59 protein-coding genes and 1 riboswitch (1 of these 60 running past the window's edge) are annotated in these 53805 nt (G+C 71.7%); of the genes, 35 read left to right on the plus strand and 24 right to left on the minus strand.

Annotated features, from left to right (window positions below):
• The 6 genes from nadA to EDF28_RS12915 all read left to right on the plus strand — a co-directional run.
• On the plus strand, positions 1 to 879 hold the 3' portion of the coding sequence (gene nadA, locus EDF28_RS12890; RefSeq protein WP_123938576.1) for a quinolinate synthase NadA. 393 nt of this gene lie to the left of the window's left edge; 879 of the gene's 1272 nt are visible here — the last part of the coding sequence; its start codon lies beyond the left edge, outside the window; the stop codon is at positions 877 to 879.
• Between the two features lie 44 nt (positions 880 to 923).
• A complete protein-coding gene (gene nadB / locus EDF28_RS12895) occupies positions 924 to 2555 on the plus strand; it encodes an L-aspartate oxidase (RefSeq protein WP_123938577.1) in 1632 nt (543 codons plus the stop codon).
• Positions 2552 to 3430: a carboxylating nicotinate-nucleotide diphosphorylase gene (nadC, locus tag EDF28_RS12900; protein WP_123938578.1), complete on the plus strand. Its 879-nt coding sequence runs from the start codon at positions 2552 to 2554 to the stop codon at positions 3428 to 3430. The genes nadB and nadC overlap by 4 nt, the downstream gene beginning before the upstream one ends.
• A gap of 2 nt (positions 3431 to 3432) precedes the next feature.
• A complete protein-coding gene (locus EDF28_RS12905; protein ID WP_123938579.1) occupies positions 3433 to 4623 on the plus strand; it encodes a cysteine desulfurase family protein in 1191 nt (396 codons plus the stop codon).
• A 93-nt stretch (positions 4624 to 4716) separates the two neighbouring features.
• On the plus strand, positions 4717 to 4983 hold the full coding sequence (locus EDF28_RS12910; RefSeq protein WP_123938580.1) for a hypothetical protein: 267 nt from the start codon (positions 4717 to 4719) through the stop codon (positions 4981 to 4983).
• Positions 4984 to 5206: 223 nt separating this feature from the next.
• Positions 5207 to 5497, plus strand: a complete 291-nt coding sequence (locus EDF28_RS12915) for a hypothetical protein (protein ID WP_111084333.1) — start codon at positions 5207 to 5209, stop codon at positions 5495 to 5497.
• Here the strand turns inward: EDF28_RS12915 and EDF28_RS12920 are convergent.
• Complete coding sequence (locus EDF28_RS12920) at positions 5457 to 5969, minus strand: MSMEG_6728 family protein (RefSeq protein ID WP_123938581.1); 513 nt, start codon at positions 5967 to 5969, stop codon at positions 5457 to 5459. The two genes, EDF28_RS12915 and EDF28_RS12920, sit on opposite strands and share 41 nt — an antisense overlap.
• Before the next feature lie 89 nt (positions 5970 to 6058).
• Between EDF28_RS12920 and EDF28_RS12925 the strand changes: the two genes are divergently transcribed.
• The gene (locus EDF28_RS12925) at positions 6059 to 6655 is read left to right on the plus strand and encodes an NAD(P)H-dependent oxidoreductase (RefSeq protein WP_165901113.1); all 597 of its coding nucleotides are present in this window, start codon (positions 6059 to 6061) and stop codon (positions 6653 to 6655) included.
• 116 nt (positions 6656 to 6771) lie between these two features.
• On the opposite strand, the gene EDF28_RS12930 is transcribed toward EDF28_RS12925, so the two are convergent.
• Complete coding sequence (locus tag EDF28_RS12930; protein WP_123938582.1) at positions 6772 to 7824, minus strand: Gfo/Idh/MocA family protein; 1053 nt, start codon at positions 7822 to 7824, stop codon at positions 6772 to 6774.
• A 275-nt stretch (positions 7825 to 8099) separates the two neighbouring features.
• Positions 8100 to 8543, minus strand: a complete 444-nt coding sequence (gene aroQ / locus EDF28_RS12935) for a type II 3-dehydroquinate dehydratase (protein ID WP_111084329.1) — start codon at positions 8541 to 8543, stop codon at positions 8100 to 8102.
• Between the two features lie 143 nt (positions 8544 to 8686).
• On the opposite strand from aroQ, the gene EDF28_RS12940 reads away from it, so the two are divergent.
• Both EDF28_RS12940 and EDF28_RS12945 read left to right on the plus strand, forming a co-directional pair.
• Positions 8687 to 10357, plus strand: coding sequence for a sodium:solute symporter family protein (locus EDF28_RS12940; RefSeq protein ID WP_123292052.1), 1671 nt, complete (start codon positions 8687 to 8689; stop codon positions 10355 to 10357).
• Positions 10358 to 10379: 22 nt separating this feature from the next.
• Entirely contained in the window at positions 10380 to 10715 is a 336-nt protein-coding gene (locus EDF28_RS12945) for a hypothetical protein (RefSeq protein ID WP_111084327.1), read from the plus strand.
• A gap of 224 nt (positions 10716 to 10939) precedes the next feature.
• Here EDF28_RS12945 and EDF28_RS12950 read toward each other — a convergent pair whose 3' ends face one another.
• Positions 10940 to 11470, minus strand: coding sequence for a DUF3800 domain-containing protein (locus EDF28_RS12950; protein ID WP_123938583.1), 531 nt, complete (start codon positions 11468 to 11470; stop codon positions 10940 to 10942).
• Positions 11471 to 11566: 96 nt separating this feature from the next.
• On the opposite strand from EDF28_RS12950, the gene EDF28_RS12955 reads away from it, so the two are divergent.
• The 3 genes from EDF28_RS12955 to EDF28_RS12965 are packed head-to-tail and all read left to right on the plus strand — an operon-like array spanning position 11567 to position 13534.
• Entirely contained in the window at positions 11567 to 11983 is a 417-nt protein-coding gene (locus EDF28_RS12955) for a VOC family protein (RefSeq protein ID WP_123938584.1), read from the plus strand.
• 49 nt (positions 11984 to 12032) lie between these two features.
• Positions 12033 to 12659: a DNA-3-methyladenine glycosylase I gene (locus tag EDF28_RS12960; RefSeq protein ID WP_123938585.1), complete on the plus strand. Its 627-nt coding sequence runs from the start codon at positions 12033 to 12035 to the stop codon at positions 12657 to 12659.
• Between the two features lie 50 nt (positions 12660 to 12709).
• Positions 12710 to 13534 carry a DJ-1/PfpI family protein gene (locus EDF28_RS12965; RefSeq protein WP_185094238.1) on the plus strand — a complete coding sequence of 275 codons (825 nt, stop codon included), beginning with the start codon at positions 12710 to 12712 and terminating at the stop codon, positions 13532 to 13534.
• Positions 13535 to 13646: 112 nt separating this feature from the next.
• Here the strand turns inward: EDF28_RS12965 and EDF28_RS12970 are convergent, their stop codons facing one another.
• Both EDF28_RS12970 and EDF28_RS12975 read right to left on the minus strand, forming a co-directional pair.
• Complete coding sequence (locus tag EDF28_RS12970) at positions 13647 to 14117, minus strand: GNAT family N-acetyltransferase (protein WP_123938586.1); 471 nt, start codon at positions 14115 to 14117, stop codon at positions 13647 to 13649.
• Positions 14114 to 14914, minus strand: a complete 801-nt coding sequence (locus tag EDF28_RS12975; RefSeq protein WP_185094239.1) for a LysR family transcriptional regulator substrate-binding protein — start codon at positions 14912 to 14914, stop codon at positions 14114 to 14116. Before EDF28_RS12975 ends, EDF28_RS12970 begins: the two co-directional genes overlap by 4 nt.
• Positions 14915 to 14947: 33 nt before the next feature.
• Between EDF28_RS12975 and EDF28_RS12980 the strand changes: the two genes are divergently transcribed.
• Together EDF28_RS12980 and EDF28_RS12985 are read left to right on the plus strand one after the other, a co-directional pair.
• The gene (locus EDF28_RS12980) at positions 14948 to 15337 is read left to right on the plus strand and encodes a DUF5997 family protein (protein ID WP_123292059.1); all 390 of its coding nucleotides are present in this window, start codon (positions 14948 to 14950) and stop codon (positions 15335 to 15337) included.
• Positions 15338 to 15375: 38 nt separating this feature from the next.
• Positions 15376 to 15882: a hypothetical protein gene (locus EDF28_RS12985; protein ID WP_123292060.1), complete on the plus strand. Its 507-nt coding sequence runs from the start codon at positions 15376 to 15378 to the stop codon at positions 15880 to 15882.
• 20 nt (positions 15883 to 15902) lie between these two features.
• On the opposite strand, the gene EDF28_RS12990 is transcribed toward EDF28_RS12985, so the two are convergent.
• A complete protein-coding gene (locus tag EDF28_RS12990; RefSeq protein ID WP_123938588.1) occupies positions 15903 to 16343 on the minus strand; it encodes a phage holin family protein in 441 nt (146 codons plus the stop codon).
• A 197-nt stretch (positions 16344 to 16540) separates the two neighbouring features.
• Positions 16541 to 18016: an MFS transporter gene (locus tag EDF28_RS12995; protein ID WP_123938589.1), complete on the minus strand. Its 1476-nt coding sequence runs from the start codon at positions 18014 to 18016 to the stop codon at positions 16541 to 16543.
• A 112-nt stretch (positions 18017 to 18128) separates the two neighbouring features.
• On the opposite strand from EDF28_RS12995, the gene EDF28_RS13000 reads away from it, so the two are divergent.
• Together EDF28_RS13000 and EDF28_RS13005 are read left to right on the plus strand one after the other, a co-directional pair.
• Positions 18129 to 18695 (plus strand): TetR/AcrR family transcriptional regulator, encoded by a 567-nt coding sequence (locus EDF28_RS13000; protein WP_123338818.1) that lies wholly within the window; start codon positions 18129 to 18131, stop codon positions 18693 to 18695.
• Positions 18696 to 18704: 9 nt separating this feature from the next.
• Entirely contained in the window at positions 18705 to 19232 is a 528-nt protein-coding gene (locus EDF28_RS13005; RefSeq protein ID WP_123292064.1) for an Lrp/AsnC family transcriptional regulator, read from the plus strand.
• A gap of 40 nt (positions 19233 to 19272) precedes the next feature.
• Here the strand turns inward: EDF28_RS13005 and EDF28_RS13010 are convergent, their stop codons facing one another.
• Complete coding sequence (locus EDF28_RS13010; protein WP_123292065.1) at positions 19273 to 19704, minus strand: GNAT family N-acetyltransferase; 432 nt, start codon at positions 19702 to 19704, stop codon at positions 19273 to 19275.
• Between the two features lie 111 nt (positions 19705 to 19815).
• Here EDF28_RS13010 and EDF28_RS13015 point away from each other — a divergent pair, with 111 nt between their 5' ends.
• From EDF28_RS13015 to ribH, 6 genes are all read left to right on the plus strand, one after another.
• Positions 19816 to 21150 (plus strand): hypothetical protein, encoded by a 1335-nt coding sequence (locus EDF28_RS13015; protein ID WP_123938590.1) that lies wholly within the window; start codon positions 19816 to 19818, stop codon positions 21148 to 21150.
• 88 nt (positions 21151 to 21238) lie between these two features.
• Positions 21239 to 22951, plus strand: a complete 1713-nt coding sequence (locus tag EDF28_RS13020) for a hypothetical protein (protein WP_185094240.1) — start codon at positions 21239 to 21241, stop codon at positions 22949 to 22951.
• A 91-nt stretch (positions 22952 to 23042) separates the two neighbouring features.
• Positions 23043 to 25436 carry a bifunctional lysylphosphatidylglycerol flippase/synthetase MprF gene (locus EDF28_RS13025; protein ID WP_123938591.1) on the plus strand — a complete coding sequence of 798 codons (2394 nt, stop codon included), beginning with the start codon at positions 23043 to 23045 and terminating at the stop codon, positions 25434 to 25436.
• Between the two features lie 167 nt (positions 25437 to 25603).
• Positions 25604 to 25738, plus strand: a riboswitch (FMN riboswitch).
• A 90-nt stretch (positions 25739 to 25828) separates the two neighbouring features.
• Positions 25829 to 26539, plus strand: coding sequence for a riboflavin synthase (locus tag EDF28_RS13030; protein WP_123938592.1), 711 nt, complete (start codon positions 25829 to 25831; stop codon positions 26537 to 26539).
• Positions 26539 to 27219, plus strand: coding sequence for a 3,4-dihydroxy-2-butanone-4-phosphate synthase (gene ribB, locus EDF28_RS13035; RefSeq protein ID WP_123292069.1), 681 nt, complete (start codon positions 26539 to 26541; stop codon positions 27217 to 27219). Before EDF28_RS13030 ends, ribB begins: the two co-directional genes overlap by 1 nt.
• Positions 27216 to 27695, plus strand: coding sequence for a 6,7-dimethyl-8-ribityllumazine synthase (gene ribH, locus EDF28_RS13040; protein ID WP_123938593.1), 480 nt, complete (start codon positions 27216 to 27218; stop codon positions 27693 to 27695). The genes ribB and ribH overlap by 4 nt, the downstream gene beginning before the upstream one ends.
• A gap of 82 nt (positions 27696 to 27777) precedes the next feature.
• On the opposite strand, the gene EDF28_RS19270 is transcribed toward ribH, so the two are convergent.
• The 5 genes from EDF28_RS19270 to EDF28_RS13060 all read right to left on the minus strand — a co-directional run bounded on the left by EDF28_RS19270 (position 27778) and on the right by EDF28_RS13060 (position 31911).
• On the minus strand, positions 27778 to 27948 hold the full coding sequence (locus EDF28_RS19270) for a hypothetical protein (protein WP_159574085.1): 171 nt from the start codon (positions 27946 to 27948) through the stop codon (positions 27778 to 27780).
• A gap of 66 nt (positions 27949 to 28014) precedes the next feature.
• On the minus strand, positions 28015 to 28563 hold the full coding sequence (locus EDF28_RS13045) for a TetR/AcrR family transcriptional regulator (protein ID WP_123292071.1): 549 nt from the start codon (positions 28561 to 28563) through the stop codon (positions 28015 to 28017).
• Positions 28564 to 28658: 95 nt separating this feature from the next.
• On the minus strand, positions 28659 to 29573 hold the full coding sequence (locus tag EDF28_RS13050; RefSeq protein WP_123938594.1) for a carbohydrate ABC transporter permease: 915 nt from the start codon (positions 29571 to 29573) through the stop codon (positions 28659 to 28661).
• Complete coding sequence (locus EDF28_RS13055) at positions 29570 to 30604, minus strand: carbohydrate ABC transporter permease (RefSeq protein ID WP_123938595.1); 1035 nt, start codon at positions 30602 to 30604, stop codon at positions 29570 to 29572. The genes EDF28_RS13050 and EDF28_RS13055 overlap by 4 nt, the downstream gene beginning before the upstream one ends.
• On the minus strand, positions 30601 to 31911 hold the full coding sequence (locus tag EDF28_RS13060) for an ABC transporter substrate-binding protein (RefSeq protein ID WP_235036058.1): 1311 nt from the start codon (positions 31909 to 31911) through the stop codon (positions 30601 to 30603). The genes EDF28_RS13055 and EDF28_RS13060 overlap by 4 nt, the downstream gene beginning before the upstream one ends.
• A gap of 202 nt (positions 31912 to 32113) precedes the next feature.
• Here EDF28_RS13060 and EDF28_RS13065 point away from each other — a divergent pair, with 202 nt between their 5' ends.
• From EDF28_RS13065 to EDF28_RS13085, 5 genes are all read left to right on the plus strand, one after another.
• Positions 32114 to 34150, plus strand: coding sequence for an aldo/keto reductase (locus EDF28_RS13065; RefSeq protein ID WP_123292074.1), 2037 nt, complete (start codon positions 32114 to 32116; stop codon positions 34148 to 34150).
• A complete protein-coding gene (locus EDF28_RS13070) occupies positions 34129 to 35160 on the plus strand; it encodes a LacI family DNA-binding transcriptional regulator (protein ID WP_123938596.1) in 1032 nt (343 codons plus the stop codon). The genes EDF28_RS13065 and EDF28_RS13070 overlap by 22 nt, the downstream gene beginning before the upstream one ends.
• A 393-nt stretch (positions 35161 to 35553) precedes the next feature.
• Positions 35554 to 37077, plus strand: coding sequence for an MFS transporter (locus EDF28_RS13075; RefSeq protein WP_123938597.1), 1524 nt, complete (start codon positions 35554 to 35556; stop codon positions 37075 to 37077).
• Between the two features lie 224 nt (positions 37078 to 37301).
• On the plus strand, positions 37302 to 37811 hold the full coding sequence (locus tag EDF28_RS13080; protein ID WP_123938598.1) for a flavin reductase family protein: 510 nt from the start codon (positions 37302 to 37304) through the stop codon (positions 37809 to 37811).
• Between the two features lie 44 nt (positions 37812 to 37855).
• Complete coding sequence (locus EDF28_RS13085) at positions 37856 to 38470, plus strand: superoxide dismutase (protein ID WP_111084300.1); 615 nt, start codon at positions 37856 to 37858, stop codon at positions 38468 to 38470.
• Positions 38471 to 38554: 84 nt separating this feature from the next.
• Here EDF28_RS13085 and EDF28_RS13090 read toward each other — a convergent pair whose 3' ends face one another.
• Positions 38555 to 39130, minus strand: a complete 576-nt coding sequence (locus tag EDF28_RS13090; RefSeq protein WP_123938599.1) for a hypothetical protein — start codon at positions 39128 to 39130, stop codon at positions 38555 to 38557.
• A gap of 154 nt (positions 39131 to 39284) precedes the next feature.
• On the opposite strand from EDF28_RS13090, the gene EDF28_RS13095 reads away from it, so the two are divergent.
• On the plus strand, positions 39285 to 40256 hold the full coding sequence (locus EDF28_RS13095) for a carbohydrate kinase family protein (protein ID WP_185094241.1): 972 nt from the start codon (positions 39285 to 39287) through the stop codon (positions 40254 to 40256).
• A gap of 63 nt (positions 40257 to 40319) precedes the next feature.
• On the opposite strand, the gene EDF28_RS13100 is transcribed toward EDF28_RS13095, so the two are convergent.
• From EDF28_RS13100 to upp, 5 genes are all read right to left on the minus strand, one after another.
• A complete protein-coding gene (locus EDF28_RS13100) occupies positions 40320 to 41777 on the minus strand; it encodes a serine hydrolase (protein WP_123938601.1) in 1458 nt (485 codons plus the stop codon).
• Positions 41774 to 43123: a deoxyribodipyrimidine photo-lyase gene (locus EDF28_RS13105; protein ID WP_123938602.1), complete on the minus strand. Its 1350-nt coding sequence runs from the start codon at positions 43121 to 43123 to the stop codon at positions 41774 to 41776. The genes EDF28_RS13100 and EDF28_RS13105 overlap by 4 nt, the downstream gene beginning before the upstream one ends.
• Positions 43120 to 43632 (minus strand): MarR family winged helix-turn-helix transcriptional regulator, encoded by a 513-nt coding sequence (locus tag EDF28_RS13110; RefSeq protein ID WP_123672374.1) that lies wholly within the window; start codon positions 43630 to 43632, stop codon positions 43120 to 43122. The genes EDF28_RS13105 and EDF28_RS13110 overlap by 4 nt, the downstream gene beginning before the upstream one ends.
• 278 nt (positions 43633 to 43910) lie before the next feature.
• Complete coding sequence (locus EDF28_RS13115) at positions 43911 to 44681, minus strand: winged helix-turn-helix domain-containing protein (protein ID WP_123292081.1); 771 nt, start codon at positions 44679 to 44681, stop codon at positions 43911 to 43913.
• 497 nt (positions 44682 to 45178) lie between these two features.
• Positions 45179 to 45814: a uracil phosphoribosyltransferase gene (gene upp / locus EDF28_RS13120; protein ID WP_111084293.1), complete on the minus strand. Its 636-nt coding sequence runs from the start codon at positions 45812 to 45814 to the stop codon at positions 45179 to 45181.
• A 76-nt stretch (positions 45815 to 45890) separates the two neighbouring features.
• Between upp and EDF28_RS13125 the strand changes: the two genes are divergently transcribed.
• The gene (locus EDF28_RS13125; protein ID WP_123938773.1) at positions 45891 to 46325 is read left to right on the plus strand and encodes a nucleoside deaminase; all 435 of its coding nucleotides are present in this window, start codon (positions 45891 to 45893) and stop codon (positions 46323 to 46325) included.
• Here EDF28_RS13125 and EDF28_RS13130 read toward each other — a convergent pair.
• Positions 46306 to 47262: a cation diffusion facilitator family transporter gene (locus EDF28_RS13130; RefSeq protein ID WP_123292082.1), complete on the minus strand. Its 957-nt coding sequence runs from the start codon at positions 47260 to 47262 to the stop codon at positions 46306 to 46308. The genes EDF28_RS13125 and EDF28_RS13130 overlap by 20 nt on opposite strands.
• Before the next feature lie 64 nt (positions 47263 to 47326).
• Between EDF28_RS13130 and proC the strand changes: the two genes are divergently transcribed.
• Positions 47327 to 48157 (plus strand): pyrroline-5-carboxylate reductase, encoded by an 831-nt coding sequence (gene proC, locus EDF28_RS13135; protein WP_123292083.1) that lies wholly within the window; start codon positions 47327 to 47329, stop codon positions 48155 to 48157.
• A 12-nt stretch (positions 48158 to 48169) separates the two neighbouring features.
• On the opposite strand, the gene EDF28_RS13140 is transcribed toward proC, so the two are convergent.
• Both EDF28_RS13140 and EDF28_RS13145 read right to left on the minus strand, forming a co-directional pair.
• Positions 48170 to 48835, minus strand: coding sequence for a TrkA family potassium uptake protein (locus EDF28_RS13140; RefSeq protein WP_111084290.1), 666 nt, complete (start codon positions 48833 to 48835; stop codon positions 48170 to 48172).
• Positions 48836 to 48857: 22 nt separating this feature from the next.
• The gene (locus EDF28_RS13145; protein WP_123938603.1) at positions 48858 to 50291 is read right to left on the minus strand and encodes a TrkH family potassium uptake protein; all 1434 of its coding nucleotides are present in this window, start codon (positions 50289 to 50291) and stop codon (positions 48858 to 48860) included.
• A 74-nt stretch (positions 50292 to 50365) separates the two neighbouring features.
• Here EDF28_RS13145 and EDF28_RS13150 point away from each other — a divergent pair, with 74 nt between their 5' ends.
• From EDF28_RS13150 to EDF28_RS13170, 5 genes are all read left to right on the plus strand, one after another.
• The gene (locus EDF28_RS13150) at positions 50366 to 50881 is read left to right on the plus strand and encodes a helix-turn-helix transcriptional regulator (RefSeq protein ID WP_123292085.1); all 516 of its coding nucleotides are present in this window, start codon (positions 50366 to 50368) and stop codon (positions 50879 to 50881) included.
• 100 nt (positions 50882 to 50981) lie between these two features.
• Positions 50982 to 51176, plus strand: coding sequence for a helix-turn-helix domain-containing protein (locus EDF28_RS13155; RefSeq protein ID WP_022902482.1), 195 nt, complete (start codon positions 50982 to 50984; stop codon positions 51174 to 51176).
• Positions 51177 to 51304: 128 nt separating this feature from the next.
• Positions 51305 to 51403, plus strand: a complete 99-nt coding sequence (locus EDF28_RS13160; RefSeq protein WP_003792170.1) for a 30S ribosomal protein bS22 — start codon at positions 51305 to 51307, stop codon at positions 51401 to 51403.
• A gap of 84 nt (positions 51404 to 51487) precedes the next feature.
• Positions 51488 to 51742 carry a glutaredoxin family protein gene (locus tag EDF28_RS13165; RefSeq protein ID WP_123338836.1) on the plus strand — a complete coding sequence of 85 codons (255 nt, stop codon included), beginning with the start codon at positions 51488 to 51490 and terminating at the stop codon, positions 51740 to 51742.
• Positions 51739 to 52032 (plus strand): Dabb family protein, encoded by a 294-nt coding sequence (locus tag EDF28_RS13170; RefSeq protein WP_123938604.1) that lies wholly within the window; start codon positions 51739 to 51741, stop codon positions 52030 to 52032. Before EDF28_RS13165 ends, EDF28_RS13170 begins: the two co-directional genes overlap by 4 nt.
• Before the next feature lie 133 nt (positions 52033 to 52165).
• On the opposite strand, the gene aspS is transcribed toward EDF28_RS13170, so the two are convergent.
• Entirely contained in the window at positions 52166 to 53506 is a 1341-nt protein-coding gene (gene aspS / locus EDF28_RS13175; RefSeq protein ID WP_123938605.1) for an aspartate--tRNA(Asn) ligase, read from the minus strand.
• Positions 53507 to 53805: the final 299 nt, after the last annotated feature.

The following is a 53805-nucleotide window of genomic DNA, read 5'->3' on the forward strand; positions in this document are numbered from 1 at the left end:
GAGACCGCCGACATCCTGGCCCGCGACGACCAGCGCGTCATCCTGCCGAACCTCGCGGCCGGCTGCTCGATGGCGGACATGGCCGACATCGACAGCGTCGAGGCCGCCTGGGCCGAGCTGACCGCCGTCTACGGCACGGAGCCCGACGCCGACGGCCGGGTGCCCGTCATCCCCGTCACCTACATGAACTCCGCTGCCGACCTCAAGGCGTTCTGCGGGCGCAACGGCGGCATCGTCTGCACCAGCTCGAACGCCGCGACGGTGCTCGAGTGGGCGTTCGAGCGCGGGCAGCGCGTGCTGTTCTTCCCCGACCAGCACCTCGGTCGCAACACCGCCAAGGCCATGGGGATCAGCACCGACCTGATGCCGATGTGGAACCCCCGGAAGCCCCTCGGTGGCAACGAGCAGAGCGACCTCGAAGCGGCGAAGGTCATCCTCTGGCACGGCTTCTGCTCGGTGCACCGCCGCTTCACCGTGGACCAGATCGACCAGGCCCGACGCGAGCACCCCGGTGTCCAGGTCATCGTCCACCCGGAGTGCCCGATGGCCGTCGTCGACGCCGCCGACCACGCCGGCAGCACCGACCTGATCCGGAAGACCGTCGCCGCGGCCACCGAACCGACCACGTTCGCGATCGGCACCGAGATCAACATGGTGAACCGGCTCGCCGCCGAGTACCCGCAGCACACGATCTTCTGCCTCGACCCGGTCGTCTGCCCGTGCTCGACGATGTACCGGATCCACCCGGGCTACCTCGCCTGGGTGCTCGAGGCACTGGTGCGCGGCGAGGTCCTCAACGAGATCGTCGTCCCCGCCGAGGTCCAGGCCGACGCCAAGGTCGCGCTCGAGCGCATGCTCGCGGCCAAGCCCCGCGGCTGAGCCCCGAGCCCGAGCCCGAACCCGAACGACCGAGGGAGACCACCGTGCACGTCGTCATCGTCGGCTCCGGCATCGCCGGACTGACCGCAGCGATCCGTGCCAGCGCCGTCCACGACGTCACGCTGGTGACGAAGGGCGCGCTCGCCGACAGTGCCACCGCGTACGCCCAGGGCGGGGTTGCGGTGGCACTCGGGGCCGACGACTCGCCGGCACTGCACCAGGCCGACACCCACGTCGCGGCGGCCGGCAGCGCGGACGCGCGCGCCGTCGAGGTCCTCTGCACCGACGGGCCGGCCCGGGTCCGCGACCTGCTCGCCCTCGGTGTGCCGTTCGACCGCTCGACCGACCCGTCGGCGCTCGACCGGTACGGCGACGACCTGGCCCGCGGGCGCGAAGCCGCGCACGGACGCTGGCGCGTGGTGCACGCCGACGGCGATGCGACCGGCGCGGCGATCGAGCGCACGCTCATCGACGCGCTGCACCGCCAGCACGTCACGATCCTCGAGCGCACCTGCCTCACCGACCTCGTCGTCCGGGACGGCACCGTCGTCGGCATCGACGTCCTCGACCTGCTCGGCGAACCCCGACGGATCGACGCCGACGCCGTCGTGATCGCCTCCGGGGGAGCGGGACACCTGTACCGCGAGACCACCAACCCGCTCGTGGCGACGGGGGACGGCGTGGCCGCCGCGTGGCGTGCCGGAGCGGTGGTCGCCGACCTGGAGTTCGTCCAGTTCCACCCGACCCGCCTCGCGGTGCCGGACGGCGGGCTCGTCTCCGAGGCCGTCCGCGGCGAGGGAGCCGTCCTCCGCGACGCGCGCGGACGCCGCTTCATGACGGCGGTGCACCCGGACGCCGAGCTCGCTCCGCGCGACGTCGTCGCCCGCGGCATCGCCGCCGCCGTCCGCGACCAGGGCGGCGCACCCGTGCTCCTCGACGCCACCGGACTCGGCGTGGACTTCCTGACCGGACGCTTCCCCGGACTCACCCGGGCCACCCGTGCGGCCGGTTTCGACTGGACCCGACAGGGTGTGCCGGTGTCCCCGGCGGCCCACTACTCGATGGGCGGCATCGCCACCGACGCCGAGGGGCGCACCAGCCTCCCGGGGTTGCTCGCGATCGGCGAGGCCGCGTGCACCGGGGTCCACGGCGCGAACCGACTGGCCTCGAACTCCCTGCTCGAGGGACTCGTCTTCGCGGTCCGCGCAGCGGACGCGGTCGCCGGACCCCGGCCCGGCCTGCTCCGCCTGCGGGGGAACGCAGACCTGCGCGTGACCAGCGTTCCCCGAGCGGCGGACGTGATCCGCGCCTCCCGTCAGACCCTGCCTGGAGGCGCGACCCACCTCGACGACGTCGGTGCCGTCCGGCAGGCGGTCCAGGCCGTCATGACCGACCGCGTCGGGCTGCTGCGTGACGCGACCGGACTGGCGAGCGCCCGGCGCGAGCTCGACGCGCTCACCGCGCCCGCCGCCGGCGGCGTGCGCGAGCACGAAGACCGCGCACTGCTCGACCTGGCACGGCTGGTGGCGCTCGCCGCCGAGACCCGCACCGAGTCCCGCGGCGCCCACGCCCGCACCGACCACCCCGACACCGATCCAGCAGCCCCGGCCTCGTACGCCTGGGTCGCCGAGACGGTCACTCGACACATCGCCGTTCCGCAGGAGGTTCCCGCATGACCATCGACCCCGGCACCATCCCGCCGCACGCCCTCCGCCGCGTCATCGAGACCGCGCTGGAAGAGGACGCGCCCTGGGGCGACGTCACCAGCGAGACGCTCATCCCGGCCGACGCGACCGCGACGGCGACGCTCGCGGCCCGTGAGCCCGGAGTACTGAGCGGCGGGACCGTCTTCGTGGCGGTCATGCACGCGGTCGACCCGTCGATCCGGGCGACCCTGCACGCCGACGAGGGGTCCGCGTTCACCGCCGGCGACACGCTCGCCACCGTCACGGGGTCGGCGCGTTCGGTGCTCCGCGCCGAGCGGGTCGCGCTGAACCTGGTGCAGCGCATGTCGGGGATCGCAACCGCCACCGCGGCCCACGTCGCGGCCGCAGCGGGCACCTCGGCGCGCATCGTCGACACCCGGAAGACCACGCCAGGGCTCCGTGCGCTCGAGCGGTACGCCGTGCGCTGCGGCGGTGGGCACAACCACCGCACGTCGCTGTCCGACGCCGTGCTGGCCAAGGACAACCACCTGGCCGTGCTGCTCGCCGGCGGCATCGGCATCGGTGACGCGATCACCGAAGCACGGCAGCGACTCGGGCACACCGTGCACGTCGAGGTCGAGGTGGACCGCATCGACCAGATCGAGCCCGTCGTCGCGGCGGGCGTCGACACGATCATGCTCGACAACTTCACGCCGGCCGAGCTCGAGACGGGTGTCGGCATCGTCGCTGGTCGCGCACTCGTCGAGGCGTCGGGCGGAGTGTCCCTCGACACCGTCGCGGCCATCGCCGCGACCGGGGTCGACGTCATCTCGGTCGGGGCGCTCACACACTCGGCCCGGGCGCTCGACCTCGGGCTCGACATCGCGGTGGCGGCCGGGGACTGACCGTGTTCTACCTGGACCGGGCGGCCACGACCCCCGTCCGCCGCGAGGTCCTCGAGGCGATGTGGCCGTACCTGACCGGGGTGTTCGGCAACCCGTCGTCGACGCACGGTGTCGGTGACGAGGCCGCGCGCGGGCTCGCCGCTGCACGGGCCACGGTCGCCGGCGTGCTCGGCTGTCGACCGGCCGAGGTCGTCTTCACCACGGGTGGGACCGAGGGTGCGAACACCGCGGTCAAGGGGATCGCGCTCGCCGCCCCACGCGGACGCCACGTCGTCACCAGCGCGATCGAGCACGAGGCCGTGCTCGAGAGCTGCGCGTACCTGGCACGCTTCCACGGCTTCGACGTCACGGTGCTGCCGGTCGCGTCGGACGGCCTGGTCGACCCGTCGGTGCTGCGCGCGGCGCTCCGGCCGGACACGACCCTCGTGTCGATCGCGCACGCCGACAACGAGATCGGCACCGTGCAGGACGTCCCGGCGCTCGCCGCCGAGGCCCACGCGGTCGGCGCGCGCTTCCACACCGACGCCGTGCAGTCCGCGCCGTGGCTGCCGGTCGGGCTCGACGTCCTGGGCGTCGACGCACTGTCGCTGTCCGGGCACAAGCTCGGGGCGCCGAAGGGGACCGGCGTGCTCGCGGTCCGGTCGGGGGTGCCCGTCGAACCGTTGCTGCACGGCGGGGGACAGGAGCGGGGCCGACGCTCCGGCACCGAGGACGTCGCCGGCGCGGTGGCGGTCGCGACGGCGCTCGGGCTGGTGGCCTCCGGCGGTGCTGCTGCCGCCGGTGGTGCTGCTGCCGCCGGTGCTGCTGCCTCTGGTGGTTCTGCTGCCTCCGCCGCCGCGACGACCGTCCGTGACGCCGTGCTCGACGGGGTGCTCGCCGCCGTCCCCGGCGCGTTCGTGACCGGGTCGCGCGAGCACCGGCTGCCCGGGCACGCGTCGTTCTGCTTCCCCGGGGTCAACGGCGAGACCGTGCTGCTCGAGCTGGAACAGCGCGACGTCGTGTCCTCGTCCGGCAGCGCCTGCGCCGCCGGCAGCACCGAGGCGTCGCACGTGCTCACCGCGCTCGGGATCCCGGACGAGGTCGCCCGGACCGCGCTCCGACTCACCTTCGACGGTTCACTCGCCGCGGAGGACGTACCGGTCGTCGTCGGAGCGGTCGCGGACGCCGTGGCCACCGTCCGCGCACTCGGCTGACGTGTCGAACGCGGGGTGTACTAGACGTTCTACTCCATGAGTGGGGTCGTGTCCCCCCTTATGCGGACACGGAATCTGCGCCAGAGTGTCCACATGGCAAACGTGATGTTGACCCGGACACGACGGGACGACCGCTTCCGAGCGGTGCAGCTCCTGCCTGCACCGGCGACCCTCGTCGCGCTCGCCCTGGCTGCGCAGCACGACCTCGGCACCGCCCCCCTCGGGCTGATCGCCGCCGTCGGAGCCCTCGCGACCGTCGGGAGCGCCCTGCTCCCCATGATCCGACCCGCCGCCGCTCGACGATCGATGCCCGCACCGATCGAGACGGACCGGTACCGAGAGGACACCGAACACCCTTGAGGTCCGACACCGCCCGGCTCCTCCCGTGACCCGGCCGGTGCCCCAGACCGGATGCCGATACCCCTGATCGACATCCGGAGCGGGGCGCGACGTTCCCCCTGTCGTCGCGTCCCGCCACACACCGCGACCCGCCGTGGGCCGACGTCGACCCCCTGAACGACGTCAGTTCCCCTGCAGCCCACGGCGGGCTCCCGGTGTCTCCCGCTCCCGCTACCGTCGGGGCATGCCCTCGTACCGTGTGACCCTGGCGATCGGCGCGCTCGCCGCCGGGACCGCGCCCGACGCCGTCCTGCCCGCTGCGGCCCGGCTGGTCGCCGAGCACGCCGTGGTCGAGGCGCAGGACGTCCGCCTGCTGCGCGGTGTGCCGTGCGCAGTCGTCCGGTTCGAGTCCGACGACGACGCAACGGCAGCGGTCGTGCGCGACCGGGCCGTGCACGGCCTCCGCGACGTGGTCGAGATCCGCTCCGACGTCGTCACGCGCCGCGACGGTGCGCGGTGGATCCCGGTGGCGTGACGGCTGCGGCCGTGCTGCCCGGGGCGTGCGGCGTGCCCGGCCAGACGTAGTCCAGGTCGTCGGGTGCGTCCGGGAACAGTGCGCGGTAGTGCTCCGGCGCCTTCTGCACGAGCTTCGAGCGGTGTGACGCGTGCAGGGCCTCGTCGTCGTTCCACGGCGGGATCGGGACGTCGCCGCGCTCGTACGCCACCAGGTCCTCCGGGACCCGCCCGAGGTCCAGCAGCGTCTTCTCCAGGCAGGTGTCCACGTGCCCGCGGTCGAGCCAGACGCGGCACGTCGCCTCCTGGTACGCCATCAGCGCCGGACGGTAGCCGCGCCACATCGCGGTGACCGGGTGGTGCTGCCAGCCGTACCCCGGCAGCGTCAGCGCCCGCATCACCTGCAGGGTCTCCACGCGCTGCTTGCCGAGACGTCGGTCGTCGAGGACCTCGGCAGAGGCCCGGAAGTCGGCGTACGGCAAGAACGTCTGCATGCCGCGGGACGGTACCCGGGGGGCCTGGCACCCGACACATGTCGTCACACGCGGACCGCCTCGGTGGCAGGCGTGTGAGCATCGACCGCATGAGTGGAGAACTGGTCGTCGGCGTCAGCGGTAGCCCTTCGGACCCCTCGAGGACGTCCACCCTGGTCGCGGCCACGGTGGCGCGCCTCGGGCAGGAGATCGAGGGTGCCCGCACCGAGACCATCGAGATCGGCCCGCTCCTGGCCGACCTCGGTGCCGCGTCGTCGCGCGAGGCGATGTCCGAGCGCACCCGGGCGGCACTCGAGACCGTCGAGGCCGCCGACGTGCTCGTCGTCGGCAGCCCGGCGTTCCGCGCCGCCTACTCCGGCGCGTTCAAGCTGTTCTTCGACTGGATCGGGCAGTACGACCTCGTCGACACCCCGGTCCTGCTGACCGCGACGGGCGGCAGCGACCGTCACGCCCTGCTCGTCGAGCACCAGATGCGCCCGCTGTTCGGCTTCTTCCAGTCGACGACGCTGCCGATCGGGGTGTTCGGCAACGAGCGCGACTTCACCAAGCGCGAAGGTGGCTACGACATCGGCAACGTCGACCTGGAACTCCGCATCGACCAGGCCGTGCGCCGGGCGATCCCGATCATCCGCGGGGGGTTCGCCACCGCCGGCCTGGCCGACGTGCGGCGCCCCGCGGACTTCTGACACGGGGCCGCCGCTCTCCCGCGCGTTCCTGGTCGATTCGGGCGTACCTGGTCTGGAGTTCTCACCAGGTACGCCCGATTCGACCTCGCATCGCAGATGTCGTGGGAAAGAACGCGCTACGGAGCGGGGACGGTGACCGTCTCGCCCGACGCCGCCGACCGGCGCGCCGCGTCGAGCACCTCGACCACGTGCACCGCGTCGTCGACGGGCACCGGCACCGGACCGAGCCCCCGGACGGCCCGCGCGAACCGCTCGTAGTAGTCCGTGTAGGAGCTCTGTGCCGACGGGACGTCGACCGTGCCGGACTCCGTCGTGAGGGTCCCGGACGAGGGTTCGACTCCCCAGGTCGACCGGTCGTCGGCAGGTGACGCACCCGCCACGGCTGCCTGTGCCTGCACGTCGGTGCTCGTGGCCTCGTACGTCCCGTCGACGCCGTCGAGGCGGAGCTGCCGTGCGCCCAGCCACCCGGCCTTGTTCGAGGTCAGGACGGACTCGACACCGGACACGTGCGTCGCTGCGAGCGTGAAGCCGGCGTCGATCTGGCCGTCCTGGTCACGGCCGAGCGAACGGGCATCGCGGACGTCGAGCGTGCAGGACACCCGGGCGATCGGTCCGAACAACGACACGGCCTGGTCGACCAGGTGCGAGCCGATGTCGGAGAGCACGCCGCCGCCGATGCCGGTCGCGATGCCGTGCCGCTCGACCAGGTCGAAGCGGGACCAGAAGCGCAGCGGCGCCCCGACCCGTCCGGCGTCCAGCACGTTCCGGAGGGTGGTGAGGTCGGTGTCCCAGCGGCGGTTGTGGAAGGGCGTGATCACGACGCCGGCGTCGGCCGCGGCCTGCCGGATCTCGCGCGCGGTGGCCGGGTCCGGGGCGAACGGCTTGTCCGCGACGACGGCGACCCCGGCGGCGATCGCCTGCAGGACGAGTTCGCGGCGGGTGGACGGGGGAGTGGTGACGACGACGGCGTCGACGCCTGCGGCGATCAGGTCACCGAGGGAGTCGTGCACGGTGACGCCGGGCAGGTCGGTCGCGAGCTGCTCGCGCTTCGCGGCCGAGCGGGCGACGACGCCGACGAGGTCGATGCCTGCCGCGTCCAGCAGGAACGGGCGGTGGAACGCCCGCCCTCCGATGCCGTAGCCGACGAGTCCGATGCGCACTTTGTCCATACATATGAACCTAACGCGTCCAGCCAGAGTTGGGAACGTTCCAACGAGGCGGACGGGAGGCCCGTGGCGGCCCCGCCACGGGCCTCCCGTCCGCCTTTTGCGCGCGTGTCGGGCGCGACGTGCGCGCGTGTCGGGCGCGACGTGCGCGACCGCCAGGTTCCACGACTTGCCGTCCGCGTGGCGCCGAGGTTCCACTCCGGGGCGGCAGCGGCGCCGAGGTTCCGAGATCTCGGAACCTCGGCGGGGCGAGAACCGCCCGTGCGGCGTGACGGGTGTCAGGCGATGAGGGACGCGACGTGTGCGACCGCCAGGCGGTAGCCGTCTGCGCCCGCACCGGCGATGACCGCCGTCGCGGCGGTGGCGACGTGGTCGACGTGCCGGAAGGGCTCGCGCTTCCACGTGTTCGACAGGTGCACCTCGACGACCGGGACGGACAGCGCCTCGACCGCGTCGTGCAGCGCGACCGAGGTGTGTGCGTAGGCCGCGGGGTTGATCACGACCGCGGCGAAGTCGTCGAGGGCCTCGTGCAGCCACTCGACCAGTTCGCCCTCGCGGTTCGTCTGCCGGAAGTCCGCGTCCAGCCCGTGCACGGCTGACTCGGTGTGCACGATCGCCTCGAGCTCGGCGAGCGTCACGGTGCCGTACTGCTCCGGGTCGCGCCGCCCGAGGATGTCGAGGTTCGGTCCGTTGAGGACGAGGATGCGCGCCTGGTCGGTCATGGGGCGAGCCTAGCGATCGCGGGCCACGGGGTACCGCCGGGCAGACACATGCCTCGGCTATGTGAACGGTCACAATTCGGTGTAACGTCTCCGTCCGGGTCGGCGGAGTTGTCGACTGCAACACACTGACGTGGAGATGTTGAATGGTTCTCGCTGCAGCGAACGAAGGGATCCGGCTCGACTTGGGCTGGGTCGACTACCTGATGGTCATCGTGTACTTCGCGGTCGTCATCGGGATCGGGTTCACCGCCCGCAAACAGGTCCGGACGAGCATGGACTTCTTCCTGTCCGGGCGCTCGATGCCGGCGTGGATCACGGGCCTGGCCTTCGTGTCCGCGAACCTCGGTGCGACCGAGATCCTCGGCATGGCCGCCAACGGTGCCCAGATCGGCATGGCGACCCTGCACTACTACCTGGTCGGCGCGGTGCCGGCCATGGTGTTCCTCGGGCTCGTGATGATGCCCTTCTACTACGGCTCCAAGGTCCGGTCGGTGCCGGAGTTCATGCTCCGCCGGTTCGGCAAGGCCCCGCACCTGGTGAACTCGATCGCGTTCGCGGTGTCGAACGTGCTCATCGCGGGCATCAACCTCTACGCCATGGCCATCGTCATCGAGGCGATGCTCGGCTGGCCGGAGTGGCTGGCCATCGTCGTGTCCGCCGGCTTCGTGCTCGTCTACATCACCCTCGGCGGGCTCTCCAGCGCGATCTACAACGAGGTCATGCAGTTCTTCGTGATCATCGCCGGGCTCATCCCGCTGACGATCGTCGGTCTGCACCGCGTCGGCGGCTGGGACGGACTGTCGTCTGCCATCGTGAAGACCCAGGGCGTGCAGCACCTGCAGGCGTGGGCCGGCACCGGCTTCGGTGATGTGACCAACCCGATCGGCGCCAACTGGCTCGCGATCGTGCTCGGCCTGGGCTTCGTCCTCGGCTTCGGCTACTGGACCACCAACTTCACCGAGGTGCAACGCGCGTTCTCGGCGAAGAACATGTCCGCAGCGCGCCGCACGCCGCTCATCGCCGCGATCCCGAAGCTGTTCATCCCGGCCATCGTCGTGATCCCCGGTCTCATCGCCGCGGCGGTCGTCGGCAACCAGTTCGCCGACGGCTCGCTCACCTACAACGACGCGATCCCGAAGCTCATCCAGATGTACCTGCCGACCGGTGTCCTCGGCGTCGCGGTGACCGGCCTGCTCGCGTCGTTCATGGCCGGCATGGCGGCCAACGTCTCGTCGTTCAACACCGTCTTCACGTACGACATCTGGCAGCGCTACATCAAGCCGAACATGCCGGACATCCACTACCTGAAGACCGGTCGCTGGGTCACCGTCGTCGGCGTCCTGGTGGGCATCGCGACCGCGTTCATCGCGGCCCAGGCGTCGAACATCATGACGTACATGCAGACGCTGTTCTCGTTCTTCAACGCGCCGCTGTTCGCCGTCTTCATCCTCGGCCTGCTCTGGAAGCGGATGACCACGCAGGGTGCGCTCTGGGGCTACGTGCTCGGCATCGTCACGCCGACGATCACCTGGATCGCGTACCTCGTGAACCCGGATCTGTTCGCCACCGCGACCGCCGAGACCCTGTACGGCGCGATCATCTCGTTCGTGACCGTCCTGATCGTCGGGTTCATCGTCTCGATGTTCACCACACCCAAGGACGAGAAGGAGCTCGGCGGTCTGGTCTACGGCATCGGCAAGATCGACCTGCACGGCGACTCCGTCGCGACCGACACCGCCTGGTACCGCTCGCCCGCACTGCTCGGCACCGTCGCACTGATCCTGTGCGTCGTCCTGTACCTGCCGTTCCTCTGATCCGCGAAGGAGATCACCGACCATGAGTGACACCACCACCCCCGGCGCGCTGACCGAGGAGCAGAAGGCCGCCCTCGTCCGCTCGACCCGTCGTCTCGACCTGCGCCGCATCCTCGGCGGCCTGTTCGTGCTCTACGGCGTCATCGTGACGATCGTCGGCATCGTCCACTGGGACACCGACCCCGAGAAGACCGGCGGCATCCACATCAACCTGTGGGTCGGACTGTCGATGCTCGTCGGCGGCCTGCTGTTCTTCCTCTGGGACCGCCTGAACCCGGTGCCGGCCGAGGACATCATCGGCCAGGCCGAGGCCGAGGCCGACCAGAAGGCCGCCGGCGAGGGTCGAGCGTCCGCCTGACCTCGGTCGCGCGCCACTGAGCCGACCCGGAACGACGAAGTCGCTGTCGCACGACAGCGGCTTCGTCGTTCCGGGTCGATGAACGCGGGCGGTTGACGCCCTCGCGGAGCGGCAGTAGTATTGATATGTCGATCGGGTGCTGCTCGGTCGAAAGTGATCCCCGGATGTCCTGCAGCCAGCGCGGGCCCGGGGATTTGCGTTTTCCCGACGGTGCCACAAGCGCGTCACGACACGATGAGGGCGCTCGACAGGTCGTGGGGTGCAGGCATCGCCGCGACATGGCCGCCGCACGCTACGTCGGCCAGCGCGAGGAGCGGTTCATCAGACGGAGAAGCGTGCTCGAACCGGAGCTCCTTGCCGATGCCCCGGTCTCGCAGAGCGTCGAACATCGCTCTGTCGTCGGCATCGCGAGCCGGCCCCCGAGTCTCGAGGATCACCTGGTGGACCTGTCGGAGTTCGAGCTCGTGCGCGAGTCGTTCGATGCAGCGCCGTCGTCGGCGTTCGGTACGTGCCACCGCGCCGTCGTAGCGCACGACCAGGACCGAGACGGCGTGTCGGAGGAGGTCGAGCCACGAGAGCCGCTGACCGGGGAGGGCTTCGTACCAGTGCAGCTTCCGCATCCGCCTCGGTGTCGCCGCCCGCACGTCCACACGTGCCGCTTCGCAGGCGGATGCCGTGATGACCACGGCCGCCATGACGTACGTCGTGTGGTCGCGTCCGCCGCCCGGCTCCGATTCGTCGACGTACGCCCGCATCGGCCCAGCATATTGCGTATCAGTCCGTACCGCGACGGAACGGTTGCGCATCGCCGCGCCACGGGCCAGGTTGAGCGTGACGAAAGGAACCTCCCCATGGACACGATGGTCTTCATCAACCTGCCCGTCACCGACCTCGACCGTTCGAAGGCGTTCTACGAAGCCCTCGGCTACTCGATCAACCCGATGTTCAGCGACGACACCGCTGCGTGCATCGTCATCAGCGACACGATCTACGTCATGGCGCTCACCCACGCGAAGTTCGCCGACTTCACCGACAAGACGATCGCCGACGCCGGCACCGTCGAGGTCATCAACTCGCTCACCGCCGGGTCGAAGGACGAGGTGCACCGCATCGTCGACGCCGCCGTCGCGGCCGGCGGGAGCGAGGACCGCGCGCCGATGGACCTCGGCTTCATGTTCCAGCGGAGCTTCACCGACCCGGACGGCCACCGGTGGGAGTACGTGTGGATGGACCCGCAGGCCGCCCAGGACGGCCCGCCGTCCGAGTGACCACACGGCCGGCAACGACGGTGTCGGCGGCGCACGCCAGGATGGTGCGATGAGCACCGAGCCCGCAGCCACCGAGCCCGCGCCCCACTCCGACCTGGTGATCGGCGACGACGGACTCGCCCGGCCGGTGTGGGCATCGACGGACGAGCTGCTCCGCGACTACTACGACACCGAGTGGGGCATGCCGGTGCGGGACGAGCGCGGCGTGTTCGAGCGGCTGTCACTCGAGGCGTTCCAGTCCGGCCTGTCGTGGCGCACGATCCTGGCGAAGCGTCCGGCGTTCCGTGCGGCGTTCGCGGACTTCGACCCCGACACCGTCGCGGGCTTCGGCGAGGACGACGTCGCTCGGCTGATGGCCGACGCCGGCATCGTCCGGAACCGGGCGAAGATCCTCGCGACCATCACGAACGCGAACGCGACGGTCGCCCTGCGGCAGGACGGCGGGTTGTCCGACTTCGTCTGGTCGTTCCGTCCGGCGACGACGCCCGAACCGGAGTCGTACGCCCAGGTCCCGACGACCTCCGACGAGTCCGTCGCACTGTCGAAGGCACTGCGGAAGCGCGGCTTCGCGTTCGTCGGTCCGACCACGATGCACGCCCTGATGGAGGCGCTCGGCATCGTCGACACGCACCTGCTCGGCAGCCACCGGCGCGGGACCTCGGGCGTCTGGAACTGACCAGGACGCCGACCCCACCGGCAGCGAGGGCACCGGGCTAGGGTCGCGGCATGAGCACCGACCAGCCGAACCCGCGCGTGCGTCCTGTCCACCCGGTCGACGCCGACGTCGTCGACGTGCCCGTCGACGTGCCGGCCCCCACGCCGGACACGGAGACGGACACAGCCGGGGACTCGGCGACGGAGCCGGGCCACGACCCCGCCGAGGTCCGGATCGCCTTCCTGCTCTTCCCGGACCTGACGCAGCTCGACTTCACCGGCCCGGCGCAGGTGCTCTCGCGTGTGCCCGGCGCACGCGTCGAGTACGTGGCGGCGACGCTCGACCCGGTGCCGACCGACTGCGGGTTCGCGCTGGTCCCGACGATGACCATCGCCGACGCGGGTCCGGCGGACGTCCTCGTGGTCCCCGGCGGTGACGGTGCCTTCGACGCGATGCTCGACCCCGAGGTCATCGGGTTCGTCCGGCGCGAGGCCGAACGCGCCACCTGGGTGACCTCGGTCTGCACGGGCGCGTTCGTCCTCGGTGCCGCGGGACTCCTCGCCGGCAAGCGTGCGACGACCCACTGGGCGTCGAAGCCGATGCTCGAGGCGTTCGGGGCGCAACCGGTCGACGAGCGGATCGTCGACGACGGTGCCGTCGTCACGGCGGCCGGCGTCAGTGCGGGCATCGACATGGCGCTGTGGCTGGCGGCCGAGCTCGCGGGGCGGGCATCGGCCGAGACGATCCAGTTGCAGATCGAGTACTACCCGCAGCCGCCGTTCGACGCGGGCTCCGCGGAGCGCGCCGACGCCGTCGTGGTCGCCCGCGCACGGGCTGCGGCCGAGGCAGCTCGCGGGGACCGGGTCACCCGCGCAGCGGCCGCCGTCCTGCCGTGACGACACAGCTGCCCTGACGACACAGCGCCGCGACGACACAGCGCCGCGACGACGCACCTGCCCTGAAGACGCACCTGCCGCGACGAAGCGGCAGAACCCAGCGGCAGGGCCCTCAGACCAGCGGCTTCTGCATCTGCGTCGCCGTGACCTCGTACCCGAGCGAGGCGTACAAGTCCTGCGCGCCGGTGTTGTAGCCGAACACGTTGAGCCCGATGCTCGTCGCGCCGTGCTCCGCTGCGGCCTGGTGGCCGAGCTCGAGCGCACGTCGGGCGTGCCCGCGACGACGGTGCGGTTCGTCGATCTCGACGTCGAACACCCACCAGTCGGTCCCGCCCGGAGCGAACGGGCCGATCCAGAGGTACCCGACCGTGGTGTCGTTCTGGTCGAGGACGTCCCACACCAGGTGTCCGTCGGCCGGGGACCCGCCCGGGAACCACTGGTCGAGCGACTTCTGCTTGTTCGCCTCGGCCTGTTCGCGGGTCTCACCCGCCTGCATCCGCGACGCCACGTACTCGGCCATGGTCCGGTCGAGCCAGGCCGGGAGGCGCGTGGCCGGCATCTCCTGCAGGCGCGTGTCCGTCATCGGTTGCCCTTCGAACCCCGGCTCGGCTTGCCGCGCATCTTCCCGCGGCCGGGGGTGGGGCCCTTGCCGGTGTTGGACTTCTTGCCGCTGCCGGACTTGCCGCTGCCGGGCGACTTGGCCTTCGCCTTGCCGCCGGCGCCGGCGCCGGCGCCGGCGCCGCCCTTGCCCGATCCGCCCTTGCCCGATCCGCCGCCGGCCTTCGAGCCAGCTTGCGTCGCACGCAGGGCCTCTTCGACGTCGCGATCGGTGCCGGTCGGCTGGTTCCGCGAACTGTTGGCGGTGCGTCCGCGCACCACGCCGATGAACTCCTCGGTGGTCTCGGTGGCGTCCTCGTCACGCCAGACCAGCGCGATCTGCGTGCCGGGGGCGCCGAAGAGCGGGCGCGCGACGAGGTCCTTGCGGCTCGCCGCGCGGAAGAGCGACTGGGGGAGCACGACCACGCCGACGTTCGCCTCGACCAGGTCGAGCGCGGCGGCGATGTCGGCCGGCACCGGACCGGCGTCGACGACGTGCACCTCGGCGTCGGCGAGGTCCACCTCGGCCAGGTCGGCGAGGGGGGAGTCCTTCGGCATCGCGACCACGGCGGTCTCGGTCCAGAGCGGGATGGCGTTGTGCTGGTCGGAGACGGGCATGCGTGCGAAGACCATGTCGACCTCGCCGGCGAGCGTGTCGTCGACGTCGTCGGACCCGATCGGCCGCAGTCGCAGCTCGATCGAGGGGTGTCGATCCCGCCAGACACGGGCCCACTTGGCCGGGGAGACCCCGGGCACGAATGCGATGGTGAGTGCCGCGGTCATGCAGACGAGCATAGGGGCCGTACTCTAGGGGGCATGGCGCAGGAACAGACCATGAAGCCCGAAACGGCTGCGAAGAAGCTCGGCATCTTGCTGGCGGCCGCTCCGGAGTCCTTCCAGGGCGCTCCCGTCACACGGACCGCCTTCGACGAGCTCCGGACCGAACCCCCGACGTGGCTCGAGGACCTCCGACGCGACGGCCCGCACCCGCGACCCGTCGTGGCGCAGAAGCTCGGCATCTCGATCTCGGGGCTTACCCGTGCGGGGATCGACGACGCGCTCACCACGGCGGAGATCAAGACGCTGCTCGAGCAGAAGCCCGAGTGGCTCGTCCGTGAGCGCGAGACGCAGGCCGCCGTGCACGTCGAGAACGCCCGTGTGAAGCAGGAGCGCGCCGCCAAGGCCGCTGCCCGCGCCGAGGACTGACCCGCCCGGCACCGCGCCGCCGCAGCTGAGGACCCGCCGTGCACGAGACCGTCGCCGACGCCATGCTCGTCGTGCCGCAGTTCGCGTCGGTGTGCTGCATCGTCGGTGACCGCTACCGACCGCGCCCCGGCGTGATCGTGCCGGCTGCGGTGATGCTCGTCGCGATGCTCATGCCCGTGGTGCACGCGGGTGCGGTGTGGACGCTCTTCGCGGCGACGCTCCTGCTGTTGCTCGCACCGCTGCCGGTGATGCGCCGACGCCGTGCCGACGGCCGCCGCGCCGAGCCGATGGACGTGCACCGCGCGCTGTCGGCGGTCGTGATGGCCGGCATGCTCCTGATGGGCCACGCGACCGGCGTCGCCGACGGGCACGCGGGACACGGCATCGCGTTGTCCGCGGTGCTCGGTGCCGGCGTGATCGGCTACTGCGCGTTCAGCGGGTGGCTCCTGCGGTACGAGTGGGCGCAGGAGGACCGCCGGGCCGTGCGCAGCGGCGAGGTCTTCGCGATGACGGTCGCCGTCGTCGGCATGACCCTCGCGATGTAGCGCTCGAGCGCTGTCGGGGCTCAGTCGGTCGTGGGCGACGCGTCGCCCGTGTGCGTGACACGGTCCTTCGCTGCGCGGAGGGTGTCCTTCGGCACCGGCGGCACGCCCCGTCGGATGCCTCGGAGTCCGACGACGAACAGGACGGCGGTGACGACGGCGAACACCACGAACGTGATCCCCGTCGCGGCCCAGATCGGCAGTGCCAGGGCCAGGAGCGCCACCACGAGGCCGGCCAGCAGCACGAGTGTGGTCAGTGCGAAGGCCACTGCGGCGCCGGTGAGCACCAGCCCGGTCTTCGCGCCGTTCGCCCGTTCGCTGATCTCCCGCCGAGCCGAGGCCACCTCGTCACGGACGGCGCGCAGCACGGGTTCCAGCGCCTTCTGCACCAGGCCGGCGGTGACGGTGTCGCGGAAGGACGGCTTGCTGCTCGTCGTGGTGTCGTCGTGGTCCGTGGTGCTCATGGGTCTCCTGTCCGGGGCGCGGTGATCGCGTCCACCTGCTGTGACGCGTCCGGTCCGATGATCGTCACGTCGGCGGCGGCGTGCTCGGTCGCTTCCCAGCTTGCGGAGCCGCCGGTGGCGGTGGGCGCGACCGCCGGGAGGCCCGCCCCGCGTCGACGACGCAGGACGGGCCTCCCGGGGTGGTCGGGCCGAGAGCCCTACTCGGCGATCTCCTCGAGGTCGTCGATGCCACGGGCCGCCGCCGCTGCGCGGCGCGCGCGCATCGACGGGGCCGCGAGCGCGGCGAGCACGGCGAGGACCGCCACGCCGGTGCACGCCCAGAACCCGATGGTGAAGGCGTCGTCCGTCGGCAGACCCTGCGGGGTGCTGTGCGAGGTGATGAGCGCCGCGATGACCGCGGTGCCGACGCTCGAGCCGATCGTACGGACGACGGTGTTGGCGCTGATGGCCTCGCCGGTCTGGTTCGCGGGGACGCTCTCGATGATGGCGTTCGAGCACGCGGCGAGGGCCAGGCCGATGCCGATGCCGGTCAGGACGCCGGAGACGACGACCTGCCAGAGCTCACCGTGCGCGATCGCGGGCAGCAGGAACGCCGCGACGATGGCGATCCCGCCGAGCAGCATGGGCGGCTTCGGACCGACCTTGCGGACGAGGATGCCGGCGATCGGCCCGGCGACGATCATCATCAGGACGGTCGGCAGCAGGAAGAGACCGGCCTGGGTGACGTCCTTGCCGAAGCCGTAGCCGAGCGCGCTCGGCAGCTGCAGCAGGGTCGGCACGAGCACGAAGGTGCCGAACATCGCGAAGCCGAAGACGAGCGCGACGACGTGGGCCGTCCAGACGCCGCGGACGGCGAACAGGCGGACGTCGATGAGCGGTTCGGCGACGCGGAGCTCGACCAGGACGAACGCGACCAGTGCCACGGCGCCGAGGACCAGCAGGCCGATGGTCTTGCCGTCACCCCAGCCCCAGGTCTCGCCCTCGCTGACGGCCAGCAGGATCGACACGAGCGAGACGGCGAGGACGAACGTGCCGACCATGTCGAGGCGGCCGGGCTTGCGGACCGGCGACTCCGGCATGCCGAAGATCGCGCCGAGCAGGGCGATGACGACGAGCACGGCGGGCAGCCAGAACAGCCAGTGCCACGACAGGTGCTCGACGATCGGTCCGGCGGCGACGATGCCGACGCCGGCGCCGATGCCGAAGATCGCGGAGAGCAGACCGATCGTGACGCTGACCTTCTCCTTCGGCAGCTCGTCGCGGACGATGCCGATCGACAGTGGCATCACAGCACCGGCGGCGCCCTGCAGTGCACGGCCGACGATGAGGACGCCGAGGTTCGGTGCCAGCGCGGCGAGCACGGCACCGACGAGCAGGATCGACAGCACGACGATCAGGACCTTGCGCTTGCCGATCATGTCGCCGAGACGCCCGAGGATCGGCGTGAGCACCGACGCGGAGAGCAGGTAGGCGGTGAGCACCCAGCTCGTCGCGCTCGTCGAGGCGCCGAGGTCCCGTCCGATGGTCGACAGCGCCGGGGCGACGAGTGACTGCAGGACCGCGAACGACAGACCGCCGAGGGACAGGTAGACGATGATCGCCGTGCTGTTCGGCCGGTGTCCGGCGGTGGTGGGGTGCGAGCCCGTGCGGGGGCTCTGCATGGTGTCGGTCATCGTGCTCCGTGTCTCGGGTGATGTAAACAATTGCTGACTTGACGAGGGTACGCAGTTCTCACGCGATGTCAACACTTGCTTACATCCCGGGTCGGGCCGGTACGCTTCGACCATGAGCAAGGACGCCGCCGCCACCCGACTGCTGCTCGTGCGGGCGGCGCGGCACCGGTTCGCGTTCGACGGGTACAAGGCGACGACGGTGCGCGACATCGCCGCCGACGCCGGGGTCAACGTCGCGCTGATCAACCGCTACTTCGGTTCGAAGGAGGGGCTGTTCCGTGCCTGCCTCGACCGGGTGGTGCAGGACCTCGGGGTCGAGCAGCCCGTCGAGCGCGGCCTCGAGCGCGCGCTGGCCGGCCTGGTGTCACACGTGGTCCGCGCGCCGACGGACGACGACTCCCTCCAGCTCATGCTGCTGCTCCGGTCCTCCGGCGACGACGGTGCCGACGCCATCCGCCGCGAGACCCTCCGCCGGTACGCGGAACGGCTCGCCACGGCCGTCGGCGGCGAGGTCACCGAGGAACTGCTCGTCCGGGCCGAGATCGCGCTGTCGGTGGTGCTCGGGATGACGATGCTCCGGCGGTCCACCGCGGTGGAGCCGCTCGCGTCGGCCGACGACGACGTCGTGGCCGGGGCACTCGACGACGCGCTCCGCGCCCTGCTCGCACCGTCGCGGTAGCGTCGAGCCGTGTCCGACCGACCAGCCCGCCGTCCCGACCCCGCCCCGCGCCTCGACGAGGTCGACGAGCGCATCCTCTGGACGCTGGCCGGCGACGCCCGGATCCCGAACAACCGGCTCGCCGCCGCGGTGGGCATCGCGCCGTCGACGTGCCTGACCCGGGTCCGGGCCCTCGAGGACGCCGGGGTGATCCGCGGCTACCGGGCCGAGGTCGACATCGCGCGCCTCGGCTTCTCGATCGAGGCGATGGTCTCCGTCCGGGTCCACGCCGCGGCCCGCCACGAACTCCGGGACTTCGCGAAGCGACTGCTCCGGGTGCCCGTCGTGCAGGACGTCTCGTTCCTGGCCGGCGACAAGGACTTCCTCGTGCACATCGCGTGCGAGTCGACCGAGCAGCTGCGGGACTTCGTCGCCGACGAGCTCAGCGGCGACCCGTCGGTGGCGACGACCCAGACGAACATCGTGTTCGAGCGGCTCGTCGCCGACCGGTCCACGCAGGGTCGCTCGTTCGACGAGCTCCGCCGCTGGCGCGCCTGACGCGCGCCCTCAGTCAGACGCGCCTGACGAGCCGGTCCGGTCAGCGCTGCCGGGTCATCGGGACGTGCGGGATCCGGTCCTCGAGGTACTCGTCTCCGGAGCGCACGAACCCGAAGCGGGCGTACCACTGCTCGAGGTGCGACTGGGCACCGAGGGCGATGCTCGCGGAGCGGGACTCGGCGATCGCGGCCTCGATCAGCCGCCCGGACAGGCCCTGACCGCGGGCGTGCGCCGCCGTGACGACCCGGCCGATGCGCTCGGTGCCGTCGGGTTCGCGCAGGAGCCGGAGCGTGGCGTCCACCGAGCCCTGGCCCGCCCAGAACTGCACGGTGCCGGGCTCGAGGTCACGCCCGTCGATGTCGCCGTACGCGGCCCCCTGCTCGACGACGAAGACGTCCTGTCGCAGGCGGAGGATCTCGTGCAGCGTGACGATGTCCAGGTTGCGGGTCGGGGCGGAGAAGATCGAGACCACGGACGGCCTTTCCTGAGAATTTCTTCCAGAACGGGGCGCGTTCCGGAACGGACCGGCGTACATTGCCGGTCAACCACTCTACGTGCGCAGCCGAGTTCAGGAGGTGAGCGCATGGACACGACGTCGCGCGCACCCTGGCTCGCGGTGCTCCGGATCGCCCTGCTGGGCGTCGGGACCCTCGCTGCCCTCGTGCTGCTGTCCCTGGCGTTCGGGGCCCGTCCGGCCTCGGCTGCCGAGGCCGCGTCCACTCCGCCCGCCCAGACGCAGCAGCGCGGGCACGTCAGCGGTGTGGTCGACGGGCTCGGCGAGACCGTGCACGACGTGTCCGGCGGTGTCGGACAGGTCGTCGGCGGCGTCGTGGACCCCGTCCGCGCGGTGGTTGCGCCAGCTCCGAAGCAGGCACCAGCACCGGCTCCGGCTCCGGCACCGGCAGCGGCACCCCCGACGCCGGCCCCGGCGCCCGCGGCACCCCCGGCAGCGCCCGCGCCTGCGCCAGCTCCCGTCGCCCCCGCCCCAGCAGCTCCGGCTCCCGCAGCTCCGACCCCCGCCGCTCCGGCGACCGCGCCCGCGGTGCCGGCCACGACCGCCCCTGCGGCCGAGCCGGCCACGCACCCGGTGCAGGGCGTCGTCGAGCACGTGGGCACCGCCTCCCGGCCCGTCACCGACACCGTCGCGACGGCGCTGCGCCCCGTCACCGGGACCGTGCAGACGGTCACCGACGCGCGACCCGTGACCACGGTCGTCGACACGCTCGACCACGTGGTCGGCAGCGTCCCGGTGGTCGGCCCCGTCGTCGGTGACGACACCCTCGGCACGGTCACCGCTCCGGTCACCGGCCTGGTCGACGACACCCTCGGCGGTGTCGGCACGATCGTCGGACAGGTCCCCGACGTCGTCGCGGGCGTGGTCCCGTCGGTCGGTGGCGTCCTGCCAGGAGGCACGGATCCCGTCATCGACGTCCCCGCACCTCCGGTCGTCGTCGGCACCACCCCGTCCGGCGTGCCCGGCTCAGCTGTCCCGTCCGCGCGACCGCCGCTGGCGGCCGCCCCGGCGAGGACCCCGTCCGTGCCCACGGTCGCGTCGACCGACGATCATGCCGCTCTCGGAACGAGCGTCGAGCGCCGTCCCGGTGTGGCCGTCCCGTCCACCTTCGTGACCGGACCGCTCGTCGGCCCCGTCGCTGGTGCCGTGCAGGACGCGACGCTGGGCGGCACCGCCCTGCTCGTCCCCGAGCCGGGCGACGGCCACGGTGCGCCGTCCGACGGCCAGGGCGGCGCGGGCGTCCTCGGTGGCAGTGCCACCTCGACTCCCGGCGGCGTCGCAGCCGTCGGCATCGTCGGCTCGACCGACGACATCGTCTCCCTCGCCGCGGGGTCTCGCGGCACGCTCTCCGACGACGCGGTCCCCGCATCGGTCGTCGGCGAGCACGACGTCGCCCCTGACTGAGATCGGTGCGCCTGTCCGGCACGGCAGGCACGCACACACACCGACCGCGACCGCGGTCGGCCAACGATCTCGATCAGGGAGTACGACCATGAACAAGTACGTCTCGAGAGGGCTCTGGTTCGCCCTCTTCGTCGGCGGCCTCACGCTCGGAGGGGCGGCAGCGGCGAACGCTGCCACGACCTCCGGAGCGGACGGCGCCGTGTCCGGAACCCAGGTGGTTCCGTCGGTGGACGCTCCGGTGTCCCTCACCGGCAACGCCCTCGGGGTGCTCGGCGACGCAGTGTCGTCGGTGACCTCGCCCGCCGCGGCTCCTGCGGCTCCTGCAGCCCCAGCCGCCGCGCCTGCGCCGATGACCTCGGGCGCCGACGGCATGGCCTCCGGCACCCAGGTGGCGCCGGCGGTGACCGCCCCGGTCTCCGTCGGTGGCAACGCCGTCGCCGTCGGGGGCGACGCGGTGTCGACCCCTGCGCCTGCTCCGGCTGCTCCGGTTCCGGCTGCCGCCGCTGCTCCGACCACCTCCGGTTCGGACGGCACCGGCTCGGGGACCCAGGTCGCCGGCGACGTGACCGTCCCCGTCACGGTCGGTGGCAACGCGGTCGCCGTCGGCGGTGACGCAGTGTCGACCACGACGCCGCCCACACCGGCAGCATCCACCCCGGCAGCACCGGCCGAGCCCGCTGCTCCGGCACCGGTCACCTCGGGTGAGGACGGCACGGCCTCGGGGACGCAGGTCGCCCCGGTCGTGTCGATCCCGGTGACGGTGTCCGGCAACGGCATCGGGGTGCTCGGGGACGGCACCGCTGCGGGGTCCGGCCCGGCGGCGACGCCGGCACCGGCCGCTCCGGCCACGACCACGCCGAGCACGTCCGGCGACGACGGGCTGCTCTCCGGCACGCAGGTCGGCGGACTGGTCGACGTCCCGGTCACGATCGGCGGCAACGGCATCGGGCTACTCGGTGACGGCACCTCGGCGGGCACGACGCCCGCCGCGGGCACCGGCACGGCTGCCGGTCCGGCTCCGGCTGCCGGTGGCACGACGGACGGGGCGGACGGCACCGCCTCGGGCACCCAGGTGGCCCCGGTGGTCGCGGTCCCGATCACCATCGGCGGGAACGGCATCGGCGTGGTCGGCGACGGCACCAGCACCGGCGGGGCGACCCCGGCGGGCACCACCCCGAGCAGCACGACCGCGTCGGCCGGGGGTGCGACCTCCGGTGACGGCGGCCTGCTCTCCGGCACGCAGGTGGTCCCGGTGATCAGCCTGCCGATCACCATCGGTGGGAACGGCATCGGCGTCGTCGGTGACGGCACCGCCACCACCCCGGGCACAGGCACGACGCCCGGCGACGGTACGGACCAGGGCACCGACCCCGGTACCGACCCCGGTACAGACCCGGGCACGACCCCGGGCGACGGCACGGACCCCGGTACGGACCCGGGCACCGACCCCGGTACGGACCCGGGCACGACCCCCGGTGACGGGACGGACGCCGGCGACGGCACCGTGCCCGGAACCGTGACCACCCCGGCCGGTGCCACCGGCGCGGACGGGCCGACCCGGGCCTCCACGGAGGGTGTGGTGACCACCACGGCCGCCGCGACCAGCGGGATCTCGGCCGTCACTCGGACGGTGGCCGACACGGTGAGTGCCGCCGGTGACGGCGCGACCGCGCTCGCCTACACGGGAGCGACCTCGCCGGTCGTCCCCGTCGGGTTCGCGCTCCTGCTGCTGCTCGCCGGGGCGGGCACGCTCGTGCTCCGTCGCCGGCACTCGGCGGTCGACACCGACGGGACGCGCTGACAGCAGGTGACCGAGGGGCGTCGCACCGCCGGCGCCCCTCGTCACCGTGCCCGGAGTTGTCCGAACGGCCGGCCGGCACCACCATGAGGGGGTGCGCTCCGCCCTCGTCCGGCATCCGGTGACGGCCGCCATCACGTTCCTCGTGGTCGCGACCGCGGTCTTCGGCATCGTCGTCCGGGTGCTGCACGGTGCCGACCCGGCCTCGTACGGGCCCTTCCGGATCTTCGCGGCGTCCACCGGCGCGGTCGCGTTGCTCACCACGATCGCCGGCGTCGTCGTCCTCGTCGGTGCCGCCGAGCGGCTGATGGGGTCGTGGCGGACCGCCCTGGCGTTCGTCGTCACCACGGTCGTCGGCACCGCGGCCGGCGCGCTCACCGCGTTCGTCGACACGGACGGCCGCGACCTCACCGGCCTGCTGCTCGGGCGGGCGACGGCCTTCGACCCCTGGACCGCGATCGTCGGGACGATCGTCACCGCGAGCGCGTTCGCCGGACCGCTCTGGCGACGACGCATCCGGGTGAACGCGCTCGCCGTCGTGGCCGCGCTCCTGCTCTACGCCGGACACGCCTCCGACCTGTACGCGGTGCTCGCCGCCGCCGCGGGGTGGGTGCTCGGTGAGCTGCTCCGCCGCACCCCGGAGCGCGGCGGATGGGTGCGCAGCTCGCACCGCGAGACCCGGGTCCTGCTCGGGACGGTCGTGCTGGTGTCGGCGATCGGCCCCGTGGTGGCGCTCGTCTCCCGCGCACGGATCGGATTGCTCGCGCCGATCGCCGCGGTGCTCGGCACCGGGCCGGTCACCCCCGTGAGCGGCTGCGGCACCGACGGGGCCGCTGGGCAGTGCCTCCGCGCGCTGCTCGCGTACCGGGCGACGGACCCGTGGACGCTGCTGCTCGCCATCGCGCCGCTGCTCGTCCTCGTGGTGGGCGGCCTCGGGCTCTTCCGGGGCAGCCGGTTCGCCGTCTGGCTCGTGGTGGCGGTCGACGTGGTGACGGCGGTCGCGGCCGCGGTGACCTACGGGGTGCTGCCGGCGCGGGCCGGTGGGCTGCAGGGCACCGCCGACGAGTTCGTCACGGCGCTGTCGGTCGGTGCGTCGATCGTGGTGCCCCTCGCGACCGCGGCCGTCCTCGTGCTCCGGCGCCGGTCGTTCACCGTGCTGCCCTCACGGCGGCGTGTGGTCGCCTTCGCGGTGACCGTGGTCGCGGCGGTCGCCGTCGTGGTCGGCACCGTCGCGGTGTTCGCGGCGTCGGCCCCGGAGCACGTCGAGGACCCGCTCCGGCTCGCCGTCGCCGCCCTCGGCCCCCTCTCGCCGCTGACCTTCTGGGAGCAACTGCCCTCACTCGGGACGGCGCTGCGCATCGTGATCGGACTCGCCGGCCCCGTGCTCTGGTTCGTCGTCGCGCTCGCCGCGGTCCGGCCCACCGGCGCAGTGGAACCCGACACCGACGCGGACGGCTCCCGGTCCGACCGCGAACGGGCCCGGGCGCTGGTGCTCGCGGGCGGCGGCGACACCTTCGGGTGGATGACGACCTGGCGCGGCAACGCCTACTGGTTCGCGGCCGACGGGCGCGCCGGGGTGGCGTTCCGGCGCAACGGTGGGGTGGCCGTCACCGTGGGTGGCCCGTTCGGCTACCCGGACGCCCGCGCCGCCGCGATGACGGACTTCGCCCGGTACTGCGACGACAACGGGTGGACGACGGTCTTCTACGGCATCGACGCCGGGACGGCCGAGCTGCTCACGACGCAGGGGTGGTCGACGTTGCCGGTCGCCGAGGACGCCGACCTCGACCCCCGCACGTGGACGACGACGGGCAAGCGCAAGCAGGACGTCCGCACCGCCGTGAACCGGGCCCGCCGCGAGGGCATCACCGCCACCTGGTCGTCCTGGCAGGACCTGCCGCCGTCGACGGCACGGCAGATCGAGGCGATCTCGGAGGAGTGGGTCTCCGAGCGGGAGCTCCCCGAGATGGGCTTCACGCTCGGCGGGGTGGACGAGATGCGCGACCCCGCCGTCCGGACGCTCGTCGCGCAGGACGCCACCGGGCGGGTGCTCGCCGTGACGAGCTGGTTGCCGAGCCACCGCGAGGGGCGGGTCGTCGGCTGGACCCTCGACGTGATGCGCCGGACCGAGGCCGCGCCGAACGGCGTGATGGAGTTCCTCGTCGCGAGCGCCGCCGAACGGATGCGCGACGACGGCGTCGAACGACTCAGCCTGTCGGCGGCACCGCTCGCGCAGGCGGGCGAGAACGCTGCACCGAGCGACGGCGTGCAGAGCCTGCTCGAGCTCGTCGGGGGAGTCCTCGAACCGGTCTACGGCTTCCGGTCGCTGCTCCGGTTCAAGCAGAAGTTCGGCCCCGACCTGCACCCGCTCGTCCTCGCCTACCCCGACCCGGTCGCGCTGCCGTCGATCGGCCTCGCGGTCGTCCGGGCGTACCTGCCGGACCTGTCCCTGCGGCAGGCGGTCGCGCTCGCGCGCGGACGCGGCTGAGGCGGCACGGTCGACGGGGCCGGTGCGGTGGACGCGACCGGGCGGCGGACGGGAGGCGCGGTGCGGGCCCGCCCCGGGCCTCCCGGCCGTGCGCCGCGTCGCCCCGTTACGTGCCCCGCTCCGGCCCGACGCGTCCGTCACCGGTCTGGGGTATCGTTCCGACTACGCAAGCGCTCCGGGGTCGGTGCAATTCCGAACCGGTGGTGACAGTCCACGAACTGATGACGGGTGCGAACCCGGCAGAGGTTGACTCGGTGAAACTCCGGGACCGACGGTGAGAGTCCGGATGGGAGGCGCGCTGGCGGACGAGACGACCCACCCTGCGTGGGACGACCCGTCCGTCGATGCCGACGATCGTCGAACGCCCCCGGAGTCCCGTTGAGAGGACACCAGTGTTCACCGGCATCATCGAGGAACTCGGCACCGTCACCGCCGTCGAGCAGCACGGCGACTCCGTCGCGCTCACCGTCCGCGGGCCGATCGTGGTCGCGGACGCCAGCCACGGCGACTCCATCGCCACCAGCGGCGTCTGCCTGACCGTGGTCGAGCAGACCCCCGACTCCTTCACCGCGTTCGTCATGAAGCAGACGCTCGACATGAGCGCGCACGGAGCATTGCGGGTGGGCGACCGCCTGAACCTCGAGCGCGCGGCGTCGGTCGGCGACCGGCTCGGCGGCCACATCGTGCAGGGCCACATCGACGGCACCGCCACCGTGCTCGAGACCGCGGACGGCGACGGCTGGCGCCGGGTGCGGTTCTCGCTCGCGCCGGCGCTCAGCCCGCTCGTCGTCGACAAGGGGTCGATCGCGCTCGACGGCGTCTCGCTCACCGTCAGTGCCGTCTCGCCCGAGGACACCGCGCCGGACGCCGCCTGGTTCGAGGTCAGCCTGATCCCGGAGACGCTCGAGGCCACGACCCTCGGCCTGCGCGTGCCGGGGGACCGGGTGAACGTGGAGACCGACGTGCTCGCGCGGCACGTGCGCCGGATGCTGCGGCTCGACGCCGCGGTCGGTTCGCTCGACGCCGCGGTCGGTTCGCTCGAGCCCGCGGGCTCGTCCGAGCCCGTCGGCTCGTTCGAGCCCGTCGGATCGGAGGCCCGGTGATGGTCGCCTCGGTCCCGCAGACGCTCGGCTCGTCGAGCATCGAACTCGCGATCGCGTCGGTCGCGGCCGGCCGCCCGGTGATCGTCGTCGACGACGAGGACCGCGAGAACGAGGGCGACGTCATCCTGTCCGCCGAGCTCGCGACGCCGGAGTGGATCGCCTGGACCGTGGCGCACTCGTCGGGGTTCATCTGCGCGCCCGTCAGCGTCGAGATCGCCGACGCCCTCGACCTGCCGCCGATGGTCCAGCACAACGAGGACGTCCGCGGCACCGCGTACACCGTCACCGTCGACGCAGCCGTCGGGGTCACCACGGGCATCAGCGCCCACGACCGAGCGCGCACGCTGCGGGTCCTCGCCGACCCGACCTCCGTGCGCGACGACCTGCACCGCCCCGGCCACGTCGTCCCCCTGCGGGCACGACCGGGCGGGGTCCGCGAACGTGCGGGACACACCGAAGCCGCGATCGAGCTCGTCACCGCAGCCGGGCTCCGGCCTGCCGCGGCGATCTGCGAGATCGTCGACGAGGACGGCAGCATGATGCGGCTGCCGGCGCTCGTCGCACTCGGGGCGCGCGAGGGCGTGCCCGTCATCACCATCGCCGCGCTCGTCGAGTGGCTGGACGCGGCAGACCGGACAACGGCAGCAGCTGCCCTGTCCACGGAAGGAACAGCACGATGAGCGGAGCAGGCGCGGCGGACCGCGACCACGTCGACGGCACCGGGATCCGGGTGGCCATCGTCGCCGGGCAGTGGCACGACACGATCGCGGCGGGCCTCCTCGCCGGGGCGCAGCGCGAGGTCGAACGGCTCGGCGCCACCGCGTCGGTGTTCCCGGTCCCGGGGAGCTTCGAGCTGCCCGTCGTCGCGAAGACCGCCCTCGAGGCCGGGTTCGACGCCGCGGTCGCGCTCGGCGTGATCATCCGGGGCGGCACCCCGCACTTCGAGTACGTGTCCGACGCCGCCACGAGTGGGCTCACCCGCGTGGCGATCGACAGCGGCAAGCCCGTCGGGTTCGGCGTGCTGACCCTGGACGACGAGCAGCAGGGCATCGACCGGGCCGGGCTGCCCGGCTCGAAGGAGGACAAGGGCGCCGAGGCCGTGCACGCCGCGGTCGCGACCGCGGTGACGCTGCGCTCGTTGCGCGTGCTCGCGTAGCGCGGCTGGTTCACACGGCGCCCGCACGCAGAACGGCCCCGCACCTCGAGAGGTGCGGGGCCGTTCTGCGTCGGCGGAGTGGTTACCGCTTGCCGAACACGTGGATCGGCAGGAAGAAGGAGAGGGTCATCAGGATGAGGCCACCCATGAAGATGAACGCCTGGCCCGAGTCGACCTGGAACGCGAACCCGAACAGGTACATCGACACCAGCAGCAGCAGGATCGAGAAAACAGCGGCGATGACGCGGCCCACGGGATACCTCCGGGTGTCGACGAGTGGAACGTCGCCAAGTCTATCCCCAGGAACGGGGATGGTCGTTCACGCGCCGGGCTTCGTCGCGATCAGACGGTCCACGACGGCGAGGAGCGCCTCCATGTCGACGGTGCTGCGCTTCGGTCGACCGTCGCTCGCGGCACCGAGGGAGGCCTGGTGGTACAGGCCGTCGCCGAGGAGTTTGACCGCCTGGGCGGTGGGCTCGTCGTGGAGGGCGTCGACGAGGGTCACGAGCCACGCGTTCTCGGTGTCGTCGAGGGTCCGGCCCGCTTCTTCGTAGCCGGCCTGCTGCAGGCGGCTCGCGGCGAGGAGCGCGAGGTCGAGCTCACTGCCGACGAACAGGCAGTTTCGGACGAAGTAGCGGGCGGCACCGTCCTCGGCCTCGGCCATGCGCTCGACGTCGATCGCGGACAGGTCGGAGAGTCGCTCGCACAGCCCCTCGACCAGGGCCGCCTTGGAGCCGAAGTGGTACAGCAGCCCGCCCTTGGAGACACCGGCGCGGGCGGCGACGGCGTCGAGCGTCGCGGGACGTTCGCCGTCTTCGCACACGATGGCGACGAAGCTGTCGAGGACGCGGTCGCGGGCACTGGCCATGGGCACGAGTCTAGGAGGAGTTGTGCACGAGCAGGTGCAGGCGTCGCGGGCCATCCCGCGACGCCTGCACCCTGCCGGTCGGGGCGCTCGGCGCGTCAGCCCTTCAGCGCTCCGGCGGCGATGTTGGCGATGAAGTGGCGCGAGCCGATGATGAACACGCCGATGAGCGGGAACACACTGATCACGGCGCCGGCCATCACCGCCCCGAGGTCGGTCGCGTTCACCGAGCTCAGTCCGGCCAAGGCGACCTGCAGGGTCTGTCCCTTCGGGTCGATGAGGACGATGAGCGGCCAGACGTAGTCGTTCCAGGCGGTGATGAACGTGAAGATGCCGAGGAACGCGAGCCCGCCGCGGAGCATCGGGACCGCCACCGACCACCAGGTGCGGAAGAACCCCGCTCCGTCCACCCGGGCCGAGTCGATGACCTCGTTCGGGATCGACGAGGTGGCGAACTGCCGGAGCAGGAAGATGCCGAACGCGTTCGCCGCCCCCGGGATGATGAGCGCCTGCAGGCCACCGATCCACCCGAGGTTCGCCATGAGCACGAAGCTCGGCACCAGCGACAGGCTGCCGGGTACCAAGAACGTGGCGAGCATGACGGTGAAGAGCGTGCGCTTGAACGGGAACTCGTACTTCGCGAACGCGAACGCAGCGAGCGAGTCGAACAGCATGACCAGGACGGCGGTGCTGCCGGCCACGAGCACGGTGTTCAGGAGTGCCCGCAGCATGTCGACGTTGCTGAACACGGACGCCACGTTCGCGAGGGCGTTGTCCCCGAACCAGAGCGACGGCGGGTAGCCGAAGATCTCGGCGTTCGTCGACGTCGACATCACGAGGAGCCACCAGAACGGGAAGATCGACAGCAGCACCCCGATGATCAGGCAGAGGTGCGTGACGGCGGTCCCGAGCCAGCCGCGGCGGAACCCGCGGCCGCGTTCGTTCCCCGCGGCCCCCGGTCGCCCGAGTGCCGCGGCGGTGTTGGTCGTCGTCGTGGTCGGTGTCGCGGTCATGCGTCGACCCCCTTCGTGCTGGTGCGGACCGTGCGGGCCACGCGGAGTCGTCGTGGGGTCTTCAGGCCGTCGCGTTCACTGAGCAGACGCCAGTTGATGATCGCGAACACCACGGAGAACAGGAACAGCACCCAGGCGATCGCCGAGCCGTACCCGAAGTCGAACTGGTTGAACGCCTGCTCGTACTGGTAGAGCACGATCGTCATGCCGGCCTCGTCGGGGCCGCCCACCGCTTGTCCGTTGAACAGGATCTGCGGCTCCGTGAAGAGCCCGAGCCCACCGATCGTCGATGTGATGAGGGTGAACAGGATCACCGGGCGCAGCAGCGGCACGGTGATGCGCGAGAAGATCTGCCACGCGTTCGCGCCGTCCACCTTGGCGGCGTCGTACAACTCGGTCGAGATGGACTGCAGTCCGGCCAGGTAGATGATCGCGTTGTAGCCCGTCCAGCGCCAGATCACCATCACCGAGATGGTGATCTTGATGCCCCAGTACGACGACAGCCACCCGACCGGGTCCGCGCCGAGTGCGCGCAGTGCCGCGTTCACCAGGCCGAAGCCGTCGGAGAACACCGAGCCGAACACGATCGCCATCGCGACCATGCTCGTGACGTTCGGCACGAAGAACGCGACGCGGTAGAAGCCCTTCGCCCGGATGTTGCCGTGCAGCAGGAACGCGAGCACGAGCGCGAGGAAGAGCATCGGGATCGTCGACATGACCCAGATGAGGAACGTGTTGCCGACGGCGTTCCAGAACCGCGGGTCGCCGAGCAGGTACTGGTACTGGGCCAGACCGACGAACGCGGGGGAGCCGACCCCGTCCCAGTCGGTGAACGACAGCACGATCGAGAACACGATCGGGAACAGCCCGAACACCAGGAAGAGCACGTAGAACGGCGCGATCGCGACGTACTGCGGCCAGAACCGGCGGAACCCGTACCGTTTGCCGGTCGCTGCGGTGGTGATGGAGGACGTCGGGGTCCCGACGACCGCGGGGATGCTCGTGGTCGGTGGTGCCTGCTTGGTGCTCATGCGCGGACCCCCCGCTTGTCGAGGACCCGGTTGGTCTGGTCGACGGCGTCCTGCCAGGCGCGGTCCGGGTCCTTGCCCCCGGCTTCGACGTTCGTGATCTCGGTCGCGAACGCACCGATGAACCGTTCGGAGTTGGAGATGTACGTCACCGGGACGTCCATCGCCGAGGCGTTGAAGAACGCCAGCGGGTCCTGGTCGCCGAAGTAGTCGCCGGGCTTCCGCATGATCCCGTTGTCGAACGACGCCGGGGTGGAGGGGAACAGCTGGATGTCGTTGTACGTGTGCGACTGCACCTCGGGCGAGGTGATCCACTGCGCGAACGCGGCGGCCGCGGCCGGGTCCTTCGAGGTCTTCGGGACGGCGAGGAACGACCCGCCGCTGTTGCCCGGGCGATCCGGTTGCCGGGCGACCCGCCACGTACCGGCGGCGTCGGGAGCAGTGTCGTGGATGACCTGCGTCCACCACGCTCCCTCGATCTGTCCTGCGACCCGGCCGGACACCCACCCGGCGTTCTGGTCAGTGCCGGACTGCAGGTTGCCGGTGAGGCCGGAACGGACGCAGGCGACGGCGTTCTCCCACGCCTGCCGCACCGAGCTGTCGTCCTGCTCGAAGACCGGCTGGTCGTCGCGGTCGAAGTACCGCGTGGGGCTGGCGTAGATGTACTGGTTGAAGAGCTGGTTTGCGGTGATGACCGTCGCGGCGTCCGCACCCTTCCGGATCTTCGCGCCGAAGGAGCGGAACCCGTCCCACGTCGCGATCGCGTCGGAGACCTCGTCCGGGTCGGTCGGCAGCCCGGCCTTCGCCAGGACGTCCTGCCGGTAGAAGAAGCCGGTCGGTCCGGTGTCGACGGGCCAGAAGCACTGCCGGCCGCTCGGCGTCCGGCCGAGCGCGCTCTTCCAGTCGTAGTACTCGTCCCGCTTCGCCGCGCCGCCGTGGTCGTCGAAGTCGGTGAACAGGTCTTCGTCGGGGAAGTACAGCCAGCAGTTCGAGTTGACCATGAGGACGTCGGGGATGAACGCGTTCCCGGCGAGTGCCGTCCGGAACTTGGTGTCGTACGAGGCGCCGCCGATCAGGTCGGGGCGGAGCCGCTTGGACCCCTGCCCGGCGATCCCCCCGGCGGCCTGCCGCAGGAACTTCGGGTCGAGCGACCGGTTCCAGTACCAGAGGACGAGTTCGTCAGGGTCCTTGGAGATGGCGGTGCTCGTGGAGCACCCGGCCAACAAGGCGGTGGTGGCGAGGGCTCCGAGAGCACCTGCGCCGGCGAGGAACCCCCGCCTGCTGAGACTGATCGATGGAGATGACGTCACGAAACTACCTGCTCTCGTCGTTGAGATCGGGTTGGAAACAGCGATACCGGGTCCCCGGAGCGTTCGACCGTGAACGCTCACGAAGTGGTCCAGAGCATCCTCTGTGAGACACGCCGTGTCAAGCACTTCCGCATTGATCCGCCGGGCGTGTGGCACTAGCGTCGTCGTGACCGTGAAGGTTCACGAGACGACAAGGATCCGCATGTCAGCGCAGACCGCGAACACCGCCAGCACCCCGACTCCGACGGTCGCCGACCGCCCCGGCTGGGCCGTCCTCGGCCCCGGGGGCATCGCCCGCCGCTTCCTCTCCCAGCTGCCCGCGAGCGGTGGTGCCCTGGTGGCTGCCGGCAGCTCGTCCACCGAGCGGGCGCAGACCTTCGCCGACGAAGCCGCGCAGCTCGGGTTCGCCGACGTCTCCGCTGCGACCTACGACGAGGTCCTCGCCGACCCGCGCGTCGACGCCGTCTACGTCTCGACCGTGCACACCGGGCACGCGCGGCTCGTCCTCGCCGCGCTCGAGGCCGGCAAGGCCGTCCTGTGCGAGAAGCCCCTCGCCCCGAACCACGGCACCGCCATGGCGCTCGCCGACGCCGCACGGCAGGCCGGTCTGCCGCTGGTCGAGGCGTTCATGTACCGCTTCCACCCGCAGACCGCCGCACTGCTCGACCTCGTGCGGGACGGCGTGATCGGCGAGGTCACGCACATCGACGCCTCGTTCGCGTTCCGGACCGGTGAGCGGACCGGCCGACTGTTCGACGTCGACACGGCCGGCGGCGGGATCCTCGACGTCGGCGGGTACCCGGTGACGATGGCTGCCGCGATCGTGCAGGCCGCGACCGGGGTCGCCGTCGCCGAGCCGACGGAGCTCACCGCCACCGGCACCCTCGGGCCGACCGGTGTCGACGAGTGGACCGTCGCGCAGCTGACCTACCGCGGCGGCATCACGGCGTCCGTCCGCACCGGGGTCTTCGTGCAGGACGACAACGCGGTCGCGGTGTACGGCACGCGCGGTCGCCTCCTGCTCGCCGACCCGTGGACCCTCGGCGCCGACCCGACGATCGAGGTGCACACCGTCGACGAGGACCCGCGCACGCTGTCCTTCGCCGGCGAGCACCCCTACGCCCGTGAGGCCGACGCCACCACCGACGCCCTGCGTGCCGGTGCGGTCGAGGCAGCACAGATGACGATCGACGAGTCGCTCGCGACCGCTCGCACCCTCGACAAGTGGCGCGCCGCGATCGGCCTGCGCTACCCGTTCGAGGCCGAGTCCGCCGACATCCCCACCGTGAGCGGTCGGCCGCTCCGGGTGCAGGACGGCAACCCCATGCAGTACGGCGAGATCCCGGGTGTCGGCAAGCGGCTGTCGCGCCTGGTGATGGGCGTCGACAACCAGCCCGACCTCGCCCACGCCAGCGCGATCTTCGACCTGTTCGTCGAGCAGGGCGGCAACGTCTTCGACACCGGCTACATCTACGGCGGCGGTGTGCTCGAGGGCCGGCTCGGCAAGTGGATCCAGAACCGCGGCATCCGCGAGGACGTTGTCGTCATCACGAAGGGTGCGCACACGCCGTTCTGCGACCCGGAGTCCCTGACGAAGCAGCTGCTCGAGAGCCTCGAGCGCCAGGGCACCGACTACGCGGACATCTACATGATGCACCGCGACAACCCGGACATCCCGGTGGGGGAGTTCGTCGACGTCCTCGACGAGCACCGCCGCGCCGGCCGCATCCGCGTGTACGGCGGGTCGAACTGGACGCCGGCACGCTTCGACGAGGCCAACGCCTACGCACGGGCGAACGGGAAGCACGAGTTCGAGGTCCTCAGCAACCACTTCGGCCTGGCCGAGGCCTACGACGTGCCGTGGGACGGCTGCGAGCACGCGACCGACGCCGCGTCGAAGGCGTGGCTCGAGGAGCGTCAGGTCCCGCTGCTGCCGTGGTCGTCGCAGGCCCGTGGATTCTTCACCGGCCGTGCGACGCCGGAGGACACCAGCGATGCCGAACTCGTCCGCTGCTACTACAGCGACGAGAACTTCGAGCGGCTCCGTCGCGCGCGGGAGCTCGGCGACCGGTTCGGCGTCCCCGCCACGGCGATCGCCCTGGCGTACGTGCTGAACCAGCCGTTCCCGACGTTCCCGCTCTTCGGACCGCGTACGATCGCGGAAGCCCGATCGTCCATGACGGGCCTCTCCGTCGACCTCACCCCGGAACAGGTGGCATGGCTGGACCTCCGCGACTGACCCAGTCGCCACCGGACGGCCCGCACTCCGGCGGCCGCGCGACGATCATCGACGTCGCTGCGGCCGCCGGGGTGTCCCGGCAGACCGTCACCCGCGCGATGAACGGCATGTCCGGCATCAGCGCGACCACGAAGGAGCGGGTGCTCGCCGTCGCGGCGTCGCTCGACTACCGGCCGTCGCGGTTCGGCCGCGGGCTGGTGACCGGCGGCGACCACCAGCTCGGGCTCGTCGTGAACGACCTGCGGAACCCGTACACGCCCCAGCTCGCGTCCGCCGTGTTCCGGCTCGCCGCCGAGCAGGGGTGGAACGTCATGCTCGCCGACGTCGACCTGGCGAGTGACGCCGACCGGATGGTCCAGGCGCTCGGTGCGCAGACCGACGTGGTCATCGGTTACCTCGGCTCGCGCCGGCACCGGTGGAGCGAGCTCCTCGGCAACGTGCCGATGGTCGAGCTCGACCCGTCCTCCGACCCGCCCACGGCAGCGGTGTGGATCGACCCCGCCGACGCGATCGAGGCCCTTGCCGACCACCTGGTGGCGACCGGGGTGCGGCACCCGGTCGTGCTCGACAACTCGTCGCCGGACCACACGAGTGCGCGCGGCCTGCTCATGCTGGACGCGCTGCGCCGCCGCGGCTACCTGCCGGAGCTCGTGCACGCGCCGCACGGCACCGCCGAGTGCGGTGCCGACGAGACGGCGCGGATCCTGGCTCGGAAGCGCCGACTCGACGCGATCCTGGCCTTCAACGACGTGATGGCGCTCGGCGTGCTGCAGGCCTGCCGCCGCGCGGGCGTCGACGTCCCCGGTGAGGTCCGGGTCGTCGGCGTCGACGGCCTGCCGCTCGGCGCTCTCGTGTCGCCGATGCTGACGACCCTGGCGGTCGACCTCGATGCCGTCGCGCGCGAGGCCCTCGCGCTCGCGCTCGGCATGCTCGCCGGTGAGCTGCCGCGGCACGGCGCCGCAGTGCAGCGCACCGTGCGCCACAGTCTGCTGGTCCGCGACTCCGCCTGACGACGCGCCCCGCGCCGGTCCCGCCCCCGAGGTTCCGAAATCTCGGCATGTCGGCGCTCAGGCCGCCCGACATCGGAACCCGGGCGGAGACCACGCGGCGTGTTGTGGAACCCCGGCACCGAAACCCCGGCACCGGAACCCCGGCACCGGACGCAGGTCGTGCCGCCGCCCCAGCCTCCCGCCCTGGGCGGGACCAGCCGTCGGACGGGAGGCCCGTGGCGAGCCCGCCACGGGCCTCCCGTCCGCTTGTTGGTTGCATTTGCAACCATAACCGTCCAGACGGTACACTGACGGAGTCCTGACGGGGCGCGTGTCCATCCCGCGTCCCGTCTCGTCTGCCCCACGCACCGCCCGCCGTCGACCAGGTCCGGCTCGAAGTCCCAGGAGTCCGCCGTGTCCGCACTGCTCACCAGTCCCATCGCCACCCGCGTCACCGGCAGCCGCGCCCGACGGTTCCTCGCGCTCGCCGTGCTGATGCTGCCGGTGCTGCTCATCTCGGTGGACAACACCGTGCTGAGCTTCGCGCTGCCGTCGATCAGTCGTGCGCTCAACCCGGACGCCACCACGCAGCTCTGGATCGTCGACGCGTACCCGCTCGTCCTGGCCGGGCTGCTCGTCGTGATGGGCAGCATCGGTGACCGCATCGGCCGCCGTCGGATCCTGGTGATCGGGGCCACCGGCTTCGCGCTGTTCTCCGTCGCCGCGGCCTTCGCGACCGACGCCTGGATGCTCGTCGCCGCACGGATCGCGATGGGGGTGTTCGGGGCGATGCTCATGCCCGCGACGCTCTCGATCATCCGCAACGTCTTCGTCGACGCGGGGGAGCGGCGGATGGCGCTGGCCGTCTGGTCGACCATGTTCGCGGCCGGCAACGCCCTCGGTCCGCTCGTCGGTGGCACGCTGCTCGCGCACTTCCACTGGGGCAGCGTCTTCCTGGTCGCGGTGCCGATCCTCGTGCTCATGCTCGTCGGCGTCCCGTTCTGCGTGCCGGAGTCGCGCGACCCGATGCCGGGACCGGTCGACGTGCCGAGCATGTTCCTGTCCCTCGGTGCGCTGGCGCCGATCGCCTGGGCGATCAAGTCGTTCGTGCACCCGGAGGAGCGCGGGTTCGCGGTCGCGATGCTCGCCGTCGGGGTCGTCTGCGGCATCGCGTTCGTCCGCCGGCAGCTGCGGTCCCGCACGCCGATGCTCGACCTGCGCCTGTTCCGCAGCACGGCGTTCACCGGCAGCGTGCTCATGAACCTGATGGCGATGTTCTCGCTGACCGGCTTCCTGTTCTTCATCGCGCAGCACCTGCAGCTCGTGGCGGGGCTCGATCCGTTCGCCTCGGGCGTCGTGCTCATCCCCGGATCGGTGCTCACGATCGTCGCCGGCCTCGCGGTGGTGCCGGTCGTCGCACGGGTCGCACCGCGCTGGGTCGTGTCGGTGTCCCTGCTGTTCTCCGCCGCGGCGTACGCCGTCGTGGCGGTCCTCGGACACCACGCGTCGATCGCGGCGCTGGCGTTCGCGTTCGTGCTGCTCGGCATCGGGATCGGCGCGTCCGAGACCGTCACGAACGACCTCATCATCTCGACCGCTCCGGCGGACAAGGCCGGTGCGGCGTCCGCGATGTCCGAGACGGCGTACGAGATCGGTGCGGTCCTCGGCACGGCCGTCCTCGGCACGATCCTGGCGACCACCTACCGGGCACACGTCGTGGTGCCGGGCGGGCTGAGCTCGACGGCGCACACCGCTGCCCAGGAGACGCTCGGTGGTGCGGTGTCCGCCGCGTCGTCCCTCGGCGGCGGCGCCGGCCAGGCGCTCCTCGAGTCGGCACGGGCAGCGTTCGACTCCGGCGTGACGATCACGGCCGGCGTCGCCGCGGTGCTCATGGTGACCGCTGCCGCAGGCGCCGTCGTCATGCTCAAGCGCCGCTGACGCGCGCCGCTTCGTGAGCCGCTGACGCGCGCCGCTTCGTGAGCGGAAATGGTCGGGTTGCGCCACGCGACCCGACCATTTCTGCTCACGAAGTCATCGCCACGGCGCGCCCGGGAGCCGTCGAACCTGTGAATCGTTGACCTCAACCATGGTTCAGGTCATACGTTGGGACATGCCCGCCCAGTGACGGCACACCCCCGCGCGAAGGAACGACGACGAACACCATGCCCGACGAAGCCCCGGCGAACATCGCCGAAGCGTACAAGTCCGCGTTCCGCGGGCACCCGGCCGGCGTCGCCGTCATCACCGCCGAGGGACCGGACGGTCCGACCGGACTCACCGCCTCGAGCGTCGCGAGCGTGGCTGTGGACCCGCCGGTCCTCGTCTTCTCGCTGTCGACGAACTCCGGGTCCGCCGGGGTCGTGCTCGGCGCTCCGGTCTTCGTCGTGCACCTGGTCGACTCGCTCAGCGTGTCGCTCGCCCGGCGGTTCGCCTCGACCGGCAGCCCGACCGCTGACGACCCGATCTGGGGCACCCTGCCCTCGGGTGACCGCTACCTGCCCAGTGCCGCGAGCGCGCTGCGGTGCCGCCCGCTCTCCACGACCCCGATCGGCAGCTCGACCGTCGTCGTCGCCGAGGTCCTCGACATCGTCGTCGGCCTCGAGCACGGCGAGCCGCTGGTCTACCACAACCGGGAATTCCACTCCCTCACCGATCGTTCCCGGCTCTCGTGAGCCGCGGAATCCCATCCGCAACCCACTGATCGAAAGGACCTCACATGGCTGAGTACACCCTGCCGGAGCTGCCGTACGACTACGCCGCACTCGAGCCGCACATCAGCGGCAAGATCATGCAGCTGCACCACGACAAGCACCACCAGGCCTACGTGACCGGAGCGAACACTGCGCTGCAGCAGCTCGGTGAAGCACGCGAGTCGGGCAACTTCGGTGCGATCAACAAGCTCGAGAAGGACCTGGCGTTCCACCTCGGTGGCCACGTCAACCACTCGATCTTCTGGACCAACCTCGGCCCGGACACGAAGGTCCCCGAGGGCGAGCTCGCCGCGGCGATCGACGAGTTCTTCGGCTCGTTCGACACCTTCAAGGCGCAGTTCGCCGCCGTCGCGAACGGCATCCAGGGCTCCGGCTGGGCCGTCCTGGCCTGGGACACCGTGGGCCAGAAGCTGACCACGTTCCAGCTGTTCGACCAGCAGGCCAACGTGCCGTTCGGCCTCGTGCCGATCTTCCTGCTCGACATGTGGGAGCACGCCTTCTACCTCGACTACCTCAACGTCAAGGCGGACTACGTGAAGGCCGTCTGGAACATCGTCGACTGGGAGAACGTCGCGGCGCGCTTCGCCAACGCGAAGTCGCAGTCGTTCGTGACGCTCTGATCCACCGACCGCGGGTCGCGTGACGCGACCGACGGACGAACGGGAGGCACGGTGCCAGCTGGCACCGTGCCTCCCGTTCGTGCATCACCCCGCGGTGACTGCCGCGCCGGCGGCGAGCCGGTCGGCGATCGCCCGGAGCGCGGCGTCGGTGTCGGCGCGCTCGCGGTCGATGATCGCGGTCCACTGGGCACCGCGGGCAGTCGTCACGGCGTCGCGTGCGACGCGGTCGGCGGCCTCGGCGTCGTAGCCGTGTGCGAGGCACCACGCGGCGACCGCTGCCACGTGGTCCCGGTGCAGACCGCGTTGCCGGACCCGGCCGTCCATCGCCTCGACGGACCCGAGCTCGAAGGTGAGCCGGGCGGCGAGGGCTCGGTGCGGGTCGTCGAGGCGACCGAAGCTGGTCACCAAGTAGTCGGCGAGGGCGGAGTGGTCAGCTGCGGGATCGAGCGCAGCGTGGCAGACCGTGTCGGCCAGGTGCACGACGACGGAGTCGATGAGGGCGTCGCGGGAGCCGAAGTGGTAGACGATCGGGTACGCGCTGGTGCCCAGGATGCGCCCGAGGCTGCGGACCGAGACGTCCTCGAGCTTGGTGTCCAGCAGGTGCAGGGTGACCTTCTCGAGGATCGCCGGCTTGAGCGTCGGGTCGGGCTTCCGGGGCATGGCATCTCCGTCGGATCGTCGGTGGCGGGCACACGACCCGCCACATGGTGGCATTGCGTATGTTACCGGTCGGACAGTGCGATTGGCCACCAGAATGAGGGTCCGTGCGGGCCCGAAAACGGAGCTTTACTCGGTTCCCCGTACACTAGAGCAGATGTCCATGCCGCAAGAGGCCTCCGTGCCCGTGTCGCAGCCCGAGGGGACCCGTGCCGGACGGGTGGTCGCGGGCCGCCGTCGTGGCGCCGGAAAACGGTTCCTGGTCATCGGCGACGTCCTGGACGGCGTGCTCGTGCAGACGACCGCGCACACCATCGGGGTGCACGACCCCGCCGCCGTGATCCGCCACCGACCGACGGGTGCCGCCGGCAACACCGCCGCCTGGCTCGGCTGGCTCGGTGCCGAGGTGGACCTCGTCGCGCGGGTCGGCGTCGACGACGTCTACCGGCACGAGCGCTCGTTGGAGGACGCCGGTGTCCGTCCGCACCTGCGGTACGACGCGATGACCTCCACCGGGGTCGTGGTGTCGGTGCGCAACGACAGCGGCCGCACGGCGATGTCCGACCCGGCCGCGAGCGGGAAGCTCAGGGCTGCCGACGTCCCCGAGGCCGTGGCCCGACGCGCGGACATCGTGCACCTGACCGGGCACGCGATGCTCGGTGGTGGCGCCGACCGCATCGCGTCACTGGTCGCCCGCGCACGGACCGGGTCGGCTCGGGTTTCGCTCGACCCGTCCTCGGCAGCGATCGTCCGGTCGGTCGGAGCTCCTGCCTTCCTCGAGGCCCTCGTCGGCGTCGACGTCCTCTTCCCCGGCCGGCAGGAGGCCCTCGAACTGACGGGGACGACCGACCTCGACGACGCGGTGCGGCGACTCACCGAGCACGTGCCGCTCGTGGTGGTCACGGTGGGCGCCGACGGCGTGCTGGTGGGGCGACGCGGACGGAGCGTGCACCGGGTCCCCGCGACGCCGGCCACGGTCGTCGACACCGTCGGCGCCGGTGACGCGTTCGCCGCGGGCTTCGTGCGTGCCTGGGCGACCGATCCCGTGCGCGTCGGAGCGGCTGCACGTGAGGGCACGCGCGTCGCGGCCCGAGCACTCGGGTTCGTGGGGGGTCGCCCACCGGTGTGACGGGCAGTCGTCAGACCGGTACCGACACGGACCTGGCCGGCCCGTCGCGTGCGGTCCGGTGTGTCAGTGCTCGGCGGGCTCCGCCACGACGGTGAGGGTCTGGACGCGTCCTGCCGCGCCAGGGGCGAGCCGGATCTCGACGCGCAGGCGCCCGCAGGTGCCGGGCAGCCACCACCGCAGGTGCGACGGCGCCGACGACTGCTCGGCGACGGGAGCGGCGGTCAGGTCGGCACCCACCTCGGCCACCGCCGCCGCGATCGCCCGCCGGCGTCGGTCGTAGGGGTCGTCCATCGCCACGTTCGGCGTGCAGACCGCGTCCGCCACGGCGTCCTGCCAGTCGGCCAGGAGGCCCGTCACGGCAGCCTGCGCCGCTCGCGTCGCCCGGACGGTCGGCTGGGCGCCGGGGCGGCGCACCGGTCCGGTCGTCGTGTCGGCGCGCCCGTCGGACGCCGCCGGACGCGTTGCGTCCAGGAGCAGGTCGTGTGCCTGCTGGGCAGCGGCGGAGACCTTCGCCTGCGTGGCGTTCTCGAACGCGACGACACCGAGGCCGGTCTGCGCGGACCAGCGCATGTGTGCCGAGAACCCCGGGTAGCCGCCGGAGTGCGAGACGAGTTCGCCGAACCGGGCGTCCTGTTCGACGAACAGCCCGAAGCCGTACGCCGTGGCGCGTGACGAGCCGGGGACGACGGACGACGGAACGACCCGCATCGCCTGCTGCATGAGCCGGCGATCGGCGGGGGAGACCGGGCCGGGTTCCGGGGCGTCGGAGGACGCCGACCCGAGGTGCGTGGCCCACCGTGCGAGGTCGCGGACGGTGGAGAACAGGCCGCCGATCGACGAGAACGCACCCGGGCCGGTCATCGGCAGGGGCTCCCAGTCGCCGTCGTGCGGGCGGAACCCGGTGACGACCGGTCCCTGCGCCTCGGCCGCGCTGAACACCGTGTGGTCGAGACCGAGCGGCCCGAGCACGGTGTCGCGTGCCGCCTGGGTGAACGGACGGCCGGTGACGACGGCGACGACCCGACCGAGCAGGGCGTAGCCGAGGTTCGAGTACGCGAACCGGGTGCCGGGCACCGAGTCGAACAACAGCCCGCCGCGCAGGACGTCGTCGAGCTCGGCGTCGCTGATCGACTCCTGCCGGTCCGCCCAGGGGTCGTCGGTGGGGAAGCCGGCCGACATGGTCAGCAGCATCCGCACGGTCGGCACGGGGGAGTCCGGTGTGGGCAGGGGCACCGCGCCGAACGCCGGCACGAACGCGGTGATCGGGGCGTCGAGGTCCAGTCGACCGTCGGACACCAGCGTCAGCAGGCTCGCCGCGGTGACGCTCTTCGTGCACGATGCGATCCGGTAGACGGTGTCGGCGTCCGGCCGCTGCCCGTCGCCGCGGTCGCCGTGGCCCCCGGAGGCGACGAGACCCGTCCGGTCGAACACACCCCACGCACTGCTCGGCGCGATGCCACGGTCGACACGGTCACGGAAGAGCGCGTCGACCTGCCCGACGGCGGTGTCCCACGGGCTCATGACCGACGCATCTCGGCGTACGCGTCGAGCGCGCGCTGCCGGGTCGCCTTGAGGTCGACCATCGGCTCGGGCCGGAGTTCCTCGGACGGCACCCACCGGTGCACGTACTCGCGGTGCGGGTCGAAGCGCTCGAGCTGCCGGTCGGGGTTGAACACCCGGAAGTACGGCGCCGCGTCGAAGCCCGACCCGGCGACCCACTGCCAGTTCGCGGCGTTGTTGGCGGAGTCGGCGTCGACGAGGGTGTCCCAGAACCACTGCTCGCCCACCCGCCAGTCGACGAGCAGGTTCTTGACGAGGAAGCTCGCGGTCGCCAACCGGACGCGGTTGTGCATGGCGCCGGAGTGCCACAGCTCGCGCATGCCGGCGTCGACGAGGTCGAACCCGGTCGTCCCGGTGCGCCACCGGTCGACCTCGGCATCGGGGGCGTCCCGCCACGGGAACGCGTCGAACTCGCGACGCACGTTCACCGTCGTGATGTCCTCGCAGTGGAAGTACTCGTTCCAGTTGAACTCGCGCCAGGCCAGCTGTCGCAGGAAGGCCGAGGCGTTCTGTCGCTGCTCGGGCTCGAGCGCTCCGTGCAGCCGGTGCCACACCTGGTACGGGCTGACCTCGCCCCAGCGCAGGTGCGGGGACAGGTCGCTCGTGGCGGCCATGGCGGGTTCGTCGCGCTGGTCGTAGTCCTCGAGCGCATGGGTGACGAAGTGCTCGAGCCGCTGGTGTGCGCCGTGCTCGCCGGGCTCCCAGGCATCGCGGAGTCCGCCGGCCCAGTCGGGACGGGTCGGCAGCAGGTCCCACTCGCTCAGGTCGTCGCTCGCGACCCGGGCCGGGGCGGGCAGGTCGCGGGGCTTCGGGAGCGGGTGCCGTGGTTCCGGCATCGCCTGGGCAGCGCGCCAGAACGGGGTGAACACCTTGTACGGCTCGCCCTGTCCGGTGCGGACGGTCCACGGTTCCCAGAGCAGGCTCGCCGCGAAGCTGTGCGCCTCGATGCCGCGGTCGTGCAGGGCGCTCTTGATGCCGGCGTCGACCTCGCGCTCGGCCGGACCGTACCGACGGTTCCAGAACACGGCGTCGGCACCGGTGTCGGCGACGAGGGCGTCGATCACCGCGGCGGCCGCACCCCGTCGCAGCACCAGCCGCGAGTCACGGTCACGGAGTTCGCCGTCCAGTGCGGTGAGCGAGTGGTGGAGCCACCAGCGGCTCGCCGCGCCCGCGGGACGGATGCCGGGGGACTCGTCGTCGAGGACGTAGACCACCGTGACGTCGCCGCCGTGGTCGATCGCAGCACGCAGTGCGGGGTTGTCGGCCAGCCGCAGGTCGTCGCGGAGCCAGACCAGCGCGCCGGTCACACCGCTGCCGGGTCCGACTCGGAGACCGAGCGCGCGACGGCCCGTCGGCCCGGGGCGGTGCCGACCGCGAGGCGCAGCTTCGTGCAGAGCTCGGTGAGGGTGCGGAGTTCGGCGTCGGACAGTCCGGCGCCGACCTGCTGCGCGATGCTCGCCGCGTGCTGCACGGCCACGTGGCGGTAGACGTCGAACCCGTGCGGGGTGAGCGCCACGATGACGCCGCGGGCATCGGACGGATCCGGCTGCTTCTCGACGATCCCGCGGGCGAGCAGACGATCGACCAGACGACTCACGCTCGGCTGGGTGAGGAGCAGGTGGCCGGTGAGGTCACGCATGCGGCAGCGTCGACCGGGCTGCGTCGACAGGTTGAAGCAGACGTCGTACTCGTTGAAGGAGATCTCGCCGCCGGGGAAGTCCGCGTTGAGGCTCCGCATCACGGTGACCTGGGCGCGGAACAGTGATTCCCAGGCGGCAACGGCGGTCGCCTTCTCGCTGCGGCGTGACTCGCTCACGATGGCGCTCCCCTCTGGTCGGACGGTCCGTCCACACTACCGACGGCCCCCGACAGGCGCGGGTTCGACATGCATGCGCTCCGACATGCACGAGGGCCGGCCGCTCTTCCGAGCGACCGGCCCTCTCCCTTGCACCAAGAGTTTCCTGCAATCACATTCCGCAGGCGGTGCCACAGCAAACACCGTCTGCACGACCGACTGTATAACGAAGCGGTAACGGCGCGCTAGCCTCCCGCTGCGTCGTTCGCTGCGAGTTCACCAAGAGCGACCGATCAGGATCAGAAGAGGTCGGGCGAGGGCGTCGAGGCGTAGCGCACGGCCACGTCGGCGTGCCGGTCGAACCGGTAGCCCACACCGCGGACGGTGCGGACGATCTCCTCGAACGCGCCGAGCTTGGAGCGGAGCCGGCGCACGTGCACGTCGATGGTGCGCTCGTTCGGGGTCTCGTCCTCGCCGTCCGACCACAGGCCGTCGATGATGGCCGAGCGGTCCACGGTCTGGCCCTCGCGCAGCACCAGGAACTGCAGGAGTTCGAACTCCTTGTAGGTCAGGGGCGCTGCGTCGCCGTCGAGCGTGACGCGCTTGCGGGAGATGTCGATGACGACCCCGGTCTCCTCCGGCTCGGGCTTCTCGGCCTGCTTGCGGGCGGCGACCGCGGACCGGTCCTGCAGGGCCAGGCGGACGACGTCGACGTCACGGCCACCGGACTGCTCCGCGGCGACGGCGACGGCCGCGTAGGTCTCCGAGTTCGGCACCAGCTGCGCGGTCAGTGCCTTCAGCTGCTCGACGACGGCTGCGAGCGTCGTGCCGGCCGCTGCCGCCTTCGCCTCGTCGATCCCGACGTAGAGCGCGAAGCCACGGGCCTCGGTGCCCTCCGGCAGGGAGCGGTTGCGCTGCGGTGCGACGACCGGGCTGGTCGGCACGCTCGTCTGCCCGGTCGTGGCCGGCGTCGCGGGACGCGGACGGATCGGGGTGACCGTCCCGAGGTCGGTCGGCGCCGGAGCGGCGGTGCGGAGCGCGGTGCGGGGCTGGGCGATGGTGAGCGACATGGTGGTTCTCCGGGCGATGTGGCCGGTGCGCGTGTGGCGCTGGCGGCGGTGTCGAATGCGTCGACCCGGGTGCGGCTGGATGCCGATGTGCCCTGCGGTCCTGCTGCGGACCGGGGCGGACCCGGGGGAACGGGAGACAGACCTCGTGACGTGGTGCGCGTCGCCGACGGTGTCCGTCACCCGGGGATCACACGCTCGCGACCGGGGTGGTGTCGCGGGGGATCCGGCTGGAACGGGTGCCGATCAGGCACACATTCGACAACGCATGACGGCGACCGGCATCATCATGCCGGCAGTCCCCTGGACCTCGGAGAGGACGCGGGTGGACACGGTTGCAGTCATGGGATGAGTATCGGCGGTATACCAAGGTGGTGTCAACCGTCCGAGCAGACGGTGCGTTCCGCGCACCGGTGGCGGTGGACCGGGCTGACGGACGACGGGAGGCCCGTGGCGGTGTCGCCACGGGCCTCCCGTCGATCGTCGGTGACGTCGACTGCCTACTCGGCCAGACCGTAGAGGCGGTCGCCGGCGTCGCCGAGACCGGGCACGATGTAGCCGTTCTCGTCGAGCTTCTCGTCGAGGGCGCCGAGGACGATCGAGACGTTGCGGTCGCCGACGGCCTCTTCGACCATGGCGAGCCCCTCCGGCGCACCGAGGATGCACACGCAGGTGATCTCCTCGGCGCCGCGGGCGAACAGGAAGTCGATGGCAGCGGCGAGGGTCCCGCCGGTGGCCAGCATCGGGTCGAGCACGAAGCACTGACGGCCGGACAGGTCGTCGGGCAGGCGCTCGGCGTAGGTCTGCGGCTCGAGCGTCTCCTCGTTGCGGGCCATGCCGAGGAACCCGACCTCGGCCGTCGGCACGAGCTTGACCATGCCTTCGAGCATGCCGAGGCCGGCACGCAGGATCGGGACGACGAGCGGACGCGGCTTGGCGATCGAGACGCCCATGGTGTGCGCCACGGGGGTGTCGATGGGCGTCGCGGTGACCCGGACGTTCCGCGTGGCCTCGTACGCGAGGAGCGTGACGAGCTCTTCGGTCAGGGCGCGGAACGTGGGGGAGGGTGTGGTCCGGTCGCGGAGCACCGAGAGCTTGTGGGTGATGAGCGGGTGGTCGGCGACGTGGACTCGCATAGGGTCGAGCCTACCGTGCTGCCGACCACCTGGAGGTCCCGTGGAAGCGCCCGCTGCCCGCCCGTTCGTCCCGGCGATGGAGCGCGCGCTCGACGAGGCCCGGGCCTGCCTGGCGACCGGCGACGTGCCCGTGGGCGCGGTGGTGCTCGACCGCGACGGCGTCGTCGTCGCCGTCGGCCGGAACGAGCGCGAGGCGCTGCAGGACCCGACCGCCCACGCCGAGGTGCTCGCGCTCCGCGCGGCCGCCGCGGTCACGGGGGACTGGCACCTCGACGAGCACACGCTCGTCGTGACCCTCGAACCGTGCCCGATGTGCGCCGGGGCGATCCTGGCCGCACGCGTGCCGCGGGTCGTGTTCGGCGCCTGGGACCCGAAGGCGGGCGCGACCGGCAGCGTCTACGACATCGCCAGGGACCGTCGGCTGCCGCACCGCTCCGAGGTCGTCGGCGGCGTGCTCGAACGCGAGTGCGCCGCGCTGCTCGACGCGTTCTTCAGTCAGCGGCGAGGATGACGATCGCCTCGGTCGGCGGGCGCGGACCGGTGCGGAGCACGTCGGGCTCGACGTAGATGACCCGGGCGATCGGCACCGCGGAGCGCACCCGCTGCTCGACCGTGTCGATGCCCGCGGCGACGTCCCCCAGGCGGCGGTCGCCGTCGACGGCGACCTTCACGCCGACCATCAGCTCGTCCGGGCCCAGGTACAGGGTCTTGATGTGGATGATCGAGTCGACCTCCGGGCCGTCGAGCACCGCGTGCTTGATCCGCTCGACGTCGGCGGCGGTCGCGCCTTCCCCGACGAGGAGGCTCTTCGTCTCGATGCCCAGGACGACCGCGACGGCGATGAGCAGGGCGGCGATGAAGATCGTGCCGATCGCGTCGAAGACGCCGTTGCCGGTGATCGCGGTCAGCCCGACGCCGAAGAGTGCGAACACCAGGCCGAGCAGTGCCGCGGTGTCCTCGAGCATGACGACGGGCAGCTCCGGGGCCTTGGCGCGGCGGACGAACTGGACCCAGCTGAGCGTGCCCTTCTGCGGCCGGGCCTCCTTCAGCGCGGTGCGGAGCGAGAAGCCCTCGAGCCCGATCGCGATGACGAGCACGACGAGCGGCAGCCACCAGTTCTCGAGCGGGTGCGGGTGGGCGAGCTTCTCGATGCCCTCGTAGAGCGAGAAGACGCCGCCGACGGAGAACAGGATGATCGAGACGACGAAGGCGTAGACGTAGCGCTCGCGGCCGTAGCCGAACGGGTGCTCCTCGTCGGCGGCGCGGCGCGCCCGGCGACCACCGAGCAGCAGGAGGAGCTGGTTCGCGGAGTCGGCCAGGGAGTGCACGCCCTCGGCCAGCATCGACGCGGACCCGCTGATCGCCGCCGCGACGAACTTCACGATCGCGATGCCGACGTTCGCACCGAGTGCGGCGAGGATCGCCTTCGTGCCTCCTGAAGCGCTCACAGCTGTCCCCTTCTCCCGATCTGGAAGACGATCCTAGGCGAGGCCGGTCGGTAGGGTCGGGAGCATGACGATCGACCTGCCCCGTACGGCCCTGCTCGGCGTCGGCTCCATGTCCGGCTCGGTCCTCGACGGCCTGCTCGCCGCCGGACTCGACCCGGCGACCGTGACCCTCACGACGAAGTCCGAGGCGTCGGCGGCCGCCCATCGGGAGCGCGGGCTCGACGCCACCGCGAGCGACACCGACCCCGACGCGAACCGCTCGGCCGTCCGTGGCGCGGCACTCGTCGTCGTCGGTGTGAAGCCGTACGTGATCGCGGACCTGCTCGACGAGGTCGCCGCCGACCTGGAGCCCGGTGCGGTGCTGGTCAGCGTGGCGGTCGGCACCACCACCGCGAGCATGGAGGCGCGGGTGCCGGCCGGGGTCCGCGTCGTCCGGGCGCTGCCGAACACGCCGATCGGCGTCGGCCACGGCGTCACCGGGATCAGCGCCGGGGCATCGGCGGACGCCGAGGCCGTCGCGCTCGCGTCGTCGGTGTTCACGGCGTCAGGACGGGTGCTCGAGGTGCCCGAGGCGCAGCTCGACGCCCTGTCGGCGGTGTCCGGCTCGGGCCCGGCCTACGTCTTCCTGCTCGTCGAGGAGTGGCAGCGTGCCGCCGAGGCGCTGGGCTTCGCCCCCGAGCAGGCGGCCGCGATGGTGCAGGGCACGCTCCGGGGTGCCGTCGAGCTGCTCGACCGGTCGGATCGCGGACCCGCAGACCTGCGGCGTGCCGTCACGAGCCCGAAGGGCACCACCGAGCGGGCCGTCGCGGTGCTGCAGGACGCCGACCTCGCCGACACGTTCCTGCGCGCGTCGCGCGCGGCGATCGCTCGTGCGGAGGAGATCGCGGCGTCGTAGCCGCGTCCGGGACTACTCGTAGGCGGCGAAGCGCTCCAGGTCCGTCTCGGACCCCGAGACGATGATCACGTCGTTCTCGCCGATGATGCTCTCCGGGGTCGCCGGCACGAACGGGCTGCCCGGCGGCTTGATGCCGAGCACCGTCAGGCCGAACCGCGTGCGGATCACCGTGGTCGCGAGGTCCTTGCCGCGCACCGCCCGCGGCGGGAACATCTTCACCACCGCGAAGTCGTCGTCGAACTCGATGAAGTCGAGCATGCGCCCGGACACCAGGTGCGCCGTGCGCTCGCCGGCCTCGCGCTCCGGGTAGACGACGTGGTTCGCGCCGATGCGGGACAGGATCGTGCCGTGCGACCGGCTGATGGCCTTCGCCCAGATCTGCGGGATGCCGAGGTCGACCAGGTTCGCGGTGATCAGCACGCTCGACTCCAGGTCGCTGCCCGTGCCGACGACCGCGATCGCGAAGTCCTGCGCACCGATCTGGCGCAGGGCGTCGATGTCGGTCGCATCGGCCTGCACGGCGTGCGTGACCCGGTCCGACCACTTCTGCACCAGGCCCGGGTCGGTGTCGACGACCAGCACCTCGCGGTCCTGCCGTTCGAGCTGACCTGCGGTGGCGGCGCCGAACCGGCCGAGGCCGATGACGAGCACGGGTGCGTCGTGACTGATCGCACCCATCGGGTGCGGGGGACGGGTTCGGTCAGCCAACGATCGGCCTCTCCTCGGGACGGCGGAACAGTTGCCGGCTCTGACTCGCGGCCAGGGCTGCGGCGATGGTCACTGTACCGACCCGACCGAGGAACATGGTGGCGGCCAGGACGTACTTGCCGGACTCCGGCAGGTTCGCGGAGACACCCGAGGACAGCCCACTGGTGGAGAACGCCGAGATCACCTCGAACAGGACACGGTCGAGCGAATCGTCCGTGATCTGCAGGAGCACCACGGTCGCGACGGCCACGATCGTCGCCCCCCAGAGCACGATGGCGACCGCGACCCGCAGCACGTCGCTCGGGATGCGGCGGCCGAACGCCTCCATGCTCTGCCGGCCCCGGGCCTCGGCGACCGCGGCGAGGAACAGCACGGCGAGCGTCGTGACCTTGATGCCGCCGGCGGTCGAGGCCGACCCGCCGCCGATGAACATGAGCATGTCGGTGACGAGCAGGCTCGAGCCGTTCAGCTGGTCGAAGTCGACGAGCGAGAAGCCACCGGACCGGGTCATCGTCGACAGGAAGAGGGCCTGGAACGCAGTCCGGCCGGCCCCTTCCTCGCCGAAGGTCGTCGGGTTCGACGCCTCGAGCGCGGTGTAGACGATCGCACCGCCGATGAGCAGGACGGCGCTCGTGGCCAGCGTGAGCTTGACGTGGATGGGCCAGCGGCGCGGCGTGCGGAGCTGCTTCGTCAGGGTGCGGATGACCGGGAAGCCGATCGACCCCGCGACGACACCGATCATCAGGAGCGTCAGGAACCAGTAGTCGTGGGCGAACGGGTCGAGGCCGTCCGCGTTCGGTGAGAAGCCGGTGTTCGTGAACGCCATGGCGGCGTAGTAGAAGGAGTCGCCGACCGCGGTCCAGAACGGGATGCCGGCGATCAGCACGGACGGCAGCAGCAGCAGGCCGAGGACGATCTCGATCGACAGGGTGCTCACCGCGACCGTGGCGAGCAGGGTGCCGACCTCGCCGAGGCGGACGGCCTGCCCCTCGGGGACCGCCCCGTGGTGGGTGCGGAGCGGGTTCGAGTCGCCCGCGGCCATCAGCTTCGCGCGGAGCCCGAGCTTGCGGGTCACGAAGAGCCCGAGGATCGACGCGAAGGTCAGGACGCCCACCGCACCGATCTGCGTCCCGATCACCACGAGGACCTTGCCGAACACCGACCAGTGCGTGGCCATGTCGACGGTCGCGAGGCCCGTGACGCAGACCACCGACGCCGCCGTGAACAGCGCGTCGGAGAAGTGCGTGCCGGTCCCGTCGGCTGCCGCCCACGGGGTCATGAACAGCGATGTGAACACGAAGATGAGGGCGACGAACACCAGGATCGCCAGACGTGACGGCGACGAGCGCAGGACCGTCGCGATCCGTCCGCCGCGTCGTCGGGTGACGGTCACGTGCCGCGGGAGCGGCTCGGTACGGTCGAGCATCGTATGCCTCCGAGGACATGGGCCGGGACGGTTCGTCATGGTACATCCGTGGTGCCCCGGCTAGCCTTGCCCGCATGGCCGACATCTTCTCCGTCGTGGCGGACCCCACGAGGCGCGAGCTGCTCGGGACCCTCCTCGCCGCGTACGGATCGGACGTCACCGGCGGGGAACTCAGCGTCGGGCAACTGGTCGAACGACTGGGCGTCAGCCAGCCGACGGTGTCGAAGCACCTCCGGGTCCTGCGCGACATCGGACTCGTCACCAGCCGCGAAGAAGGGCAGCACCGCTTCTACCGGCTCGACCCGGAACCGCTCGTGTCGCTGGAGGACTGGGTCCTGCCGTTCACCGGCGCGGTCGACGCCGACGGCATGCCCGCGACCACGGCCTGGACCCCCGACGGTCAGCCCGTGTCCGTCCGCCGCAACGGTGCTGCCGGCAAGACCACCGTCGAGGTCGGGACCGAGCTCGGGCGTGTCATGGCCGAGGCGTCCTACCGGGCCACCGCGGCGATCTCCGGTGCGCAGCAGGGCTGGGAGCGTGTCGTCGACCGCAGCCGCAAGCGCTTCACCCGCCGCGGCGACGAAGACTGAGCCTGGACACTGGGTCGCACGCGCCTCTACAGTTGCCAGTGACCACACAGGTCACACCAAACCCGTGCGCGGATCGCGTGCGAGCCACCGAAGGCGGATCATGACCGGCAGTTTCGACGACGTGCGCTTCCTCACCGTCGCTGAGGTCGCCGAGATGATGCGTGTCTCGAAGATGACCGTGTACCGCATGGTCCACGCCGGTGAGCTCCCCGCCATCCGTTTCGGCCGGTCCTTCCGTGTCCCCGAGTCAGCCGTCGCCGACGTGTTGCGCGGCGGCATCGCAGACGTCGGCTGAGCGCACACCCGTCCGTTCCGGGCGCGTTCGACATCGCGTCAGCCCTCCGGTAGACTCGGCCGGGTTGATTTTCCGCGGTCTCGACGGCCCGGTGTCCGATACATCAGCACAGTCCGAGCGAGGTCCACATGGGTTCTGTCATCAAGAAGCGTCGCAAGCGCATGGCGAAGAAGAAGCACCGCAAGCTGCTTCGCAAGACGCGCCACCAGCGTCGCAACAAGAAGTAGGCCCCGAGCCTGCAGCGTCAAGCCCCGGTTCGCCGGGGCTTTCGCATTCCCCAGGGGACGCGGACAGCGGGCTACGCTGGAGCCATGCCCGCAGTGACGTTCCTGACGAAGCCCGGATGCCACCTCTGCGACGATGCACGGCCCGTGGTCGAACGCGTCGTCGCCGAACACCCCGGCGTCACCCTGCAGGAACGCTCGATCCTCGACGACGACGCCCTCCGCCAGGAGTACGCGGAGGACATCCCCGTCGTGCTGGTCGACGGGCGCGTCCACAGCAACTGGCACGTCGACGCCGACCGGCTCGCACGTGCCCTCGAGAAGGCTGGTTCCCCCGCATGATCTCCCACGTCGTCGCCTGGACCCTGCGCGAAGACCTCGACCGCGCCGCGGCCATCGCCCGGATCCGTGAACTCCTGACCGGCCTGACCGGCACCATCGGGTCGATCCGTTCGCTCGAGGTCGTCGAGAACGTCGCCTACCCGGAGAAGAACAGCGACGTCGCCGTCGTCGCGTCGTTCGACGACCTCGCCGGACTCGACGAGTACCAGGTGCACCCGGACCACCAGGCTGCCGCAGCCGAGATCCGTGGACTGGTCACGGGGCGGGCTGCCATCGACTGGCAGAGCTGAGCCGGGCCTCCCGTCCCGCCCCCGGTGCTGCGTGCGCTGCGGCGCTTCGTGAGCAGAAATGGTCGCCTCCCGCATCGGGAGGCGACCATTCCTGTTCACCATGTGCGCTCGCGCGCGGCGCCGCGCGACGTGACTACGGGGTCAGGCGCGTCGGTCCACGGAAGAGGTACGTGACCTCGCGGATGGACGGCTCACCCAACATGAGCATGAGCACGCGCGCAAGGCCCATGCCGAACCCACCGTGCGGCGGCACGCCGTAGCGGAAGAAGTCGAGGTACCAGCCGAGCTCCTCGGGGTCGAGGCCCTTCTCGACGGCCTGCGCCTCGAGCACGTCGACGCGGTGCTCGCGCTGCGCGCCCGTGGAGATCTCCGCGCCGTTGAAGATGAGGTCGTAGCTGTTCGTGAGCGACGGGTCGCCCGGCTTGCGCATGTGGTAGTACGGCCGGATCGAGGCGTCGTACTCGGTGACGAACACGAACTCCGAACCGTGGTGCTCCTTCGCCCAGGCGGCAACGCGGCGCTCACCCTCGGGGTCCAGGTCGCCGTCGGCGCGGACGACGTCGTGGCCGCTGTCGGCCACGATCTTCCGGGCCTCGGCCAGGGTCACGCGGGGGAACGGCGTCGCGGGGACCTGCAGCTCGAAGCCGAAGACCTCCTCGATGTCCTTGCCGTACTTCTCCTTGACCGCGGTGATGCCGGCGACCAGGACTTCTTCGTGCATCGCCATGACGTCTTCGTGGGACTCGATCCACGAGAACTCGGCGTCGACGCTCGTGAACTCGGTCGCGTGGCGGCTCGTGAAGGAGGGGTCCGCGCGGAACGCGTCGGCGATCTCGAACACGGCGCCGAAGCCGGCCGGCTGGGCCATCTGCTTGAAGTTCTGCGGCGACTGCGCCAGGTAGGCGGTCGTCTCGAAGTACTCGAGCTGGAAGAGCTCGGCGCGCGACTCGGACGCCGACGCCATCAGCTTCGGGGTGTGGATCTCGATGTAGTCGCGGTCCACCCAGTAGGTGCGGAACGCGTGCTCCATGGTCGTCTGGATGCGGAAGATGAGGTTCTGCTTGCGGTTGCGCAGATCGAGGAAGCGCCAGTCGAGCCGCTTGTCGAGCGACGAGTCGTCGGCGATCGGGGTCTCCGGGATCGCGGCGCTCACCACCTCGAGCGTGCCGACCTTGACCTCGAGCCCGCCGAGCTTGACGCGCTCGTCGTGCTTCAGGGTGCCGGTGGCGTGGATGAAGGTGCCGTGGGCGAGGGCCGAGATCTCGGTGGTGGTGGCGAGCGCGGCCTGGGCGGCGTCGTCACCGTCCTCGGCCTCGCGCGTGGCGGGGTTCACGAGCTGGACGGCGCCGGATTCGTCGCGGAGGACGACGAACTGCACCTTCTTCTGGTCTCGGACGGTCTCGACCCATCCGGCCACGGAGACGGGGCCGTCGGGGAGGGCAGCGAGGTCGGCGATGCGGGTGCGTTCGATCACGGTGGTCGAGTCTAACCGTCTGCGTCCGGCGGCGTCGGTCCGCAGGGTGTTCCCCTCCACAGGGCGGCTCGCTTCCGGCGTCGTCCACAGGTCGGACCGGGAGGCCCGTGGGGCGTCGAGTGGGTCCGTAGCGTTCTCGACGTGGCCGGGTCGCGAGACGAGAGGGGGACCGGGTGGGGACGGGGACGGGGGAGCTCGCGACCTGGCCGCCTGCGGCGGTCGCGACGATCGTCGCGTCGTTGTTGGCGCTCGGAGGCACCACGACGGCGACGGTCTGGTCGTTCATGCGGTGGCGGCGA

Source organism: Curtobacterium sp. PhB137, assembly GCF_003814955.1.
Taxonomy (GTDB): Bacteria; Actinomycetota; Actinomycetes; order Actinomycetales; family Microbacteriaceae; genus Curtobacterium.

Bases quoted from the DNA above. Each gene is read 5' to 3' on its own strand.
- nadC (WP_123938578.1), top strand. From the start codon at position 2,552: ATGACCATCGACCCCGGCACCATCCCGCCGCACGCCCTCCGCCGCGTC.
- EDF28_RS12910 (WP_123938580.1), top strand. From the start codon at position 4,717: ATGGCAAACGTGATGTTGACCCGGACACGACGGGACGACCGCTTCCGA.
- EDF28_RS12915 (WP_111084333.1), top strand. From the start codon at position 5,207: ATGCCCTCGTACCGTGTGACCCTGGCGATCGGCGCGCTCGCCGCCGGG.
- EDF28_RS12920 (WP_123938581.1), bottom strand. From the start codon at position 5,969: ATGCAGACGTTCTTGCCGTACGCCGACTTCCGGGCCTCTGCCGAGGTC.
- EDF28_RS12925 (WP_165901113.1), top strand. From the start codon at position 6,059: ATGAGTGGAGAACTGGTCGTCGGCGTCAGCGGTAGCCCTTCGGACCCC.
- EDF28_RS12930 (WP_123938582.1), bottom strand. From the start codon at position 7,824: ATGGACAAAGTGCGCATCGGACTCGTCGGCTACGGCATCGGAGGGCGG.
- aroQ (WP_111084329.1), bottom strand. From the start codon at position 8,543: ATGACCGACCAGGCGCGCATCCTCGTCCTCAACGGACCGAACCTCGAC.
- EDF28_RS12940 (WP_123292052.1), top strand. From the start codon at position 8,687: ATGGTTCTCGCTGCAGCGAACGAAGGGATCCGGCTCGACTTGGGCTGG.
- EDF28_RS12945 (WP_111084327.1), top strand. From the start codon at position 10,380: ATGAGTGACACCACCACCCCCGGCGCGCTGACCGAGGAGCAGAAGGCC.
- EDF28_RS12950 (WP_123938583.1), bottom strand. From the start codon at position 11,470: ATGCGGGCGTACGTCGACGAATCGGAGCCGGGCGGCGGACGCGACCAC.
- EDF28_RS12955 (WP_123938584.1), top strand. From the start codon at position 11,567: ATGGACACGATGGTCTTCATCAACCTGCCCGTCACCGACCTCGACCGT.
- EDF28_RS12960 (WP_123938585.1), top strand. From the start codon at position 12,033: ATGAGCACCGAGCCCGCAGCCACCGAGCCCGCGCCCCACTCCGACCTG.
- EDF28_RS12965 (WP_185094238.1), top strand. From the start codon at position 12,710: ATGAGCACCGACCAGCCGAACCCGCGCGTGCGTCCTGTCCACCCGGTC.
- EDF28_RS12970 (WP_123938586.1), bottom strand. From the start codon at position 14,117: ATGACGGACACGCGCCTGCAGGAGATGCCGGCCACGCGCCTCCCGGCC.
- EDF28_RS12975 (WP_185094239.1), bottom strand. From the start codon at position 14,914: ATGACCGCGGCACTCACCATCGCATTCGTGCCCGGGGTCTCCCCGGCC.
- EDF28_RS12980 (WP_123292059.1), top strand. From the start codon at position 14,948: ATGGCGCAGGAACAGACCATGAAGCCCGAAACGGCTGCGAAGAAGCTC.
- EDF28_RS12990 (WP_123938588.1), bottom strand. From the start codon at position 16,343: ATGAGCACCACGGACCACGACGACACCACGACGAGCAGCAAGCCGTCC.
- EDF28_RS12995 (WP_123938589.1), bottom strand. From the start codon at position 18,016: ATGACCGACACCATGCAGAGCCCCCGCACGGGCTCGCACCCCACCACC.
- EDF28_RS13000 (WP_123338818.1), top strand. From the start codon at position 18,129: ATGAGCAAGGACGCCGCCGCCACCCGACTGCTGCTCGTGCGGGCGGCG.
- EDF28_RS13015 (WP_123938590.1), top strand. From the start codon at position 19,816: ATGGACACGACGTCGCGCGCACCCTGGCTCGCGGTGCTCCGGATCGCC.
- EDF28_RS13020 (WP_185094240.1), top strand. From the start codon at position 21,239: ATGAACAAGTACGTCTCGAGAGGGCTCTGGTTCGCCCTCTTCGTCGGC.
- ribB (WP_123292069.1), top strand. From the start codon at position 26,539: ATGGTCGCCTCGGTCCCGCAGACGCTCGGCTCGTCGAGCATCGAACTC.
- ribH (WP_123938593.1), top strand. From the start codon at position 27,216: ATGAGCGGAGCAGGCGCGGCGGACCGCGACCACGTCGACGGCACCGGG.
- EDF28_RS13045 (WP_123292071.1), bottom strand. From the start codon at position 28,563: ATGGCCAGTGCCCGCGACCGCGTCCTCGACAGCTTCGTCGCCATCGTG.
- EDF28_RS13050 (WP_123938594.1), bottom strand. From the start codon at position 29,573: ATGACCGCGACACCGACCACGACGACGACCAACACCGCCGCGGCACTC.
- EDF28_RS13055 (WP_123938595.1), bottom strand. From the start codon at position 30,604: ATGAGCACCAAGCAGGCACCACCGACCACGAGCATCCCCGCGGTCGTC.
- EDF28_RS13065 (WP_123292074.1), top strand. From the start codon at position 32,114: ATGTCAGCGCAGACCGCGAACACCGCCAGCACCCCGACTCCGACGGTC.
- EDF28_RS13070 (WP_123938596.1), top strand. From the start codon at position 34,129: ATGGCTGGACCTCCGCGACTGACCCAGTCGCCACCGGACGGCCCGCAC.
- EDF28_RS13080 (WP_123938598.1), top strand. From the start codon at position 37,302: ATGCCCGACGAAGCCCCGGCGAACATCGCCGAAGCGTACAAGTCCGCG.
- EDF28_RS13085 (WP_111084300.1), top strand. From the start codon at position 37,856: ATGGCTGAGTACACCCTGCCGGAGCTGCCGTACGACTACGCCGCACTC.
- EDF28_RS13090 (WP_123938599.1), bottom strand. From the start codon at position 39,130: ATGCCCCGGAAGCCCGACCCGACGCTCAAGCCGGCGATCCTCGAGAAG.
- EDF28_RS13095 (WP_185094241.1), top strand. From the start codon at position 39,285: ATGTCCATGCCGCAAGAGGCCTCCGTGCCCGTGTCGCAGCCCGAGGGG.
- EDF28_RS13100 (WP_123938601.1), bottom strand. From the start codon at position 41,777: ATGAGCCCGTGGGACACCGCCGTCGGGCAGGTCGACGCGCTCTTCCGT.
- EDF28_RS13115 (WP_123292081.1), bottom strand. From the start codon at position 44,681: ATGTCGCTCACCATCGCCCAGCCCCGCACCGCGCTCCGCACCGCCGCT.
- upp (WP_111084293.1), bottom strand. From the start codon at position 45,814: ATGCGAGTCCACGTCGCCGACCACCCGCTCATCACCCACAAGCTCTCG.
- EDF28_RS13125 (WP_123938773.1), top strand. From the start codon at position 45,891: ATGGAGCGCGCGCTCGACGAGGCCCGGGCCTGCCTGGCGACCGGCGAC.
- proC (WP_123292083.1), top strand. From the start codon at position 47,327: ATGACGATCGACCTGCCCCGTACGGCCCTGCTCGGCGTCGGCTCCATG.
- EDF28_RS13140 (WP_111084290.1), bottom strand. From the start codon at position 48,835: ATGGGTGCGATCAGTCACGACGCACCCGTGCTCGTCATCGGCCTCGGC.
- EDF28_RS13145 (WP_123938603.1), bottom strand. From the start codon at position 50,291: ATGCTCGACCGTACCGAGCCGCTCCCGCGGCACGTGACCGTCACCCGA.
- EDF28_RS13150 (WP_123292085.1), top strand. From the start codon at position 50,366: ATGGCCGACATCTTCTCCGTCGTGGCGGACCCCACGAGGCGCGAGCTG.
- EDF28_RS13155 (WP_022902482.1), top strand. From the start codon at position 50,982: ATGACCGGCAGTTTCGACGACGTGCGCTTCCTCACCGTCGCTGAGGTC.
- EDF28_RS13160 (WP_003792170.1), top strand. From the start codon at position 51,305: ATGGGTTCTGTCATCAAGAAGCGTCGCAAGCGCATGGCGAAGAAGAAG.
- EDF28_RS13165 (WP_123338836.1), top strand. From the start codon at position 51,488: ATGCCCGCAGTGACGTTCCTGACGAAGCCCGGATGCCACCTCTGCGAC.
- EDF28_RS13170 (WP_123938604.1), top strand. From the start codon at position 51,739: ATGATCTCCCACGTCGTCGCCTGGACCCTGCGCGAAGACCTCGACCGC.